Genomic DNA, 56,756 nt, shown 5'->3' on the forward strand with positions numbered 1-56,756 from the left:
CGTGGTCGACGTCGGCCAGGGCTACGCTGTCACCTTCAAGGTGGAGTCGCACAACCACCCCTCGTACATCGAGCCCTACCAGGGCGCGGCCACCGGCATCGGCGGCATCGTCCGGGACATCCTCGCGATGGGCGCCCGCCCGGTCGCCGTGGTGGACCCGCTGCGCTTCGGCGCCGCCGACCACCCCGACACCAAGCGGGTCCTGCCGGGGGTGGTCGCCGGCATCGGCGGCTACGGCAACTGCCTGGGCCTGCCCAACATCGGCGGCGAGGTCGTCTTCGACTCCTGCTACCAGGGCAACCCGCTGGTCAACGCCGGCTGCATCGGCGTGATGAAGCACGAGGACATCCACCTGGCCAAGGCCTCCGGGCCCGGCAACAAGGTCATCCTCTACGGTGCCCGCACCGGCGGCGACGGCATCGGCGGAGTCTCGGTCCTGGCGTCCGAGACCTTCGACGACACGAAGCCCACCAAGCGCCCCGCCGTCCAGGTGGGCGACCCCTTCCAGGAGAAGCTCCTCATCGAGTGCACCCTGGAGATCTTCAAGGAGAAGCTGGTCGCCGGCATCCAGGACCTCGGCGGCGCCGGGCTCTCCTGCGCCACCAGCGAGCTGGCCTCGGCCGGTTCCGGCGGCATGCGCGTGGAGCTGGACACCGTCCCGCTGCGCGACGAGACCCTCTCGCCCGAGGAAATCCTCATGAGCGAGTCCCAGGAGCGCATGTGCGCGATCGTCGAACCGCAGCACGTGGACCGGTTCCTGGAGATCTGCGAGAAGTGGGACGTGATCGCCACCGTCATCGGTGAGGTCACCGAGGGCGAGCAGCTGGAGATCTACTGGCACGGCGAGCTCATCGTGGACGTGCCCCCGGGCACCGTCGCCCACGAGGGCCCGACCTACCACCGGCCGTACGCGCGCCCCTCCTGGCAGGACGCCCTCCAGGCGGACGACGCCGGCGCGCTGCCCCGCCCGGGGACCTCCGAGGAGCTCCGCGCGCAGGTGCTGGCCCTGGTCTCCTCCCCGAACCAGGCCTCCAAGTCCTGGATCACCGACCAGTACGACCGGTTCGTGCAGGGCAACACCGTGCTGTCGCAGCCGGAGGACGCCGGCATGGTCCGCATCGACGAGGACTCCAACCTCGGCGTGGCCATGGCCACCGACGGCAACGGCCGCTACGCCAAGCTCGACCCCTACACGGGCGCGCAGCTGGCGCTGGCCGAGGCGTACCGCAACGTGGCCGCCACCGGTGCCAAGCCCCTCGCGATCTCCGACTGCCTGAACTTCGGCTCCCCCGAGGACCCGGACGTCATGTGGCAGTTCGCCGAGGCCACCCGCGGCCTCGCGGACGGCTGCCTGGAGCTGGGCACCCCGGTGACCGGCGGCAACGTCTCGCTCTACAACCAGACCGGCGACACCGCGATCCACCCCACCCCGGTGGTGGCGGTCCTCGGTGTGATCGACGACGTCAACCGGCGCACGCCGATGGCGTTCGCCGAGGCCGGCCAGCTGCTCTACCTGCTCGGCGACACCGCCGAGGAGTTCGGCGGCTCGGCCTGGTCCGAGGTGGTCCACGGCCACCTGGGCGGACTGCCGCCCAAGGTGGACCTGGGGCGGGAGAAGCTGCTCGCCGAGATCCTGATCTCGGCCTCCCGCGACGGCATGATCGACGCCGCGCACGACCTGTCCGACGGCGGTCTGGTCCAGGCGCTCACCGAGTCCTGCCTGCGCGGCGGCAACGGCGCGCGGATCGTGGTCCCGGAGGAACTGGACGCGTTCACCTTCCTGTTCTCCGAGTCCGCGGGCCGGGCCGTGGTGGCCGTCCCGCGCAGCGAGGAGCTCCGCTTCACCGACATGTGCGGTGCGCGCGGTCTGCCCGCCACCCGGATCGGTGTGGTGGACGGCCAGGAGATCGAGGTCCAGGGCGAGTTCAGCCTGCCGCTGGCCGAGCTCCGCGAGGCGCACGAGGCGACCATCCCGGCGCTGCTGGCCTGAGCGCCCGACGGCCGGAAGCGGCCGTAGCGATTCCGTGTCCCCGCGGCCTACTGGCCGCGGGGACACGTCCGCATACTGACCCCGTGACCGACCACGTCAAGTACCTGCCGCCTGCCGCGATACCCGAAGCCGGGGCCGCGGGCTGGCCCGTCGCGGACGCCGAGCGGTGGCTGGCGGCCCGCCTCCCGGCGGTGTTCTCGCCCCAGGGCGCCTGGTGGTCGCTGACCCCGCTGCTGCTGGCCTCGGTGGTGCTGCTCGCCTGGAACGAGGCCGCCGTGGAACCGGTGGGCACCGACTGGCGGGGCTACTTCTCCGCCCTGCTGCTGTTCTGCCTGCCGGCCTGGTACCGCTGGCTGCCCGCCGCTGCCCTGCCGGGGGCCGTCGCGCTGATGGCCGTGGACCTCGCCGAGTACGCCGACCTCGACCCCGGGGACACCCCGGGCCGGGTGGGCTGCCTGCTGGTCCTGCTGCTGGCCTGCCACGCGCTCGCCGGTTCGCTGCTGCGGCTGCGGTCCCGGCGCCGCCAGCGGGCGCTGGCCCTCGCCGCGGCCGGCCCGGCCCGCGCCGCACTGCCCGAGCCGCTGCCGCTGGCCCACCAACGGCGCGGGATCAACACCGCGCTGATCGGCGCGGGGCTCTGCCTGTTCGGCGCGCTGCTGCTGTTCGCCGGGCTGTCGGACGACCTGGACGCCCCGGCGGGCGAACCGTACGACGCCGGCGGCCAGCAGTTCGCCGCGCTGCTGCTCCTGGTGCCCGGCAGTACCTTCCTCGGCCGGGGCGGCACGGCCTGGCTCACCGCCCGGCGGCTGCGCCGCACGCCCCAGCCGGTGCTGCGGGTGGGCGTGCTGCACGCGGCCTACCGGGACGACTGCTGGCTGCTGCCGGACGCCCGCACCGAGGAGGTGCCGCGGCTGCTGGCCTTCCGCGGGACCATCGACAGCCGCTACCGCTCCGGGGCGCCCCGCAGCTTCCTCGGTGCCTCCGAGGAGCACCTGCGCCGCAAGCACCACGACATCGACCCGACCAGGGAGCCGTACGAGGCGCTGCTGTACGGGCTGCCCTGCGAGGGGGCCGAACTGGTCCTGGAGTACGCCGTCTTCAACCACTCCGGGACCCGGCTGGAATCGGGGGTGACCGCCGCCGTCGGGCTGGCCCCGGCCGGCCGGCCCCGCCGGGCCCGCTGGACGCCCGCCCGGACCTCCCACCGGCTGCGCCGCCGGGCGGAGGAGCGGAAGGAGGCCAAGCGGCGGGCGGAGCGGCGGGCCTCCGGGGACTCCGGAGGCTCCGGAGGCTCCGGCTCCTGCGGCTCCTCCTCCGACAGCTGCGGAAGCGGCAGCAGCTGCGGCAGCAGTTGCGGGGGCGGCGGCTGCGGCGGGGACTGAGCCGCCGCAGGGCCCCGCGGCTGCGGAGCCGGGCTCCGATCCGGCAGACTCCCGCCATGCCTCCCAAGACCCGCAGCTACGACCGGGCGAAGACCCGCGCCGCCGTCCTGACCCAGTTCGGCCATCTGGCGCGGGCCGTCCAGGAGCTCGGCCCCGAGCAGCTGGCGCTCCCCACCCACCTGGGCGACTGGACCGTGCGGGACCTGGCCGCGCACATCGGCTGGATCGTCCGCTCGATCCCGGAGGCGGCCGCCCTCCCCGAACCGGCGAAGGCCGAACTGACGGTGGCGGACTGGCCGTTCGCCACGGCCCGGATCGCGGACCGGATCGCCGGCCTGGCCCGGGAGACCGCGGCCGGGGAGCCGCTGGGGCCGCTGTACGAGGAGGCCGGCGCCCGGCTCGCCGAACTCCTGCCGGTGGTCCCCGACGCCCGGCTGTTGCACCTGCGGGTCGGGGCCATGTCCTTCGGGGACTTCCTGGTCACCCGGACCGTGGAACTGGTGGTGCACACCGACGACCTCAACCGGGCGGCCGGCCTGGACGTCCCCGTCGACCGGCAGGCCCTCGCGGCCTGCACCCGGGTGCTCGCCGACGCCCTCGCGATCAAGGCCCCGGGGGGTTCGGTGGAGGTGCGGGTGCCGCCGTTCGCCGTGGTGCAGTGCGTGGCCGGGCCCCGGCACACCCGGGGCACCCCGCCCAACGTGGTGGAGACCGACCCGCTGACCTGGGTGCGGCTGGCCACCGGCCGGACCGGCTGGGCGGAGGCCGTGGACTCCGCCCGGGTCCGCGCCTCCGGGGAGCGGGCGGACCTGTCGGAGCTGCTGCCGGTGATGAGCTGACCGGGCGGATCGGGTGGCCGGGCGGATCGGGTGGCCGCGCGGATCGGGTGCCCGGGCGGACGGCCGGGGAACCGGATCGCGGTCCGGCCCGTCGGAGTGGCATGAGGACTTCCCGCAGCGTGCCATTCGCCCTTGTCCTGGCCGCCGCCCTCGCCGTGACCGCCTGTGGCGGTTCCCCGGCGGGCGGAGCGGTCTCCGAACCCGGCCCCCTGCTGGCCGGCACCTCCTGGTCCGTCCGGAGCGTCACCGCGGACGGCAGGACCCTGAACGGCCCACCCCAGGCCGAGGTGGCCTTCGCGCCGGACGGGAAGCGGGTGTCGGGCAACTACGGCTGCAACGGCCTCGGCGGCGAGGTGGCCGAGGACGGTACGGCGGTGACCGTCACCCCCGGCCCGCACACCGAGATGGCCTGTCCCGACCTGGAGTTCGAGAACGCCTTCGCGAAGGTGTTCACCGGCCGGCTGGAGACCGAGCGGCGGTCCGGCGGCGAGCTGGTGCTGACCGCCCCCGGCGGCGGCCGGGTCGTCCTGGCCGAGAAGGCGGACCCGCCGGCCGCCCCGGCCCCCCTGGTGGGCAGCCGCTGGGTGGTCGACTCCTTGGTCAAGGGGGAGACGGTGTCCTCGGTGCCCGCCGCGGCGGCCGGCCGGGCCGAGTTCACGCTGGCCGCGGACGGCACCGTGACCGGCCGGCTGGGCTGCAACCGGTTCAACGGCAAGGCCACCGTGGAGGGCGCGAAGGTGACCTTCGGGCGGCTCGCCAGCACCCGGATGGCCTGCACCGGCCCGGCCGGCGAAGTGGAGGCGGCCCTGTCGGCCCTGTTCGCCGCGGGTCCGCTGCAGGCCACCGTCAAGGACCGCACCCTGACCCTCACCGCCGCCGACGGGACCGGCCTGCGGGCGGCCGTACCGGAGAAGTAGCGGCCGCCCCCGGGAGGGCGGGCCCGGTCAGACCGGGTAGGGCAGCAGACCGGCGTCCGTCCGCTCCCAGGCGGTCCGCAGCTCCGCCAGCCTGGCCGGCTCCACCGCGGCCTTGTCGGCCTGCTCCCGGACGTCCCCCTTCAGGTGGAACAGCTGGTCGCGGCCGGACTTGCCCCGGTAGTACTTCCAGTCGCCGCGGCGCAGCGCCCGCTCGCCGCGCACCCGCCAGAAGAGGTTCCGCTCGGCGACCTTCTCGCCGCGCAGCAGGTACCCGGCCAGACTCACCCCGTCGAGCGGGTAGGCGCGGTGCGGCCGGGTCCCGGCGACCTCCAGCAGGGTGGCCGTCCAGTCCGGGCTGAACACCGGCAGATGGCTGACCTGGCCGCCGTCCAGGCGGGCCGGCCAGCGCACGATGTTCGGGACCCGGATGCCGCCCTCCTGGAGGGATGCCTTGTTGCCGGACAGCGGCCAGTTGTAGGAGAACCGCTCGCCGCCGTTGTCGCTGGAGAACACCACGATGGTGTCGTCCTCCTGCCCGGAGCGCTTGAGCGCCTTCAGCACCTGGCCGATCGACCGGTCGAGGTCCTCGACCAGCTCCTTGTACTTCTCCACCGAGCCGCCGTCCTGGTGCCACAGGGCGCGGCCGTCCCCGGCCTTGATCCGGCGGACGATCTCGGCGCTCTCCTCGGTGTCCCCGTCGGCGATCCACGGCCAGTGCGGGGTGGTGAAGTTGAGGTTCAGCAGCCAGGGCTTGCCGTGGTGGTCGCGGGAGACGTACTCGCCGGCCCGCTCGGTCAGGATCCGGGTGTAGTAGCGCAGGTCCTTGTACTCGGCGTCGCCCTCGAAGAGGTCGTACTCCCCGCCCAGGCCCAGCTTGGAGTAGTACTCCAGGGCCCCGCCGAAGTTGCCGAAGAACTCGTCCCAGCCGGACTTGGTAGGGCTGTAGTCGGGCAGGTAGCCGGCGTGCCACTTGCCGATCAGCGCGGTGGAGTAGCCCGCCCCCTTCAGCAGCGAGGCCAGGGTGGGATGGGTCGGGTCCAGGCCCACCGACTTGTCGGCGATCGGCTCGGCCAGCCCGCCCCTGGTCCGGGCCGGGTAGCGGCCGGTGTAGAGGCTGAACCGGGTCGGGGAGCAGGTCGCCGACCCGGAGTAGGCGTCGGTGAAACGGACTCCCTCGCGGGCCAGCCGGTCCAGGTGGGGGGTCCTGATGTGCGGGGAGCCGTAGGAGGAGAGGTCGGCCCAGCCGAGGTCGTCGGCCAGGATGAACAGGATGTTGGGGCGGCGGGAGTGGCGGCCGCGGGCGGCCCGGAACGGCCGCTCCTGCGGGGCCGCTTCCTGCGCGGCGGCCTGCCGGGCGCCGAGCCCGGTGGCGGTGAGCGCGGCGGTGGCGGCGGTGGCCGCACCGAAGGCGCGGCGGGACAGCTTGCTGCTGGTGCTGGACATGGGGGTGCGTGCTCCTGGGCAGGGGCGGGCCGCGGGCGGGCGCGCCGGCCCGCCGTACGGTCGCGGAGGCCGTACGGAGGTCCGGGGCGGGGCCCGTGGCGGGAAAGGGTGTCCGCCGGGGCGCGCGGCCGTGGCGGGACGGACCCCGCGGGGGCGGGGCCGTGCGGGGAGCGGGGTTCAGGCGCAGCGACAGATGGCGCTCGCGACACGGACCAGGTCCACGTGCCGGCGCTCTACGAGGGTGACGGAACGGTCACCGAGGGGCTGCATGGGGCGAGAGCTTGTCCGAATATCCGTTGACCTGTCAACAGATGCCATCCGGATGCCGAGACGGATACCGAGGCGGAGGGCGGGGTCACCCTCCGTGCTGTGAGATTTCACGGGCCGTCCCCAATTCGGACCAGTGGTCGACCTCGCCTACACTCGGTCTCGTGCCTCGTGGTGATGGACGACTCAACCACGACCTGCTCCCCGGTGAGAAGGGCCCCCAGGACGCTTGCGGCGTCTTCGGTGTCTGGGCTCCGGGTGAAGAGGTCGCCAAGCTCACCTACTTCGGACTGTATGCACTGCAGCACCGCGGACAAGAGTCCGCGGGAATCGCTGTGAGCAACGGTTCCCAGATCCTCGTCTTCAAGGACATGGGCCTCGTTTCCCAGGTCTTCGACGAAACCTCCCTCGGATCCCTCCAAGGTCATATCGCGGTCGGTCACGCCCGCTATTCGACCACCGGGGCCTCCGTGTGGGAGAACGCCCAGCCCACCTTCCGCGCGACCGCCCACGGCTCCATCGCCCTGGGCCACAACGGCAACCTGGTGAACACCGCCGAGCTCGCCGAGATGGTCGCAGACCTCCCCCGACAGGACGGCCGCGGCACCCAGGTGGCCGCGACCAACGACACCGACCTGGTCACGGCGCTGCTGGCCGGCCAGGTCGACCCCGAGGGCCGGCCGCTGACCATCGAGGAGTCCGCCCGTGCGGTGCTCCCCAAGGTCAAGGGCGCCTTCTCGCTCGTCTTCATGGACGAGGGGACCCTCTACACCGCCCGTGACCCGCAGGGCATCCGCCCGCTGGTCCTCGGCCGCCTGGAGCGCGGCTGGGTGGTGGCCAGTGAGAGCGCGGCGCTCGACATCTGCGGCGCCAGCTTCGTCCGCGAGGTCGAGCCCGGCGAGCTGATCGCGATCGACGAGAACGGCCTCCGCTCTTCTCGATTCGCAGAAGCGAAGCCCAAGGGCTGTGTGTTCGAGTACGTCTACCTGGCGCGCCCGGACACCGACATCGCCGGCCGGAACGTCTACCTCTCGCGTGTCGAGATGGGTCGGCGACTGGCCAAGGAGGCGCCCGCCGAAGCCGATCTGGTGATAGCGACGCCGGAATCGGGCACGCCCGCCGCCGTCGGCTACGCCGAGGCCAGCGGGATCCCGTACGGCTCCGGCCTGGTGAAGAACGCCTACGTGGGCCGCACCTTCATCCAGCCCTCGCAGACGATCCGCCAGCTCGGCATCCGGCTCAAGCTCAACCCCCTCAAGGAGGTCATCCGGGGCAAGCGCCTGGTGGTCGTCGACGACTCGATCGTCCGCGGCAACACCCAGCGCGCGCTGGTCCGGATGCTCCGCGAGGCCGGGGCGGCCGAGGTCCACATCCGGATCTCCTCGCCGCCGGTGAAGTGGCCGTGCTTCTTCGGCATCGACTTCGCCACCCGGGCCGAACTGATCGCCAACGGCATGTCCGTGGACGAGATCGGCAAGTCGCTGGGCGCGGACTCCCTCGCCTACATCTCCCTCGACTCCATGATCGAGGCGACCACCATCCAGAAGCCGAACCTCTGCCGTGCCTGCTTCGACGGCGAGTACCCGATGGAGCTGCCGGACCCGGAGCTCCTCGGCAAGCAGCTGCTGGAGAACGAGCTGGCCGGCGGCACGGACGCCGCCGACGCGCTCCGCCGCCCGTAAGAGGCGGCATCCCGTCCGCGGCCCGGTTCCCGCCGGGCCGCGGCGCCCCTCGGTAACACCCTGCAGTACGACACGAAAGTTCTCTCCTCCCATGCCAGAGACCACCGGTGCCAGCTACGCAGCCGCGGGCGTCGACATCGAAGCGGGCGACCGCGCCGTCGAACTGATGAAGGAGTGGGTGAAGAAGACCCAGCGCCCCGAGGTCCTCGGCGGCCTCGGCGGATTCGCCGGACTCTTCGACGCCTCCGCCCTCAAGCGCTACGAGCGCCCCCTCCTCGCCTCGGCCACGGACGGGGTCGGCACCAAGGTCGACATCGCCCGCCGGCTGGGCGTGTACGACACCATCGGCCACGACCTGGTCGCGATGGTCATGGACGACATCGTCGTCTGCGGGGCCGAGCCGCTGTTCATGACCGACTACATCTGTGTCGGCAAGGTGCACCCCGAGCGGGTCGCGCAGATCGTCAAGGGCATCGCCGAGGGCTGTGTGCTGGCCGGCTGCGCGCTGGTCGGCGGCGAGACCGCCGAGCACCCGGGCCTGCTGGGTCCGGACGAGTTCGACGTGGCCGGGGCCGGCACCGGTGTGGTCGAGTACGACCGCCTGCTGGGCGCCGATCGCATCCGTACGGGTGACGCGGTGATCGCGATGGCGTCCTCCGGCCTTCACTCGAACGGGTACTCGCTGGTCCGGAACGTGCTCTTCGACCGGGCCGGGTACTCCCTGGACCGCGAGGTCGAGGAGTTCGGCCGGACCCTCGGCGAGGAGCTCCTGGAGCCCACCAAGATCTACTCGCTGGACTGCCTGGCCCTCACCCGCACCACCGAGGTCCACGCCTTCTCGCACATCACCGGCGGCGGACTGGCGGCCAACCTGGCCCGCGTCATCCCGGACCACCTGCACGCGACGGTCGACCGGACCACCTGGGCACCCGGCGCGGTCTTCGATCTGGTCGGCACGGCCGGGCGCGTCGAGCGCGCGGAGCTGGAGAAGACGCTGAACATGGGCGTCGGCATGATCGCCGTGGTGCCGGCCGAGTCGGTGGACGCGGCCCTGACCACACTGGCCGACCGCGGGGTCGACGCCTGGGTGGCCGGCGAGATCCTGGACCGGGGCGCGCACGCCGAGGGCGCCGCCCTCACCGGTTCCTACGCGAGCTGAGCAGCACGAAACCCGGTCCGGAGGCGAAGGCCCCGGACCGGGTCAGTGATCTGCGTGTGGTGCGAAGCGAGGGGCGCGTCAAGCGCCGCGACGCTGTGCCGACGGACCGGACTCTTCGTCCTCGTCGTCGTCATCGCTGTTGTACAGAGCCGCGTACTTGGCGTACGGGTCGTCGTCGTCCTCATGATCGTCATCGACTTCGACCGGCTCGCTGATAGGCAGCGGCTCTGTCGGCGATGCGCCCAGCTCATTGGCCAGACGCGTCAGATCGGTTCCGCCGCTGCTGTACTTCAGCTGGCGGGCGACCTTTGTCTGCTTGGCCTTTGCCCGGCCGCGCCCCATGGCTCGACCCCCTCGGTGACGGGGCTCGACGGCCCCAGAGTCTGACACGCGTTCATGGTTCGGATCGGGCTCTCCTTGGAGAGACCGTCCGTAGGGCTTTAACGGTACCTGCTTCCGCGGCCATACGGTACGCCGCCCGCATGACGTGCCCCGTCGCAGTGACCATGAGTCGCCCTGTACTCGCTGGTCAGCTGCGATTTTAACCCTTTATTGGCGGCCGACCCGCCGAAGCGCAGTGAGTTCCGTCTCGCCGCGCTCCGGCGGGGGTGCGGCGGCTGTCAGGCGCGGCGCGCGGCGCGGGCGTCCGCCATCCGCTGCTCGGCGATCCGGTCGGCCGCGGCGGCCGGCGGAATCCCGTCAGCCTTTGCGCGAGTGAAGATCTCCAGGGTGGTGTCGAAGATCTTCGTGGCCTTGACCTTGCAGCGGTCGAAGTCGAAGCCGTGCAGCTCGTCGGCGACCTGGATCACCCCGCCAGCGTTGACCACGTAGTCCGGGGCGTAGAGGATCCCGCGGTCCGCGAGGTCCTTCTCGATGCCGCCGTGCGCGAGCTGGTTGTTGGCCGCACCGCAGACGATCTTGGCGGTGAGCACCGGGACGGTGTCCTCGTTGAGGGCGCCGCCGAGCGCGCAGGGGGCGTAGATGTCCAGGTCGGGGATCCGGATCAGGTCCAGGGTGTCGGCCACGGCGGTGACCTTGCCCGGGTGCTTGTCCAGGATCCGCCGCACGGACTCCTCGCGGACGTCCGTGATGACCACCTCGGCGCCGTCCTCGATGAGGTGCTCGACCAGGTAGTGGCCGACCTTGCCGACGCCCACGACGCCGACCTTGCGGCCGCGCAGGGTCGGGTCGCCCCAGAGGTGCTGGGCGCTGGCCCGCATGCCCTGGAAGACCCCGTACGCGGTGAGCACCGAGGAGTCGCCGGCGCCGCCGTTCTCGGGGGAGCGGCCGGTCGCCCAGCGGGTCTCGCGGGCCACCACGTCCATGTCGGCCACATAGGTGCCGACGTCGCAGGCGGTGACGTACCGGCCGCCCAGGGACTCCACGAACCGGCCGTAGGCGAGGAGGAGTTCCTCGCTCTTCAGCAGGTCGGGGTCGCCGATGATCACGGCCTTGCCGCCGCCGTGGTCGAGTCCGGCGAGGGCGTTCTTGTACGACATGCCGCGGGCGAGGTTCAGCGCGTCCTGGACGGCCTCCTCGTCGGAGGCGTACGCGTGGAAGCGCGTGCCGCCGAGGGCGGGGCCCAGGGCGGTGGAGTGGATGGCGATGACGGCCTTCAGGCCACTGGCCCGGTCCTGGCAGAGCACGACTTGCTCGTGGCCGCCCTGTTCCGTGCGGAACAGGGTGTGCAGGACGCCGTCGGTCATTTCGGTCACGGTGGTGACTCCCATGGAAGAGATGCGGCGGGAACCCTCCTGAGGGTGGGGAGGGCGTGTAGGAGCAGCGTAAGACCTGGGGGGTGGGGTGCGGTGCAGAGTGGCTCGGATCACCTCGGGCGCGGCTCCGGGAGGGGGCGCGCGGAGTACCGGCGGGCCGTGCGGGGGAGGACCCCGGGGTGACCGATTCCCCGGAGGCCGGGCCCTCTCCCGCCCGCGCGGTGCCCCTCGTCCCGTACGCGTCCTACCTGCGGGTCTACGAGCCGCTGGCGGCCTTCCAGGAGCCCGAGCGGACCCACTGGGCGGATTACGTCCGGCGCGGCCGCCGGCCGACCGCACAGGACGAACTGAGGCGGTCGCTGGCGGACTTGACGGCGGTGCCGCCGGTGGGGGTGCCGCGGCGCGAGAGCGCCGACGCGTTCACCGCCGAGCTGGAGGGGGTGACGCTGGTCTGCCCCTGGCGGACCCGGCTGCGCGGCTGGCTGGCGCTGGAGGAGCTCGTCGCGGAGTTCCCGGGGCCGGTGCTGGACGCGGCGATGCCGCCCGGGGTCCGGCTGCGGGCGGCCGGGGAGTACGCGCGCTGGCGGGAGCGGAACCCGGACGGCCGCCCGTGGATCCGGGACGCGGTGTGGCAGGTGCCGTTGCGCTGGTTCGTGCTGGTGGCGGACGAGGAGCGGGACTGGCTGCCCGGGGAGCGGCTGCGCTACCGGACCCCGATGGTGCAGGCCCGGCGGCGGCTGGCCCGCGGCCTGCGCACGCTGCGCGGGGTGGAGGGGTTCGGGGTGCTGGCCGAGGGTCTGGTGGAGGTCGGCAGCTGGCTGGAGGAGTTCCACCCGCGCTCGATGGTGGAGCTGGACTACGGCGGGCTGGTGCACGGCCTGCCGCCGGCCGGGCTGGCCGCGGACCGGTCGGCGGCCGAGCTGGCGGCCGGCCTGGAGGCGCTGCGGTCCGGCGACCCGGAGCGGGCCCAGGAGCTCTTCGGGGGGCTGACGGAGCGCTGGCGGACGGTCCGGGAGAGACTCTTCGCCAACTAGCGGTCCGGGAGCGGGCCGGGGAGCAAGCCCGGGAGCGGGCCGGGGCGCTGTCCGGGCGGCCGGACAGATCCGGTACCGCTCAGGTATAGGCCGAACGGCCACAATCAGGGATCATGGACCCGAACCACGGCATTCGGGCCTTAGTGCCAGGACCTTCGTCCCGATACGGGCCATTGGCCCAAGCGTGACGGACCGCACTATCTACACCCTTGCGCCGTTCCCCTACCCTCGTGCCAAAATAGGACAAGGAGTCCGGGGAGGGTTCCTTCCGTCCTGGAAAGGACGGAATGCTCGGCATTGCACTCTATGGGGGGTCTTGTGGCTCCTGATCGCTCTGTGACTGATCGTCACTGTGAGGTGACTGTCCGTTATGGGCTGGTCCATCGGCTTCCGCCGCTGATGAACACCTCGGAGGGCAATTCCGTCGGTTTGGCCGACGAGGCTGGACAGATGGTGTAGTTGTAGTGCCGAGGACAAGCCGTTCGTCCTATAACCGACTCGGCCCGCGTCTGTCCATTTCGGGCAACGCGGGCCAAGGTGCAGAATTTAGAGGAAAGAACCGAGATGGTTCGGTTCTCCCGAGGAGGCCGCTCATGACCGCTCGCACCCCTGATGCCGAGCCGCTGCTGACCCCGGCTGAGGTTGCCACGATGTTCCGCGTGGACCCGAAGACGGTGACCCGCTGGGCCAAGGCCGGCAAGCTCACGTCCATCCGCACCCTGGGTGGGCACCGCCGATACCGCGAGGCCGAGGTTCGCGCACTGCTTGCGGGAATTCCGCAGCAGCGCAGCGAGGCCTGAGGTCCCGCATCAGCAGCATCAGCACCAACTGAAGTAACCGCAGTATCCGCAGTAACCCGCTTCACCGGGTTCGAATCGGGTCCCCCAATCCGATGAAACCCAAAGGCTTCATGCGACTGGATCTGCCCCAACAGCTCCGCCCAAGTCGTTCGATCGCGCTGGACTCCGCCGGGTCCAGCGCGATCTTTTTATGCCCGACGGGTGAGGTGCCATTGCACATATTAAATCGAGGGCGCGTAGGCGTCCGATAAATGTGCGCGTCTCAAAAACTCGTGTGGTGACCCCGGTCACACGAACGGGGGATGTTTCCGGAGGCCCTCGGACGGACCCGGACAACGCATCAGGGCCCGCATCCGATGGATGCGGGCCCTGATGGTGTTGCGAACCTGACGGGACTTGAACCCGCGACCTCCACCTTGACAGGGTGGCGAGCTAACCAACTGCTCCACAGGTCCTTGTTTCGCGGCCGCCGGGCGGCTGCGAAAGCCACTGTACCGCAGCTCAGGGGGTGCAGTCGAACCCGGTCCCCGGCGGCATCCCGGCCGCTCAGGGCGCGGCCGCGTCCACCGCCTTCACGATCCGCTTGTCCGAGATCGGGTAGGCCGTGCCGAGGGCGTGCGCGAAGTAGCTGACCCGCAGTTCCTCGATCATCCAGCGGATCTCGGTGACCTCCGCCGGGACCGGCCGACCCTTCGGCAGCTGCTCCAGCAGCCAGGCGTACTCGTCCCGCATCTCGTGCACCTTGGCCATCCGCGTGGTGTCGCGCTGCACGGCCGTGGGCATCTGCTGGAGCCGGCGGTCGGCGGCCACCAGGTAGCGCATCAGGTCCGGCAGCCGCTTCAGCCCCGTCAGGGTCACGAAACCGGGCGGCATGAGGGCCGCCAGCTGCGTTCTGACGTCCTGCAGGTTGGCGACCAGGGCCAGGCTCGACGTGGCCTTCAGACGGCGCTCACAGGCCTGCCAGGCGGCCAGCACCTGCTGGACCTGGCCCACGGTCCGCACGGTGGTGTCGACCAGGTCGGCGCGGACCGCGTCGAAGAGCTTGCGGAAGGCCTCCTCGTCCCAGGCCGGGCCGCCGTGCAGGGCGATCAGCCGGTCGGCCGCCGCGGTGGCGCAGTCCTCGAAGAGGGCCTGGACGGAGCCGTGCGGATTCCCGGACAGGGCCAGCTTCTGCTGGTTGGTGAGCTTGTCCGAGGCGAACTTCGCCGGGTTGACCGGGATGTTCAGCATGATGAGCTTCCGGGTGCCCAGCCACATCGCCCGGGCCTGCTCGGCCTCGGTGTCGAAGAGCCGTACGGCCACCGTGGCGCCCTCGTCCACCAGCGCCGGGTACGCCTTCACCGGCTGGCCGGCCCGCCGGGTCTCGAACACCCGGGTGAGGGTGCCGATGGTCCAGGCGGTCAGCCCGGCCCGCTCCAGGGACTCCCCGCCCGCCCGCTCGGCGGTGGCGGCGGCGGCCTGCGAGAGGGCCTGCCGGGCCTTGGGCCGCAGCCGCAGCCGCAGCGCCTCCAGGTCCTTGTCCTCGGCGACGTTCCGGCGGCGCTCGTCGACCACCCGGAAGGTGATCTTCAGGTGATCGGGCAGACGGCCCAGGTCGAAGTCCTCGGCCGTCACCGGGACCCCGACCATCCGCTTCAGCTCGCGCGCCAGGGTCACCGTCAGCGGCTCCTGGAGTGGGACCGCCGTCTCCAGGAAGCGGCCGGCGAAGTTGGGCGCGGGCACGTAGTGCCGTCGGATCGGTTTGGGCAGCGACCGGATCAGCTCGGTCACCACCTCCTCGCGCAGGCCCGGGATCTGCCAGTCGAAGTTCTCGTCCCGCACCTGGTTCAGCACCTGGAGCGGGATGTGGACGGTCACGCCGTCGGCGTCCGCGCCCGGCTCGAACTGGTAGGTGACCCGGAACTTCAGGGGGCCCTGCCGCCAGGAGTCCGGATAGTCGTCCTTGGTGACCCCGGCGGCCTTCTCGGTGAGCAGCATCTCGCGCTCGAAGTCGAGCAGTTCGGGCTCGTCCCGGCGCTTGTGCTTCCACCAGGAGTCGAAGTGCGCCCCGGAGACGACGTGTTCCGGGATCCGCTGGTCGTAGAAGTCGAAGAGGGTCTCGTCGTCGACCAGGATGTCCCGCCGCCGGGCCCGGTGTTCGAGCTCCTCCACCTCGGTGAGCAGCTTGCGGTTGTCCGCGTAGAACTTGTGGTGGGTCCGCCAGTCGCCCTCCACCAGGGCGTTGCGGATGAACAGCTCGCGGGAGACCTCGGGGTCGATCCGGCCGTAGTTGATCTTCCGCTGGGCGACGATCGGCACCCCGTAGAGGGTGACCTTCTCGTAGGCCATCACGGCCGCCTGGTCCTTCTCCCAGTGCGGCTCGCTGTAGGTGCGCTTGATCAGGTGCTGGGCGAGCGGTTCCACCCACTCCGGCTCCACCTTGGCGTTGACCCGGGCCCACAGCCGGGAGGTCTCCACCAGCTCGGCCGACATCAGGAACCGGGGCTGCTTCTTGAACAGCGCGGACCCGGGGAAGACCGCGAACTTCGCGGACCGGGCGCCCAGGTACTCGTTCTTCTCGGTGTCCTTCAGCCCGATGTGCGAGAGCAGTCCGGCCAGCAGCGAGACGTGCACGCTGGTCTCGGGGGCGTCCGCCTCGTTGACGGCGAAGCCCATGCCGCGCACGACCGTCCGCAGCTGGGCGTAGATGTCCTGCCACTCGCGGATCCGCAGGAAGTTCAGGTACTCCTGCTTGCACATCCGGCGGAACGAGGAGGAGCCGCGCTCCTTCTGCTGCTCGCGGACGTAGCGCCACATGTTCAGGAAGGACAGGAAGTCGCTGGTCTCGTCCTTGAACCGGGCGTGGTTCTGGTCGGCCTGGGTCTGCTTGTCCGAGGGCCGCTCGCGGGGGTCCTGGATGGACAGCGCGGCGGCGATCACCATGACCTCGCGGACGCAGTTGTTCTTGTCCGCCTCCACGACCATCCGGGCCAGCCGGGGGTCCACCGGGAGCTGGGAGAGCTGGCGGCCCATCGGGGTGAGCCGCTTGCGGTGGTCCTTCTCGGCCGGGTCCAGGGCGCCGAGCTCTTGGAGCAGCTGGACCCCGTCCCGGATGTTGCGGTGGTCCGGCGGGTCGATGAACGGGAACTTCTCGATCTCGCCGAGCCCGGCGGCGGTCATCTGGAGGATGACGGAGGCCAGGTTGGTGCGCAGGATCTCGGCGTCGGTGAACTCCGGACGGGAGAGGAAGTCCTCCTCGGAGTACAGCCGGATGCAGATGCCGTCGCTGGTGCGGCCGCAGCGGCCCTTGCGCTGGTTGGCGCTGGCCTGCGAGATCCGCTCGATGGGCAGCCGCTGCACCTTGGTGCGGTGGCTGTAGCGGGAGATCCGGGCGCTGCCCGGGTCGATCACGTACTTGATGCCGGGGACGGTCAGCGAGGTCTCGGCGACGTTGGTGGCCAGCACGATGCGCCGCCCGGTGTGCTGCTGGAACACCCGGTGCTGCTCGGCGTGCGAGAGCCGGGCGTAGAGCGGCAGGACCTCGGTCATCCGCAGCTTGCGCTTCTCCAGGGCGTCCGCGGTGTCGCGGATCTCCCGTTCGCCGGAGAGGAAAACCAGGATGTCGCCCGGCCCCTCCTGCTGGAGCTCGTCCACGGCCTCGCAGATCGCGGTGATCTGGTCCCGGTCGCTGTCTTCCGCGCCCTCGCTGTCCCCCTCCATCGGTGGCCGGTACCGGACCTCCACCGGGTACGTCCGCCCGCTGACCTCGACGATCGGGGCGTCGCCGAAGTGCCGGGAGAAGCGCTCGGGGTCGATGGTCGCCGAGGTGATGACGACCTTCAGGTCGGGGCGCTTGGGCAGCAGCTGGGCCAGGTAGCCGAGCAGGAAGTCGATGTTGAGGCTGCGCTCGTGGGCCTCGTCGATGATGATCGTGTCGTAGGCGCGCAGCTCGCGGTCGGTCTGGACCTCGGCGAGCAGGATGCCGTCCGTCATCAGCTTCACGAAGGTGGCGTCCGGGTCCACCTGGTCGGTGAAGCGGACCTTCCAGCCGACGGTCTGCCCGATCTCGGACTTCAGCTCCTCGGCGATCCGCTCGGCGACCGTGCGGGCGGCGATCCGGCGGGGCTGGGTGTGGCCGATCATGCCCCGGACCCCGCGGCCCAGCTCCATGCAGATCTTGGGGATCTGGGTGGTCTTCCCGGAACCGGTCTCGCCCGCGACGATCACGACCTGGTGGTCGCGTATCGCCTCGGCGATCTCGTCCTTCTTCTGGCTGACCGGCAGCGCCTCGGGATAGGTGATCCCGGGCATCCTGGCGGCACGCCGGGACAGCCGCTCGGCGGCCTGGCCGGCCTCGGCGGCGATCTCGTCGAGGACGGCCTGTTTGGCCTCGGGCTTGCGGATGCGGCGGGCGCCTTCGAGGCGACGGCCGAGGCGGTGAGCGTCCCGGAGGGAGATCTCACCGAGCAGCGTCTGCAGGGCGGCGAAGGAAGTAGACATACCTGGTCGAGGATCTCACCCGCAGGGTGCGGGTGGCGAACGCATTTGTCGGTCGTCCCCGTACCATTCCGGGACGAGATCCCCCGAATGCACCGCACGAGTGAGAGGCCCGTCATGCCCCGCCCCGGGACGTCCCCGTCCAAGAAGCCGCTGTTGATCTCCGCGGGGGTCGCGCTGGCCGCCGTGCTCCTGGGGCTGGTGTCCTGGCAGGTCCACGGCCCGGAGGACGGGGAGGGGCCGGGGGACCGGGACGCGGTGTCCGCCCCCGGGGCCGCCGCCCCGGACCCGAAGGCCTCGGCGCTGCTGGCGCTGGCCCGCCGGGACGCCGCGGACGGGCTGGCGGTGGGCCGGACCGACGCCCCGGTGGTGCTGATCGAGTACTCCGACTTCCAGTGCGGCTACTGCGCGAAGTTCGCCCGGGACATCGAGCCCGCGCTGATCCGGAAGTACGTCGCGGACGGCACCCTGCGGATCGAGCGGCGGAACTTCCCGATCTTCGGGGAGCAGTCCGAGGCAGCGGCGCGGGCCGCCTGGGCGGCCGGGCGGCAGGGCCGCTACGAGGCGTTCCACACCGCCGCCTTCGCGGCCGGGGCCAAGGAGAAGGGCTTCGGCGCGGACCGGCTGCGGGCCCTGGCCGAGGAGGCCGGGGTCCCGGACCTGGGACGGTTCGAGAAGGACCGGACCGGCCCGGAGGCCGGGGAGGCGGTGGCGAAGGACCAGCGGGAGGGCTACGGCCTGGGGGTGGCCTCCACCCCGTCCTTCCTGGTCAACGGGCAGCCGATCGCGGGGGCCCAGCCGGTGGCCGTGTTCGAGGCGGCCGTGGAGAAGGCCCGGGCCGCGGCGGCCGGCGCGGCGGCGGCGAAGTAGATGGAGATCGGTTACCTGGCCGCCCTGCTGGGCGGTCTGCTGGCGCTGCTGTCCCCGTGCAGCGCCCTGCTGCTGCCCGCCTTCTTCGCGTACTCGATCGATTCGCCGGCCCGGCTGCTGGCCCGGACCGGGATCTTCTACGCCGGGCTGGCGAGCACCCTGGTGCCGCTGGGCGCGGCCTCCTCCACGGCCGGCCGGTTCTTCCACGGGAACCGGGACGCGCTGGTGCTGGCGGGCGGCTGGCTGATCGTCGGGCTGGGGCTGGCGCAGATCCTGGGGCTGGGGTTCGCCTCGCGCCGGCTGACCGGGCTGTCCGGGCGGATCCGGCCGGTGACGGCCCTGTCGGTGTACGCGCTGGGCGCGGTCTACGGGCTGGCCGGATTCTGTGCCGGGCCGATCCTGGGCAGTGTGCTGACCGTGGCCGCGGTGAGCGGTTCCCCGGTCTACGGGGGGCTGCTGCTGGCGGTGTACGCGCTGGGGATGGCGGTGCCGCTGTTCCTGCTGGCGCTGCTGTGGGAGCGGTTCGACCTGGGCCGGCGGCGCTGGCTGCGGGGGCGGGAGGTCCGGCTGGGCCGGTTCGCCACGCACAGCACCTCGCTGCTGTCCGGGCTGTTCTTCATCCTGCTGGGCGCGCTGTTCCTGTACTTCGACGGGGCGAGCGCGCTGCCCGGGCTGCTGGACGTGGACGACTCGTTCGCGGTGGAGCAGCGGGTGCGGTCGGTCGCGGAGGGGGTGCCGGACTGGGCGCTGCTGGGGCTGGTGGCGGTGGGTGCCCCGCTGGTGGGGCTGGCGCAGTGGCGGCGGCGGGCCCGCTAGGCCGGGCCCGCTAGCCCGGGCCGGCCTGGCCCGGCCCCGCCGGGTCCGGCCGCCCCGGTCCGGTCCGGGGCGGTTCCGTCCGGGAAACGCGAAGGCCCCGTCCGAAGGGACGGGGCCTTGCACTTGTGGCTGGGGCCGGGGTCGAACCGGCGACCTATCGCTTTTCAGGCGATCGCTCGTACCAACTGAGCTACCCAGCCACGAGGACTCTTGCGAGCCTCAGCGAACCTGACGGGACTTGAACCCGCGACCTCCACCTTGACAGGGTGGCGAGCTAACCAACTGCTCCACAGGTCCTTGCTGTGTGCGAGACCGAAGTCCTGCACACGGTACTGCGTACCCCCAACGGGATTCGAACCCGTGCTACCGCCTTGAAAGGGCGGCGTCCTGGGCCACTAGACGATGAGGGCTAAAGGCCCGCCTGGGCGCTTTGCAGCGCGTCGGGGACGTGAGAAGCATATGGGATGCGGGCGGCGATCGCCAAAACGGTTCCGGGCCCGCCCGGCTCGCGGCCTGCCGCGACGGCCACCGGTCAGCCCCAGCCGAGTTCGTGGAGCCGGTCCTCCTCGATGCCGAAGTGGTGGGCGATCTCGTGGACCACGGTCACCGCGACCTCGTGGACCACGTCCTCGGGGGTCTCGCAGTAGCGGAGGGTGGGGCCCATGTAGATCGAGATCCGGTCGGGGAGCACCCCGGCGTACCACTCGCCGCGCTCGGTCAGCGGGGTTCCCTCGTACAGGCCGAGGAGCTCGGGGTCGGACGGGTCGGGTTCGTCCTCCACGAACACCGCGACGTTGTCCATGACCCGGGTCAGTTCGGGCGGGATGGTGTCCAGGGCTTCGGCCACCAGCTCTTCGAAGGCGTCACGCGTCATCTCCAGCACACCGACATTGTCGGGGAGGGCGGGCCGCCGTGACCGTGCCGCGCGAGAATGATCCCCGTGAACCAAGGAACCGGCGGCCCCGCGGCGGCCCCTCCGCCGTCCGCGCCGGCCCCGGTGCCGGCGGCCCGGGCGGTGCCGGTGGTCGCGGCGGGCGGGGCGCTGGGCTCGGCCGCCCGGTACGGGATGGCGCTGGCCTGGCCCGCCGGTCCCGGGGGGTTCCCGTGGGCGACCTTCTGGACCAATGTGGCCGGCTGCGCGCTGATCGGGGTGCTGATGGCGCTGGTGGCCGAGCCGGGCCGGCCGCCCCGGCCGCTGCTGCGGCTGTTCCTCGGGGTGGGGGTGCTCGGCGGGTTCACCACCTTCTCCACCTATGCGGTGGACGTCGACCGGCTGCTGCGCGCCGGCGCCTCCTGGACGGCCGCCGGCTACGCGGCGGGCACCCTCGCCGGGGCGCTGGCCGCGGTGTGGGCGGCGGCCGTACTGACCCGGCGGGCGCTCCGGCGGCCCGCGGGCGGCGGGGCGCCCGGATGACGGGGGCCGCCGGGGCGACCGGGGTGTCGTGGGCGGACTGGCTGCCGGTGCTGGCCGGCGGGGCGGTGGGCGCACCGCTGCGGTACCTGACCGACCGGGCGGTGACGGCCCGGGCCGCGGCCCGGCGGCGGGGGCGGCCGGGCGGTGACGGGCCGGGGTTCCCCTGGGGCACGCTGCTGGTGAACCTGGCCGGCTGCCTGGTGCTGGGCGCGGTCACCGGCGCGGTGCTGGCGGGGGCCGCCTCCGGCCGGACGGCGCTGCTGCTGGGCACCGGGCTGTGCGGGGCGCTCACCACGTACTCGACGTTCTCCTACGAGACGCTGCGGCTGGCCGAGGGCGGCCGGCCGGCGGCGGCGGTGGCGAACGCGGCCGGGTCGGTGCTGGTGGGGCTGGCGGCGGTGGAGCTGGGCCGGCAGCTCGCGGGGCTGTTGTTCGAGTCCTGAGCGGTCCGGGCCGTGTCCCGAACGGGGTAAAGGGAGTTGGGCCTCTTGACCCGTCCCCATGGGCCCTCGCCGTCCCGTCCCGGAGGTGCCACCCGTGCGCCAGTTCTCCGCTTCCCTCCGCCTGGCCGTCACCGCGATCGCGGTCGCGGCGGCGGCGGGCTGCATGAGTGTCAGCGACGACTCCGCGAAGCCCGCGCCGTCCAGCTCCGGGGACCGCCGGGGGCCGGCCGCCGAATCGGACGGTGGCAGCGGGACCGGCCGGTCCGGTGACGGCCAGGGGACCGGGCACGGCGGCCGGGACGGCAAGGACGGCCGGGACGGCAAGCCGGGCGCGGACGGCAGCCCCCGCCCCGGCGCCCCGGCCAGCCCGGGAGCCTCCCCCGGGGCGCCCGGCGGGCCCTCGCCGTCCACCGGGGGGTCGGGCGCGACGGCCTCGGGCGGTGCGGCGGCCGGCGGTGCCGGGAGCGCCGGGGCCGGCGGCGCCGCGGGCGGCGGCGGGCAGGACCCGGTGGACCCGCCGCCCGGCGGTGGGGACGCGGGCGGCCCGGGCGGCGGGGACCCGACCCCGCCGGTGGACCCGCCGAGCCCGGAGCCCCCTGTGACGGAACCCACACCGGAGCCCCCGGTGGAGCCCCAGCCCAGCACCCAGCCGGAACCCCAGCCCCAGGCGGCCGGCTGAGCCGCGGTGCTGCCGCAGGAGGCTCGAAGGCGGCCCCCCACCTGCGCATTTGCCAGAGTGGGGGAGGGGTGCGTATGGTTATAGATCGTTTGATCCCATTGCCCGGCGCCGAACCGAAGAGCGCCGTGTGGCGCGTACTCTCCCTTACCGTGACTGACCGCATTGAGGCGGTCGAATTTGCGACTTCACGGAGTTATGGGCGCGTGCCGAGACTCCGGAAGGTTTTCGCATTCGCATGTCCATTTCCAGTTCTGACCGTGCCGTCATGCCCGAGAACGACTCGATCGAGGCCGTCGACGCCGTCGAGACCCTGATCGTCGACGAGACCATCGAGGCGTTCGAGGCAGAGGTCGCCGACCTCTCCGACGAGGACACCGACACCGACCCGGCCGCCGAGTTCTCCGACGAGGACGCCGAGGACGACGAGCCCGGCATCACCTTCGCCGACCTCGGCCTCCCCGAGGGCGTGGTCCGCAAGCTGGCGCAGAACGGTGTCACCTCCCCCTTCCCGATCCAGGCCGCGACCATCCCGGACGCCCTGGCCGGCAAGGACATCCTCGGCCGCGGCCGCACCGGCTCCGGCAAGACCCTCTCCTTCGGTCTGCCGACCCTGGCCCGACTGGCCGGCGGCCACACCGAGAAGAAGAAGCCCCGCGCGGTCATCCTGACCCCGACCCGCGAGCTGGCGATGCAGGTCGCCGACGCCCTCCAGCCCTACGGCGACGTCCTCGGCCTGAAGATCAAGGTCGTCTGCGGCGGCACCTCGATGGGCAACCAGATCTACGCGCTGGAGCGCGGCGTCGACATCCTCGTCGCCACCCCCGGCCGTCTGCGCGACATCATCAACCGCGGCGCCTGCTCCCTGGAGAACGTCCAGGTTGCCGTCCTCGACGAGGCCGACCAGATGTCCGACCTGGGCTTCCTGCCCGAGGTCACCGAGCTGCTCGACCAGATCCCCGGCGGCGGCCAGCGCATGCTCTTCTCCGCCACCATGGAGAACGAGATCGGCACCCTGGTCAAGCGCTACCTGGTCGACCCGGTCAGCCACGAGGTCGACAGCGCCCAGGGCAACGTCACGACCATGACCCACCACGTCCTCGTCGTGAAGCCGAAGGACAAGGCCCCGGTCACCGCGGCCATCGCCGCCCGCAAGGGCCGCACCATCATCTTCGTCCGCACCCAGCTGGGCGCCGACCGCATCGCCGAGCAGCTCCGCGACTCCGGCGTGAAGGCCGACGCGCTGCACGGCGGCATGACCCAGGGCGCCCGCACCCGCACCCTGGCCGACTTCAAGGACGGCTACGTCAACGCGCTCGTCGCGACCGACGTCGCCGCCCGCGGCATCCACGTGGACGGCATCGACCTGGTCCTCAACGTGGACCCGGCCGGCGACCACAAGGACTACCTGCACCGCTCGGGCCGCACCGCCCGCGCCGGCCGCTCCGGTGTCGTGGTCTCGCTGGCCCTGCCGCACCAGCGCCGCCAGATCTTCCGGCTGATGGAGGACGCGGGCGTGGACGCCTCGCGCCACATCGTCGGCGGTGCCGGCGCCTTCGACCCCGAGGTCGCCGAGATCACCGGTGCCCGGTCGCTGACCGAGGTCCAGGCCGACTCCGCGAACAACTCGGCCAAGCAGGCCGAGCGCGAGGTCGCCGAGCTCACCAAGCAGCTGGAGCGCCTCCAGAAGCGCGCCGTGGAGCTCCGCGAGGAGGCCGAGCGCCTGGTCGCCCGGGCCGCCCGCGAGCGCGGTGACGACCCGGAGACCGCCGTGGCCGAGGCCGCGGAGGCCGCCGAGGCCGAGGTGGCGGCCGCCGCTGCCGCCGCCGCCGCCGAACTGGCCGCGCAGGAGCGCCGCGAGGAGCGCGCCGCCCAGCGCGACGAGCGCGGCAACTACGAGCGCCGCGACAACCGCGGCGGCGACCGCGGTGGCTTCCGCGGCGGTGACCGCGACAACCGCGGTGGCGACCGCGGCGGTTTCCGCGGCGGTGACCGCGACAACCGCGGCGGCTTCAACCGTGACGACCGCGGTGGCTTCCGCGGCGGTGACCGCGACAACCGTGGTGGCGACCGTGGCGGCTTCCGCCGCGACGACCGTCCCTCGGGCGGTTTCAACCGTGACGACCGTGGTGGCGACCGTGGCGGCTTCCGCCGCGACGACCGTCCGTCCGGTGGCTTCCGTCGGGACGACCGTCCCTCCGGTGGTTTCAACCGTGACGACCGTGGTGGCGACCGTGGCGGCTTCCGCCGCGACGACCGTCCGTCCGGTGGCTTCCGCTCCGGTGGCGGCGACCGCCCGTTCAACCGCGACCGCCGTGACGACCGCCCGGCCGGTGGCTTCCGCTCCGGCGGCGGCGACCGCCCGTACGGCCGCCGCGACGACCACCGCCCGTCCGGCTCCGGTTCCACCGGTGGCGGCTTCGGCGCCGGCCGCCGCGACGACAAGCCGCGCTGGAAGCGCAACGGCTGAACCGTTTGACCTGCCTGACCCTGCCTGACCCGAGGGCCCGTACGACACCTGGTGTCGTACGGGCCCTCGGCCGTTCCGCGTAGCTTTTCCGGTCCGTACATCCTTTCGGCCCGACGGGGCGTCTGACGGGTGGATCTGTCTTTCCACCCATCAGGGGGACCCGTGCTGCGCAAGACGATCGCGGCGGCGGCGGTGGTGGCGGCCGCCACCACCGCGCTGCCCTTGACCATGCTGGCCACCGGCGCCGCCGCGGACCCGGCCGCACCTCCGGGCGCCGCCGCGTCCGGCGCGCTGCCGGGCGAGCTGGTGATCCCGGCCCGGCAGACCGAGGACCGCTGGGCCCTCGGCCTGTCGGCCGCCACCGCCGACGGATACCTGCGCAGGCAGGGCGACTACTTCCGCTTCGCCTGGTACGCGTACGGGGCCGCCTCCGGGGTGCCGGTGCCGCACGCGGACGGCGGCACCACCCTCGTCGGCATGGCCGGGGACACCCTGGTCCACCGGCCGACGGAGATCCCCCCGGGCGCCCCCGCCAAGGTCTACCGCTACTGGAACGTCCGGGACGGCGCCCAGGCGAGCGTCTCCGTCCCCTGGTCGGCCGTCGACCTCGGACTCAACGGCCGGGAACTCATCGTCGCCCGCCAGGACGACAAGCTGCGGCTGGTCTCCCCCGACGGCACCGGCCAGCGCGAACGCGAGGTCACCGGACTGCCCGGCGGCCGCTCCTTCTTCCTCGGGGCCCTCTCCTTCGAAGGCGGCTTCCTGGTCACCCACCGGTCGGGAACCACCTGGGTGGACACCCGCTACTGGGTGGACGCGAAGACCGGGGCCGCGGTCCCCGCCCCGGAAGCCCCCGCCGACGACATCCACACCCGCACCAGCGGACCCTGGCTGATCCGCAAGAAGCCGGACGCCGACCTGGTCGAGGCCTGGGACACCCGGCTGCCACTGACCGCCACCCCCACCCGCACCTACCGGACCGGGAACCTGGAGGTCGAGGACACCCTGCACGTGCTCGGCGCCGACCTCCTCGTCCGGGAGAAGGGGACGGGCGACCTGCTGGCCCTGCCGGCCGGCGGCGGACCCGCCCGCACCCTGCTCAGGGCCACCGCCGACGGGGTACTGGACCCGGTGGGCCGGCGGGTGGTCACCCAGACCCGGACCGCCGGCGACAGCATCGAGACGTACGCCGTCGAGGCCGACGCCGCCGACCGCACCTCGGCGACCCGGCTCTCCGTCCACCCGGTGCCGCTCATCCCCCGCCAGGTGCCCCGGCTGTCCATGCGGGGCGGGCAGCTGACCGCCGTGGACGTGGACGGAGCCAGGGACCTGCTGTCCCTCCGGCAGTACGGGCTCCCGGTCACCGGCCCCCTGAAACCCGGCAGTTGGAAGGAGATCGACTCGGAGGCACCCGCCCCCGAGAGCGGGGACCGCGATCCGGAACCACCGCTCCGCTACTACGAGGGCTGCTACGGCACGCCCCCCGAGCGGAGCTGCGCCGATCTGCGGACCACCGAGGACGGCGGGGCGGCGATGCTCGGCTGGCTCGGCATCAAGCGGGCCCGCGCCGGATCCGCTCCGGGCACCCCGGTCCGGGTGGGCGGTTACACCCCCGGCACCCTCCGCGAGTCCGGCCGCTACCTCGCCTACGGGAAGAGCAGCCCGGCCGGCGGGATCGGTGTCCACGACCTGGAACAGGGCAAGGAGATCCGCACCCACACCGCACCGGGCGGCACCTTCGCCCTGTCCGGCTCCGCGCTGTGGCGGGAGACGGGGACGGCCGGCACGGTGGAGGCCGTCAACGTCCGCACCGGAGGCCTGTTCCGCACCGACCAGATCGCCGGCTGCGACATCAAGGCGCTGGAGGCGTACGGCAGTTCGCTGTACTGGAAGTGCGAGGCGGACTCCGGGGTCTTCGACACCGGGACCAGGAGGAACCTGAAGCTGCCCGCACACACCTCCGCCCGGCTCGGCAACGGCACGGTGGTCCTGGAGACCGGCGGGGCCCTCAAGGCGATCGCCCTGACGGGCCCGGCGGACACCCGGGACGTCGGCCGCCCCGCCGACCCGGTCCCCGACCAGGGCTGGACCCTGGACGGCCCGTCCGGCCGGGTCGCCTGGACCGACGCCGGCCGGTCGGTGCACGTCGTCCCGCTGGGCACCACCGCCCCCGGCCTGTCCGCGGTGGACACGGACGCCCCGGCCTCCGCCGACCTCGGCGCCAAGCGGACCTGGGCGCCCCGGTTCTGGCTGTCCAAGCCGGCCGCCTCCTGGACCCTGGAACTGAAGCGGAAGGCCACCGGCACGGTGGTCCGCACCCTCACCGGCGGACTGACCCCGGGCGCGCTGAAGCCGCTCTGGGACGGAACGGACGGCGCCGGCTGGAACGTCCCCGACGGGGACTACACCTGGACCCTGTCCGCCAAGCCGGCCGACGGGCAGGGCCCGTCCCTCACCCGGACCGGGGCCGTCACGGTCTCGGGCAAGGCCGTCGCGGGGGACTTCGTCTCCGACGACGGGCAGGCCGACATCATCTTCCTGGACGGTTCCGGGAAACTGGGGTTCGTCATGGGCCGGGGTGTCGACCGGTACCCGAACACCACCCCGTACATGGTTCCGGGCTGGGACGCCAAGGCGCTGTTCGTGCCGTTCGGGGACCTGAACGCCGATCGGACCGCGGACCGTCTCGTCCGGGACGCGCAGGGAGTGCTGCACGCGCAGTTCGCCCAGCCGGGCCGGGTGGTGGCCGCCCGCACCAAGGTGATCGGGCCGGGCTGGGGCCAGTACGACGTCCTGACCTCCCCCGGCGACCTCACCGGTGACGGCCTCGCCGACCTGATCGCCCGGCAGACGGCGACCGGGGACGTCTACCTCTACGCCCAGGACGGCAAGGGCGCCTTCAAGGCCCGGGTCCTGATCCAGAAGAACTGGAAGCTGTACAAGACCGTCGTCGGCGCCGGTGACCTGACCGGTGACGGCATCGGCGAGCTGATGGCCGTGGACGCCAACGGCACCGTCTTCCGCTACGACGGGGTGCGGACCGGCACCGTCAAGGCGCGGGCCCGGGCCTCGGCCGACGGCTGGGCCAGGAACGCGACCGCGTTCACCGTGATGGACATCGACGGGACCGGCGGCAAGCCGGCCGGGGTCGTCACCCGCAACACGGCCGGAGAGCTGCTGTACAGCCCGCCGGTGACCGGGACCGCCCTGCTCGCCCCGGGCACCCGGTTCGCCACCGGATACGCCGGCTACAAGGCGATCTTCTAGCGGGAGGAAGAATCTCCCGATCTTCGTACATCCCCCGGGACGGTTGAGGTGTCTGACCGTGTGCATGCGCAGGTGGCGGAAATCCAACGCCCGGCGCACGACAGACACTTGCATCGTTTTCGGGGGATTACCTTGCGCCATCAGCACCTTGCGGCAGGCCTCGCCGTCCTGGCGACGCTGGCCACCGCCGTTCCACTGGCCGCGACGACCGCGTCCGCCGCGGCCCCGGCCGCCGCCCCGGCCGAGTACGTCGTACCGCCGCGCCTCATTCCCAACGTGACGGCCGGCCCCGTCCTGGCCACGAGCTCCGGGTACCTGATGAAGGGCCCGACCGCCGGCGCGTACGCCTGGCGGACCTACGGCTCCTCCCAGAGCACCCCGCTCACCGTGCCGGCCGGAACGACCCTCGCCGAGGGAGGCCCGCACACCATCGCCCTCGTGAAGCCGACGGCCGCCGCGGGGGCGGCCGTCGCCCTCCGCGACATGCGCGACGGGTCCACCGCCGCCGAGATCACCACACCGGCCGGACACACCTTCCTCCGGGTGGTCGGCGAGGCCGTCCTCACCACCGTCAAGGAGTCCGGCGGTGCCGTACCGCACTGGCTGACCATCGAGAACGGCGTCCTCAAGGACACCCCGGTCACCGGTGTGCCCGCCGGAGCCGCCCTGGTGGACGCCAGCGCCCGCGGGGCCCTGCTGAAGGCCGGAGCGGACCAGTTCTGGATCGCGCCCGGTGCGGCCGCCCGCCCGGCCCCCACGGGACAGGACTTCTCCGTCCACGACGCCTTCATCGTGGAGAACAGCAGCTACGGCATCCAGGACCACCTGGAGTCGGACTTCACGATCTGGGACACCCGGGGAGGGCTGGCCGAGGCCGACGGGACGTTCATCCCCGCCGGAGTCTCCGACTTCCGGGGAGAACGCCCGACGGGTGTGGTGGCCGACGGCCTGATGATCGGGGGCTGGTTCTACGACACCACGATGGACACCCCGGCCGTCAAGATCTTCCCGCACGCGGGCGCCCCGGCCTTCACCACCTCCGACGGCCGGATCGTCACCGTCGGCGGCGAGGGCGCCGACCAGTACGTGGCCGTCCTTGAGACCGGTTCCGACGGCAAGCCCGTCCTCGTGAAGCAGGCCGCCGTCGCCCCCTCCCAGCAGCAGTTCGACGGCATCACCGCGGAGAACGGCCGGATCACCTTCAACGACCCGGCCCGGGGCGGCAGATGGGTGAACCAGTACGTCACCACGGCCGGCGGCGCCCCGAAGGCGGGCATCTGGAAGGGCGCCAACGCGGCGGTGTACGGGCCGTTCGTCGCCTCCGGCGAGGGCGGCCTGGTGCACGCCAACGGCACCCGCTACCTCACCGTCAACCGGCAGGCCAGCCAGGAGAACGACACCGTCTACGCCGTCCAGGGATCGGTCCAGGCCTCCGGCCGCTTCGAGGCCTACCTGGACCGCACCGTCGCGAGCCGCCCGGTCGGGATCTTCGACCTGGACCGCCGCAAGCACCTCCGCAGCATCCCCGTCACCGGCGGCCTGTTCGCCCTCTCCGGCTCCTGGATGTGGCGGGAGAAGTCGAACGGCGTCGTCGAGGCCGTGGACGTCAACACCGGTGCGGTGGTCCGCACCGACAAGGTGTCCGGCTGCGACATCAAGGCCCTCCAGGCCTGGAGCACCTCCGTGTACTGGAAGTGCGACACCGACTCCGGGGTCTACGACACCCGCACCAAGGCCACCGTCAAACTGCCCGCGCACAACACCGCCCAGCTCGGAGCCGGGTTCATCGCCTGGGAGAAGGACGGGATCCTGCGGACCACCGCCCTGCGCGGCACCGCCGGCACCCGCGAGCTCGGCAAGCCGGCCATCGCCGGAGCGGGCCGCGGCTGGACCGTCGACAAGTACGCCGGCCGGATCGTCCACGCGGACGCCGGCTGGGCCGTGCACGTGGCGGACTCCGGGGTCACCGGGGACAACCTGTCCGCCATCGACCGCTCCACCCCGGGCGAGTTCGACCTCGCGGGCGGCAAGGGCGGCTGGCCCGCCGCCTGGTTCCTCAACAAGTCCGCCGCCTCCTGGACCCTGACGGTCCGTACGAAGGCGGGCGGCGCCGTGGTCCGCACGATCACCGGCGGCGAGGCCCGCGGCGCGGTCCGCGCCTGGTGGGACGGCAAGGACACGGCGGGCAAGCCGGTCGTCAATGGCGCCTACGAGTGGACCCTCACCGGGAAGCCGGCCGACGGCAGCGGCCCCGAGCTGAAGACCGGCGGCACCGTCAAGGTCACCGGCGGACTCGCGGTCCGCCGCGACTTCGCCGGCAAGGACGGCCTGGGCGACCTGGTCACCCTGGACGCCAAGGGCGCCCTGGCCATCCGGTCCGGGAACGGCACCGGCGGCCTCGGCACCGTCCTCACCGGCACCGGCTGGCCCGCCGCCGCCACCGTCGTCCCCTTCGGGGACCTGGACGGGGACGGCTGCAACGAGGTCCTGGTCCGCGGCACCGCCGGTGACCTGCGCGCCCACCGGCCGGCCTGCGGCACGGCGGTGACCCCCAAGACCCCGTCCAAGCTCCTCGGGGACGGCGGCTGGGGCCAGTACGACGTGCTGACCTCCCCCGGCGACCTGACCGGGGACAACCGCGCCGACCTCGTCGGCCGCCACACGGCGACCGGGGACCTCTACCTGTTCGCCGCCGACGGCACGGGCGGCTTCCGGGCCCGGGTGAAGCTGGCGGTCAACGCCAAGCAGTACAGGCATCTGGTCGGTGCGGGGGACCTGAACGGCGACGGTGCCGGCGACCTCCTGGCCGTGGACGCGGCGAACACCATGTGGCGGCTGGACGGCACCGGCAAGGGCGCGTTCAAGGCCCGGGTGCAGCTGAACACCAAGGGCTGGGCGGGCGGCCGCAACGCCTTCGTCGGGGTCGGCGACATCTCCGGCGACGGCAGGCCCGACCTGATCTCCCGCAACACCGCCGGGGAACTGCTGCGCAACAGCGGCGACGGCAAGGGCGGTCTGCTCGCCACCACGAAGATCGCCACCGGCTACGGGAACCTCCGGATCTCCTAGCCGCCCCGGCACAGGGGCTCCCCCCGGGGACCCCTGTGCCGGCCGATCCGGGCCACGCCGCAGCACCTACATGGGGGAAGTCTTGCTCCGGAGAACATCCGTGGCCGTGGCCGTGCTGGCCGCGGTCACCACCGCCGTCCCGCTCACCGCCCTCCCGGCGGCCGCCACCGCACCCGCCGCCACGGCCGTGCCCGGCGAGTTCGTCGTCCCGGCCCGCACCGGACCCGACCCGTACGGGGTCCGGCTGGTCACCGACACCGGATTCGTCCGCCAGACCGCCACCGGGCTGCTCTGGTTCAAGCACGGCTCGCCCACCGGCGTCCCGTTCACCGTCGCGGGCACCCAGCTGGACGCCGAAGGCAGCGGCGGCGACTTCATCGCCTACCGGAGCGCTTTCTCCGACCGCACCGCCTACCACCGGAAGAACCTGGTGACCGGCGCGGTCGAGACCGTCACCGTCCCGAAGGGGTACCAGGCGTTCGACAACTCGACCCGCTTCGGCGGGAGCGTCCTGGTCCACGGCACCACCGGCACCCAGTTCGCGGGCCCCCTGCGCATGCTGTCCGTGGAAGACGGCCGGCAGGTCGAACGGCCGGTCACCGGACTTCCGGCCGACGCCCAGATCAAGACCTACGCGTACTCCGGCGGCCCCGACGCGATCGCGGTCCGCTACACCACGCCCTCCCAGCCGCGGTCCACCCTGGCCCGGGTGGACGCCACCGGCACCGCCACGACCATCGGCCCGGAGCCCTCGGCCGGGTCGGTGGCGCACAGCTGGCACGGCGGGCGCGACTCCGCCACCGGCCGCTGGTCCCTGTGGGACAACAGGACCGAGCTGACGGACACCCCCACCCACACGGTGACCCCGACCCACAGCGACTACAGCCGGCTCGTCGCGGTGATCGGCGAGGACGCGGTCCTCTGCCGCTGGGTGTGGAATGGCCCGGAGCTGTGGGCCGTCCCGCTGAAGGGCGGCGCCCCCGACCGGCTGCTCTCCTCCGACGTCGTGTCCTGGTCCTCCGGGGCGGACCAGACGCGGCTGTCGATCACCGTCGACCGGCCCGCCGGCGTCCGCGAGGTCCTGACCGTCGCGGCGGCCGCGGACGGCCGCGCCACCGCCACCACCGCACTCACCGTCCCCGGCATCCCCGAACCGATCCACCGGATCGCCGCGGCCGGCGGCGTCACCCGGCTGCAGGACGGCGAGATCATCGAGGGCGGGTTCGTCCGCTACACCCAGCCCCCGGTCGGCGCCCCCGCGCAGGGCCACTGGGACGAGCTGTCGCCGGGCGGCGCCCCCGCGGGCGGCGGCCCCCTGCTGGTGACGGACACCGGCCGCACCCTGCGGGGCACGGCCGCGGGCCTGACGACCATCCGCGAGGACGGCACCTGGTGGGACATCCCCCGCAAGGTGAAGCTCGACCCGGACACCGTCCAGGTGTCCGGCCGGCACGTCGCCTATCTGACCACGGCCGACCCCGCCCGCCCGGCCGAGGTGTTCGACCTGGAGACCGGCAAGGCGGTCCGCTCGCACACGGTGCCCGGCGGCTCCTTCGCCCTCGCGGGTGCGGCCCTGTGGCGGGAGACGAAGACCGCGGGAACGGTGGAAGCCGTCAACGCCCGGACCGGAGCCCTGCTCCGCACCGACAAGATCGCCGCATGCGACATCAAGTCGCTGGAGGCGTACGCCAGTTCCCTCTACTGGAAGTGCGACAAGGATTCCGGGGTCTTCGACACCGGGACGAAGAAGAACCTGAAGCTGCCCGCGCACGGCCAGGCACGGCTGGGCGGTGGATTCATCGTCCTGGAGGCCGGCGGCACCCTCAAGGTCCTCGCCCTCGACGGGGCCACCGCACCCAGGGACATCGGCCGGCCCGCCGACCCCCGGCACGGCTTCGGCTGGGCCGTGGACAAGCAGTCCGCCCGGATCGTCTACGCCGACGCGGGCCACGCCCTGCACACGGTGCCCTCGGGCACCCCCGCCCAGAACCTCGGCTCCTACGACGCCGACGTCGCCGGCACGGTCGCCGACCCGACCTACACCAAGCCCTGGCAGGCCCGCTGGTACCTGAACAGGCCCGACGCCGGCTGGACCATGGTGATCAAGCGGAAGGCCACCGGAACCACCGTCTCCACCCTCTCCGGCACCGACCACCGTCCGGACAGCGTCGTCACCGTCTCCTGGAACGGCCGGGACACCGCCGGGTACAACGTGCCCAACGGCGACTACACCTGGGCGCTGACCGTCAAGCCGGCCGACGGCAAGGGCCCCGTGCTCAGCAGGACCGGCGGGTTCACCGTCACGGGCTCGGTGGCCGGCCGCGACTACACCGGGGACGGGCGGGGGGACCTCCTCGCGCTGGGGTCCGACAACCGCCTCGCCCTCCACGCACTGGGCGAGGGCAGCATCGGCGCCCCGATTCGGCCCAACACCGCCTGGCCGGCCGGCTCCACGTTCATCCAGGCCCCCGACCTCAACAACGACCGCTGCAACGACCTGATCGTCCGCAACACCGACGGAGAGCTCCGCCTCTACACCCCCGGGTGCGGTAGTCCGATCGCGCCCAACACCCGGTCCCGGCTGCTGAGCAGCGGCTGGGGCCAGTACGACCGGCTGTTCTTCGCCGGGGACCTGACCGGGGACGGCAAGTCCGACCTGGTGACCCGGCAGACGAGCACCGGAGACATCCACGTGCACCGCGGTGACGGTGCCGGCGGCTTCCAGGCCCCGGTCCGGATCATGCAGAACTGGAAGCTCTACCGGGAGATCCTCGCGCCCGGAGACATCGACGGCGACGGCAAGGCCGACCTGCTGGCCGTGGACAGAAACGACACCGTCTGGCGCTACGCGGGCCGCGGCAACGGCACCCTGGGCGCCCGGATGAAGGTCACCGCCGACGGCTGGGCCAAGGACCTCAGCGCGTTCGTGGGTGTCGGCGACCAGAACGGCGACGGCAAGCGGGACCTCCTCTACCGCGACGCCTGGGGCGGGCTGCACCGCGCCGACGGTGACGGCATGGGCGAGTTCGGCGGCGACACACGGCTCGGCGAAGGCTTCGCCGGTCACAAGAACCTCTTCTGATCCGGGGGATCCCATGCAGACGACGATGAGAGCGGCGGTGGCCGTCGCGGCGGCCGCCGCCACCGCACTCCCGCTGGCCACGGCCGGCACCGCCACCGCCTCGGCCCCGGCGGCCGTCCCCGCCTCCGTGTCCGAGTACGTCATCCCGGCCCGCACCGCCGTGGACCCGGCCGCGGGCCCCCTGCTGGCCACGGAGTCCGGCTACCTGATGCCGGGCCCCACCCCCGACACCCGTGTCTGGCGGAACTACGGCGAGGCCCAGGGCACCGAACTGGCCGTACCGGCCGGGGAGACCGCCGCCGACGCCGGACCGGGGGTGCTGGCCTTCGTGAAGCGCACCGGCCCGGACCGGGAGGCCGGGGCCGTGGTGACCTACCGCGACCTGAAGGACGGCTCGACCAGGGTCCTCGCCACCCCCGAGGGCCACCGGTTCCTCGGGGTGGTCGGCGACGCGGTCCTCACCAGCGCGCCGCAGCCCGACAGCAGCCGTCTGAGCCTGCACTGGCTCCGACTGGAGAACGGCTCCGTCACGGACACGCCCCGGGTCTGGGTGCTGGACCCGTCCGCGTCGATGCTGGCCGGCAGCACCGGCGGAGCACTGATCGACCGGGGCTGGGGCAGCTGCCTCTGGGTGACCGCCACCCGCATCGAAGCGGTCGACTGCGGCAGCCGGGCCACCGTGCACGGCGACCTCCTCATCACCCTGTACACCCGCTACCCGGCGGGCGGCCCGGAGACCGAGGTGTACTACTCGAACCCGGTCACCCGCACGTCCGAACGGCTCCCCGCGGTCCTCAAGGGCTCCGCGTACGAGCACACCGTGATGGGCGTGATCGGCGACGAGATGATCGTGGACGGCATCGGCTACCCGCTGCGGGAGGGCTCGGGCAAGCCCGGCCGCAGGATCATCGACTTCGTGCAGGGCGGCGCCGCCCTGCCCGCCGCCGGCGGCCGGATCGTCGTCCAGGGCGGCCCGGCCGAAGCCCACGGGGTGTACCTGCTGCGCCCCGGCGCGGACGGCCGGGCGGTGGCCGAGCGGCAGCTCGCGGGCGTGGCGCCCGCCGTCCGGGTCAAGCACATGGCGGTGGAGAACGGCCGCCTCCTGGTCGGCGACGACGGCGGCCTCAAGCCCAACCACCTCTACCGCTACACCCTGCCGGCCGCCGGCGCCCCGCGCGCGGGCGACGGCTGGCAGCCGCTCGGCTACACCACCCACAACGTGCTCGCCCCCACCGGCGACGGCGGCCTCGTCTACGGCGAGGGCAACATGTACCTCCCCCGTGACAGGACCCAGCGGACCCCGCTGCCCTACTCCCAGGTGTCCGGCTCGACCCAGGCCTCCGGCCGGTACGCCGTCTACCTGCGCCGCACGGACTCCGGCCGGACGGCCGGCGTGTACGACCTCGAACGGGCCAAGGAGCTCCGGACGGTCCCCGTCACCGGTGGCCTGTTCGCCCTCTCCGGGGCCTGGATGTGGCGGGAGACCGGCGCCCCCGGGACCGTCGAGGCCGTGGACGTGAAGACCGGCTCGGTGGTCCGCACCGAGAAGGTGTCCGGCTGCGACATCAAGGCCCTCCAGGCCTGGAGCACTTCCGTGTACTGGAAGTGCGACACCGACTCCGGGGTCTACGACACCCGCACCAAGGCCACCGTCAAACTTCCCGCGCACAACTCCGCCCAGCTCGGCAGCGGGTTCGTCGGCTGGGAGAAGGACGGGGTCCTGAAGACCACCGCCCTGCGCGGCACCGCCGGCACCCGGGAGATCGGCCGGCCGGCGAACCCGGCGGCGGGCCGCGGCTGGGCCGTGGACAAGTACGCGGGCCGGATCGCGTACGCGGACGCCGGCTGGGCCGTGCACATGGTGGACGCGGGGACCCCCGCCGACGGCCTGGCCGCCATCGACCGGGAGACCCCGGCCGCCCTGGACGCCAACGGCGGCACCGGCTCCTGGCCGGCCACCTGGTCCCTGAACAGGACCGCCGCCTCCTGGACACTGACCGTCCGGGCCAAGGCGGGCGGCAAGGTGGTCCGCACGATCACCGGCGGCGAGGCCCGCGCCGCGGTCCGCACCCGCTGGGACGGCCGCGACCAGTCCGGCCGGCTCGCGCCCAACGGCACGTACGAGTGGACCCTGAGCGCCCGGCCGGCCGACGGGCAGGGCGCGGACCTGCGGAGCACCGGGACCGTGCGGCTCACCGGCGGCGCCGCGGCGCACCGGGACCTGGCGGGCAAGGACGGCTTCGGGGATCTGCTGACCCTGGACGCCAAGGGCTCCCTGGTCGTCCACCCCGGCAACGGCACCGGCGGCCTCGGCACGACCCGGCTCACCGGATCGGGATGGCCGACGACCTCCCGGGCCACCGCCTTCGGCGATCTGAACGGGGACCTCTGCAACGACGTCCTGGTCCGCAGCCAGGCCGGTGAACTCCGCTCCTACCAGCCCGCCTGCGGCGCGGGGGTGAACCCCGGCACCCCGTACCGGGTGATCGGCCCCGGCTGGGCCCAGTACGACGTCCTCACCTCCCCCGGCGATGTGACCGGCGACGGCCGGGCCGACCTGGTCGCCCGCCAAACCACCACCGGGGAACTGTACTTCTACGCGGCCGACGGCACGGGCGGCTTCCGGGCCCGGGTGAAGCTGGCGGTCAACGCCAAGCAGTACAGGCATCTGGTCGGTGCGGGGGACCTGAACGGCGACGGTGCCGGCGACCTCCTGGCCGTGGACGCGGCGAACACCATGTGGCGGCTGGACGGCACCGGCAAGGGCGCGTTCAAGGCCCGGGTGCAGCTGAACGCCAAGGGCTGGGCGGGCGGCCGCAACGCCTTCGTCGGGGTCGGTGACATCTCCGGCGACGGCAGGCCCGACCTGATCTCCCGCAACACCGCCGGGGAACTGCTGCGCAACAGCGGCGACGGCAAGGGCGGTCTGCTCGCCACCACGAGGATCGCCACCGGCTTCGGCGGCTACAAATCCCTGCTCTGAGCCCGCCGGACGCCCCGCGACGGACACACCGTCGGCCCGTCGGCCGATACCCAATCGGCTGACGGGCCGGGTCCGGCTATGCTCTGGGGAGAGCACTCGGAGGGCCATTAGCTCAATTGGCAGAGCAGTGGACTTTTAATCCATTGGTTGTCGGTTCGAGTCCGACATGGCCTACCGCTCCGGAAGAGCCCCGACCCCACCAGGTCGGGGCTCTTCCGCTGTGCCGGGGACAAGTGGTCACGAGTGGTCCCGGGGATGGCGTACAGTTGGGTTTACCGACGCGGGGTGGAGCAGCTCGGTAGCTCGCTGGGCTCATAACCCAGAGGTCGCAGGTTCAAATCCTGTCCCCGCTACTCAGTACGAAGGCCCGGATCCCCAGGATCCGGGCCTTCGTCGTGTTCCCGCTCCCGCCCGCTCCCGCCCGCTCCCGCCCGCTCCCGCCCGCTCCCGCCCGCCCCCGCCCGCCCCCGGCGTCGGCCCGCTCACCCGATCGGGCCCGCCCGCTCGCCGTCCGCCCGGTTCCGGCCGCAGCCTGGATCCCAGGGACCCCGGGCATTGGAGAACCGCGTGGTGGGGCTGGGGCAGCGAAACGGGGCCGGTGGGCCGGCCGGCGAGGGTGGCGGCGACCCGCGGGTCCGCCGGTTCGCCCGAACGCTCCCGCTGCTGCTGATCGCCGTCGGCCTGGTCTTCGACATGGCCACCCCGCCCGAGTTCACCGGCTCCCCGTTCTTCTCCGCCGCCCCCCTGGTGGCCGCCCCGCTGTTCGCCCTCACCACCACCGTGCTGACCGGTCTGCTGGCCTCGGCCGCGGTCCTCGGACTGGCCCTGGGCAACGGGACCTTCGGGCAGGTGGAGGCGCTGACCGAACTGGCCACCGTGGCCACCGTCTCCGGGCTCGCCGTGCTCATCAACCGGGTGGTGCGGCGCAGCGGTGAGCGGCTGGCCTCCGCCCGGGGGATGGCGGAGGCGGCCCAGCGGGCCGTGCTGCCCGTCCCGGCGGAGCGGGTCGGCGGGCTGCACGTGTCCGCCCGGTACGAGGCCGCGGAGGCCGACGCCTTCATCGGCGGGGACCTCTACGCCGTCCAGGACACCCCGTACGGGGTGCGGCTCGCGGTCGGCGACGTCCGCGGCAAGGGCATGGGGGCGGTGGAGGCGGTCGCCGTGGTGCTCGGGGCGTTCCGGGAGGCGGCCGAGCAGGAGCCGAGCCTGGAGGCGGTGGCCCAGCGGCTGGAGCGGGCCCTCGCCCGGGAGGGCACCCGGCGGGACGGCCTGGACGCGGTGGAGGGGTTCACCACCTGCGTGCTGGCCGAGATCCCGCGCGGGGAGGCGGTGCTGCGGCTGATCAACCGGGGCCATCCGGAGCCGCTGCTGCTGCATCCGGACGGGGCGCTCCAGGTCCTGGAACCGGGCGAGGCGGCCCTCCCGCTGGGCATGGGGGAGCTGGGGGTCTGGCCGGACCGGGCCGAGGAGTGGGCGTTCCCGGCGGGCACCACCCTGCTGCTCTACACCGACGGGCTGACCGAGGCCCGGGATTCCGGAGGGGAGTTCTACGATCCCTCCGACCGGCTCCGGGGCCGGATCTTCCCCGGGCCGGACGCGTTGCTGAGCGCGCTCACCGAGGACGTCCGGCGGCACACCGGGGGCGGGTCCACCGATGACATGGCGCTGTTGGCGGTGGGCCGCCCCGGCGAGGGCCAGCCGGACCGCCGGCGGACCGTGCCGGTGCTCCGCCGCCACGGTGAGTGAGCGAAGGGGTGCACTCCGCATCGCGTATGACGGTGCGTCATATGTGACTGGTGGCCGAGGAACGGTGGAAATCGAAGGCGCAATGCCCCGTTTCCTGGTGGATATGGGGTGAATGTAGGGGCCAAAGCCAGTCGGTGCGTGGCCGATTGGCATGAACGATCACCGGCAACAGCTTGGAATCACACACCTCCGTCTATTACCGTTCGATAACGCAGCGCGGTTGTCCCAACCGTCGCAAGAGGCGGCACCGTGCGCGTACGCGCCAGAAGGAGTCACCCCGGTGGAAGGTATGGAGAACCAGGAAGAGGCCTCCGCCGGCGCCTGGGGTGAGTGGAACCCCACCGAGGACTCCGTCCGCCCGGTCCGCGGCCGGCACCGGGTCGCCCGGCAGCGCGGCGGACTCGCCCGCAGCTCCACCGTGCTGGGAGTCGGAGTGATCGCCGCCGTCGGAGCGGGCGGCATCGCCACCGCCCAGGACCGGCCCCAGGTCTCCATATCCCTGCCCTCGATGCCCGCGATACCGGGGCTGGACGGCTTCACCGACGCGGCCGGGCCCGAGGCCGAACGGCCCGCCGCGGCCACCCCCTTCATCCCCCGGCAGGCCACCGGAAGCCCCGACGGCCCCTCGGCCGCCGCCACCCACACCGCCGACGCCGGCTCCAACGCCGGCGAGGCCCTGCGTCACCGGATCCTCCAGCAGGCCGAGTCCCAGCAGGACGCCGCCGCGGCGGCCGAACGGCTGGCCGCCGAGCGCGCCGCCCAGGAAGCCGCCGCACTGGAGGCCAGGACCAAGCAGGAAGCCGCCCGCAAGGCCGCCGAGGAAGCCGAGGCCGCCGCCCGGGCCGAGGCCAAGGCCAAGGCGGAGGCCGCCGCCAAGGCGAAGGCCGAAGCCGAGGCCGAAGCGCGGGCCGAGGCCGAGCGCCGTGCCGTACCGGCCGGCAGCTACGCCCTGCCGACCTCCGCCTACACCCTCACCTCGCACTACGGCGACTCCGGCTCCATGTGGTCCTCCGGCCACCACACCGGCCTCGACTTCGCCGCCCCCACCGGCACCCCGGTCAAGGCGGTGCACGGCGGGAAGATCGTCTCGGCGGGCTGGTCCGGGGCCTACGGCTACCGGATCGTGCTCGAACTCCCCGACGGCACCGAGGTCTGGTACTGCCACCTCTCCTCCATGGCCGTCACCTCCGGCCCGGTCGGCACCGGCGACACCATCGGCCGGGTCGGCGCCACCGGCAACGTCACCGGGGCCCATCTCCACCTGGAAGTGCGTACGCCCGGCGGTTCGACCCTGGATCCCCTGGCCTGGCTGGAGTCCAAGGGCCTGAACGTCTAGCAGCCGGTACGGGCACCCCCGCGGCGGGCACCTCCGGCACGTCCGGCACCAGTTCCTCCAGGACCGCGGCCCGGGCCAGCGGCGGGCCCGCGACCGGCCGGGCCGGCCAGAGCCGGCCCAGCAGCTCCCGCTCCCGCGCCGCGAACTCCGGTACCCGCAGCGGCCCGCCGCGCCGCGCCCGGTGCCTCAGCAGCGCCAGCTCCGCGGCATCCGCCTCGTACCGCAGGACCGCCCGCCGGGCCGCCCGGCCCCCGGTCTCCCCGGCCAGCGCCCGGGCCAGGGAACGGGCCGGCATCGAGCCCAGCGCCCTCGCCTCGGCGGTTCCCAGCCAGCCCGCGACCGCGTAGACGGCGAGCTCCCCGCCCACCGTGCGCACCTGCCGCCGCCGCATCCACAGGGCCAGCCAGGCCAGCAGCCCGAACAGCGGGACCATCACACAGCCGTAGACCAGGTAGAAGCCGTACTCGCCCAGCTCCGAGGAGCTGTTCCACAGCGCGTGCGTGCCCATGGCCAGGGCCAGCCCCAGCAGCGGGAGCCCGATCCGGGCCGGCCGGCCGGCGGCCAGCGCGGCCGCCCCGAACCCCAGGCCGGTGCAGACCGTGAACACCGGGTGCGCGAACGGGGACAGCATGATGCGGACGAAGAAGGTGGCGGCGGTCAGCGAGTCCAGCACCCCCGTGCCGGTGCCGAGGTCCTCGCCGAAGGCGTTGCCCAGATAGAGGATGTTCTCGGTGAACGCGAAGCCGGTGGCGGTGAACCCGGCCAGCACCAGCCCCTCGCAGGGCCCGCTCAGCCACCGTCTGCGGAACACGAACACCAGCAGCAGGGCGGCCGCCTTGGCGCACTCCTCCACCACCGGGGCGATGGCGATCGAGCCGAGCTGATCGGCGTCCGAGGGGTCGGCGGTGGCCGCCGCCACCCACTCGGTGGCGAAACTGTTGGCCAGTATGGCGATCAGCGCCGCGGCACAGGCCCCCCAGCCGAAGCAGTAAAGCGGGTACGGCCAGGGGCCGGGCGCCACCAGGCCCAGCCAGCGGAACACCCCCAGCAGCACCGGCACCGGCAGCAGCGCCAGCCCCAGGCCCACGAAGAACCCGGGGGTGCCGGTCTGTTCGCGCACCAGCTCCAGGATGACCGCCCCGCACACCGCGAGCACGGCGAGCAGCAGGACGGAGCGGGCCGTGCCCGACAGGCGCGCGAGCACAGCACGGACAGCGGTGACGTGGGGCGCTCCGAACACGCCATCACAGTAGCGAGCGGCTCCGACACGCGCTGTGACGTTCCCCGGATTCCGCCCGCTACCGGTGGATCAGCGGCTAACCCCTGCGCCGGAACAGCAGGTCGTGTACAAGGTGCCCCTTGTCCAGGCCCTGGCCCTCGAAACGGGTCAGGGGCCGGAACGGCGGCCGCTCGGCGTACCCGCCGTCCGCACTGGTGTTCTCGAAGTCCGGGTGCGCGGAGAGCACTTCGAGCATCTGCTCGGCGTACGGCTCCCAGTCGGTGGCGCAGTGCAGCACCGCACCGGGCGCCAGCCGGGTCGCGGCCAGGGTGAGGAACTCGGGCTGGATCAGCCGGCGCTTGTGGTGCCGCTTCTTGGGCCACGGGTCGGGGAAGTACACCCGCAGTCCGGCGAGGGAGGCGGGCGGCAGCATCTCCCGCAGCAGGATGATCGCGTCGCCGTTGGCGACCCGGACGTTGGTCAGCCCGTTGCGCTCGGCGAGGGCGAGGAGGTTGCCCTGGCCGGGGGTGTGCACGTCGGCGGCCAGGATCCCGGTCCCCGGGTCGTCGGCGGCCATCTGCGCGGTGGCCTCGCCCATGCCGAAGCCGATCTCCAGCACCACCGGCAGCCCGTCGAAGAGCTCCTCCAGGTCGAGGACCCGGTGGCCGTCGATGTCCAGGCCCCAGCTGCCCCAGAGGCGCCGCAGGGCCTCGCCCTGCCCGGTGGTCACCCGGCTGCGGCGCGGCTGGAAGCTGCGGATCCGCCGCTCGTGGTGGGAACCGGCCGGATCGGGCGCCGGACCGTCGGGGAACCGGGGTTCGGTGCGCCAGCGGGGCGGGGTGTACGCGGGTGCCTCGGGGGCGCTGCCGGGCTGCGGGTTCAGGGACTCAGACACAATGCGGCAATTCTACGGTCGGCCCGTCAGTGGTGCAGGGCGGCCAGCGCCCGGCGGGCGACCTCCCGGCCGATCGGGAGGGAGGCGGTCGCCGCCGGGGAGGGGGCGTTCAGCACGTGCACCGTGCGGGGGGCCTCGCGGATCAGGAAGTCGTCCACCAGGGTGCCGTCCCGCAGCACCGCCTGGGCCCGCACCCCGGCCCCGGCCGGACGCAGGTCGGACGGGCCGACCGCGGGCAGCAGCCGCCGGACCGCCTCGGTGAAGGCCCGCTTGGACAGCGAGCGGTGGATCTCCCCGGCGCCGTACCGCCAGTGCCGGCGGGCGATCGCCCAGGTGCCCGGCCAGGCCAGCTCCCCGGCCAGGTCCCGGGGCCGCACCACGGACCAGCGGTACCCCTCGCGGGCCAGCGCGGGCACCGCGTTGGGTCCGACGTGCACCCCGCCGCCGATGCCCCGGGTCAGATGCACACCGAGGAAGGGGAAGGCCGGGTCCGGAACCGGATAGACCAGGCCGCGCACCAGCGAGGGCCGGGCCAGGTCGTAGTACTCGCCACGGAACGGGACGATCCGCATGCCCGGGTCGTCCCCCGCCAGCCGGGCCACCCGGTCGCACTGCAGGCCCGCGCAGTTCACCAGGGCGCGGGCCCGGACCACCAGCCCGGATCCGGTCCGGACGGCGACCGCACCGGCCCGCCGGGAGATCAGCTCGACCCGCTCGCCGTAGCGGACCTCGGCCCCGGAGGCCTCCGCCAGCCGCTCGGCGACCTGCCCGTAGTCCACGATCCCGGTGCTGCCGACATGGATGGCGGCCAGCCCGTGGACCTCCGGTTCGTACTCCGTGATCTGTGCCGGGCCCAGTTCCCGGACCGGGATGCCGTTCTCCCGGCCGCGCTGGACCAGGGCGTGCAGCCGGGGCAGCTCGGTGCGCTCGGTGGCGACGATCAGCTTGCCGGTCACCTCGTGCGGAATGTCGTGCTCCGCACAGAACTTGACCATTTCGGCGGCCCCGCGGACCGCGAACCGGGCCTTCAGCGAACCGGGCCGGTAGTAGATCCCGCTGTGGATCACCCCGCTGTTCCGGCCGGTCTGGTGCCGGGCCGGACCGGACTCCTTCTCCAGCACCACCACCCGGGTGCCCGGGGCCAGCCGGGACAGGGCATGGGCGGTCGACAGGCCGACGATCCCCCCGCCGATCACCAGCACATCGCAGTCCAGACTGCCCACTCGCGCACCTCCCACCCCCTGATAGTGCACCGTCCCACTGACAGCCCGACCCCGGGGCGGCACACCGGCGGCGGAAACCGGTCCGTCGGACCGGCTATCCGGGGCTGACCAGCAGCGGCCGGGCGCGCTCGCGCAGCTCGGCGACCCGGGGCTCGTCCCCGTACGGCTCCAGCCGGTGCAGCAGGTCGCGGACGTACTCGGTGGTGCGGGCGGAGGAGATCCGGCCCGCCACCTCCACCGCCCGGGTGCCGGCCGCGCAGGCCGCGTCCAGATTGCCCGACTCCAACTCGGCGACCGCGCTCACCACCAGCCGCAGCCCGTGCGAGCGGACGTACTCCTCGGTGGGCCGGGACAGCGCCTGCTCGGTGAACCGCCGGACCTGCCGGGGCAGCCGCAGGTCCCGGTAGCACTCGGCGGCGTCCGCGGCGAACCGGTCGTGGGAGTAGAAGCCCAGCCAGGTCGGGTCGGGGTCGCCCTCCCGCGAACGCTCCAGCCAGCCCTCCGCGGCCCGCAGCGCCGAACCGGCCGCCTGCGAGTCCCCCGCCTTCGCGTGCGCCCGCGCCTCCACCAGCCGGAAGAAGCTCATGGTGCGGGCCGTGGCCAGGCCCCGGTTCCGCTCCACCGCCGCCTGGGCCAGGTCCACCCCCTCGTCGGGGAAGTCCCGGTAGGTGGCCTGGAGGGACATGGAGGCCAGCACGTACCCGCCGAGCGGGACGTCGGCGGCCGCGCGGGCCAGCCGCAGGGCCTGGATGTAGTACCGCTGGGCGGCCTCCTGCTGGCCGGTGTCGAAGGCCATCCAGCCGGCCAGCCGGGTCAGTTCGGCGGTGGCCCCGAACAGCGCCCGGCCCACCTCGTCGCTGTACGAGCCGAGCAGCAGCGGGGTGGCGTCCACCCGCAGGCACTCCGGCACCATCGAGGAACGCCAGTCCCCGCCGCCGTACTTGGAGTCCCAGCGCCGGGCGTCCTCGGCGGCCTCGCGGAGTTTGGCCACATCGCTGTGGCCGACCCGCTGCGGGGCGGTCCGGGCGGGCCGCGGCACGGCCGGCCGCGGAGTTTCGGCGCCGGGCTGCGGGGGCACAACGCAGGTCGGCGACGGCGCGGGCGACGGCGGTGGCGATGTGGACACGGCAGCGGCAGCGGTGACGGCAGTGGTGGCGGGAGCGCTTCCGGGCGCGGTGGCGGGAGCGGTGGCGGCGGCACCGGACGCCGCCGGCTCCGCGGCCGGTTCGGCGGTGCGGGCCACCGAGCCGTCGGCGGGGGATATCAGCCAGCGCGAGGCCGGGGTGGCGTACGCGGCCACCGAGAAGGACCCGGCCAGCGACTGCCAGATCCCGCCGCCGCCCCGCCGGCCCGCGAGGTCCAGCCGGTACAGATCGGTGGCCGAGCGGACGGCCGCCCCGATGTCGCGGGGGAAGGCCAGACCCACCTCGGGCGCCGGATCCGCGTCGGCCAGCCCGATCTCGTGCAGCGGCACCGGCCGGCCCAGCTTCGCGCCGATCGCGGCGGCGATCAGATGCGGGGCGGCACCCTGCGGCACCATCCCCTTCGACACCCAACGGGCCACCGAGGTCTTGTCGTAACGGAGGGTCAGCCCGCGCTGCGCGCCCAGGTCGTTGACCCGCCGGGCCAGTCCCGCGTTGCTGATGCCGGCGAGGGCGAGGACGGCGCCGAGCTTCTCGTTGGGCTCACGGAGCTCCCTGGACATGCGCCACCCCTCGTGCAGGACACACACGGACACGCAGGACACACACGGACACGCACGGACACACACTCGGCCACCGGGCATAGGCACCCGGCATTCGTAAACCCAGCGTAGTTCCCCGCATCCCAAGCGTTAAGGGCTCGCGTTCCGGATGGCGGGATTGTTGTCCGTGTGCACAGTCCGGCGCGCGTCCCGCACCCGGGCGCACCTGTCAGCGCGTGCTCCGCCCGTGTGGCCGTGCGCCCGGCCGTGCGCTCTGGCCCGCCCGGTGACCCGGCGATTCGATGTCCGGTGCGTGGGTCGGCCCGCCGTACGGATCCGGGGGGCCGGGGGACACCGCCGCCTCAATCCCCGCGGGTGGCGGACCGGTCCGGGAGGCGGATCGCGCCTCCCGGACCGCACCCGTATCCGCCTTCACAGGCCCCCCGGAGCCGTCGAAGAATGGCTGAAACCGACCTATGGGGCAGGGTGGGGCGCCCGGCACGCAACACCAAATAGCGCACGGCCGGGGCGCGTTCCTTTCGTATGCGCGCCCCCTTAGCCGACTCCGGCGCGCCCGTCTCGTGGCAGCATGGTCCCCGACCCACAGGTGCCCACGATGCTGGTAGCGGGGAGGCGGCGATGCGCTGGTTGGTGGGGTGGAGCAGTATCGCCGCGAGTTTCGGCACGGCCGGCCGCGTCTCGGGCACCGGCACCGGCCCCGGCGGCCCCACCGGGCAGGACGGGGTGCTGCGCGGCGGCATCGCCGACGCCGCCCACCCCGACGATCCGGCCGAGGACGCCGAACGCACCGTCCACCCCGTCGGATCCCAGCTGCTGTGGGGCGACCCCGACCCGCTGTGGGCGGTCGGGGACTGGCGCGCCGACGAGATCCGCACCGTCACCGCCGACCCCGCCGACCCCTTCACCCGGCTCGCCGTCCTCGGCTGCTGCGGGGCGAGCGACGAGGAGCTCCGCCGGGCCCTCTACGCGGCCCGCGGCGGCGCCCTGCGCCATCTGACCTCCTGGCCCGGCAGCTACACCGCCGTGGTGCAGACCGGCCGGCGGATCACCGTCCTCGGCGATCTGGCGGGCGCCCGCCCGGTGTTCTACACCCCCTGGGCCGGCGGCACCGCCTACGCCACGGCCGCGCTCCCGCTCGCCGACCTGATCGAGGCCCAGCTCGACATCGGCCATCTCGCAGCCCTGCTGGCCTGCCCGGACAGCCCGGAGGCACTGGGCGACGGCACACCGTACGCAGGGGTCCGCCGCATCCCGCCCGGCCACGCCCTGATCCTCCGCGAGGGCTCCCGGGAGATCACCGGATACGAACCGGTGGCCTCGCTCGCCGTGGCCGCGCCGGAACTCGACGCCGGCCGGGCGGTGGAGGGCGTACGGGAAGCACTCGTGGACGCGGTGCGCGCCCGGCTCACGGCCCCCCGCCATGCCCCCGAGACCCTGCCGCACGATCCGGGGCCGGTTCCCGGCATGGGCCCGGCCGACCGCCGGGCCGCCCGGGGCGCGCCCGTGCCCGTACCGGGGATCGGCGCCGACCTCTCCGGCGGCAGCGCCTCCGCCACCCTGGCCCTGCTGGCCGCCGGACTGCCCGGGGCCCCCGGCACCCTGCCGGGGCTCGGCGCCACGGCGGCCGGGGAACGGCTGCTGGCCGTCACCTTCAACGACCTCGTCACCCCGCAGGGCCGGGAAGCCGATCTGGAACGGGCGCGGGTGATCGCCGCCGACCCCCGGCTGCACCACGTGGTGGTCGCGGCCGCCGAAGAGTCCCTCCCCTACGCCGAGTTGGAGGGCCCGCTCACCGACGAGCCGGGCCCGGCCCTGGTGGTGGCGGCCCGGGAGCGCCGCCGGCTGGCCGCCGGGTCCGCCGACCACTTCGTCGGCCACGGGGCCCGCCAGGTCCTCGACGGGCATCCCGCGCGGCTGGCCGATCTGCTGCTGGACCGGCGCCGCCGGCACCTGCTGCGGCCGGTGGCCGCGCTGGCCCGGTCGGCCGCCGCGGCCAGTACGGGCGGCGGTCCGGCCCTGCTGCTCCCGCTGACCGTCTACTCGGCCGCCCGGCGGCTGGCCCGCACCCCCTACCGGTCGGGCATGGAGGCGGTGGCGGCCCAACTGCGCGAAGGACGGCTGGGCGGCGGGCCCTCCGGCCCGGTGGACGCCTCGCTGTCGGCCCTGACCTGGTGCCGGCCCGGACCGGCGGCCCGCTGGCTGACCGGTGAGGCGCTGGCGGAAGTATCGATCCGGCTGGGCACCGCGGCGGCCCGCCCGCCGCTGTCCCTGCGGCCGGGGGAGGCCCGGGCCCGCTCGGTGCTGGCCCGGCACGCGGCCGACCACCGGGTGTTCGAGCAGGCCGCGGAGATCCGCAGCCAGCGGCTGCACGCCCCCTTCCTGGACAACCAGGTGGTGCGGGCGGCCCGCGCGCTCCCGGAGTCCCTGCGGGTCCAGCCGGGGGCCCGGGCGGCGATCCTGCGGGAGGTGCTGTCCGCCACCGGGGTCCGTGAACTCCCGCCCGGCTGGGGGGCGGTGTCCCATTCCGCGAACGACACGGCGACCCGGCTGGGGCTGCGGGCGGCCCTTCCGGACCTGCTGCTGCTCTTCGCCTCGCCGTATCTGGCCGACGCGGGCCTGATCGAGGCCCGGGTGGTGCAGCAGGCGCTGACCGAGGCGGCGGAGGGCCGGCCGGTCCCGCTGGACGGGCTGGCCGAACTGGTCTCCATGGAGCTGTGGCTGCGCCGGCTGCTGTCCCGCCGGGGCACCTGCTGGACCGGTACCTCCACCCCGCGCCGCCGTGCCGTGCCCACCGGGGTCCCGTCCCGCCGCCCGGCCCTGTCCTGACGGCCGGTCCCGCCCTGGCGCCTGGGGGCACGGTCCGGCCGGGTGGGGTCGGCGATGCGGGCGGGGTCAGCGGCAGCCGATGACGGCGTCGGCCCAGGTGGCCAGCAGCAGTCGGTGGCGGGGGTCCTCGCCCTCCACGACCAGCCGGAGCCGGCTGGTGCCGGAGAGCGCGACCCGCACCGGGACCGCGGGGTCCCCGGGGCCGATCACGGGGGAGCGCCAGAGCCGGTCCCCGTCCCCGTAGACGGAGAACCGCACGGAGCGGGTGCCGGGCGGGGACAGGTCGTCGACCCCGACCCGGGCGGAGAAGGTCTCGCAGGGGCGGTTGAGGCGGATCTCCACCCGGGAGCGGTCGTGGACGGTGATGCCGTGCCCGTGGCGTTCCCCGGCGATGACCGGTGCCCAGCGCTGCCAGACCCAGCTGCTGCGCCAGGTGTCCAGCTCGGGGCCGGTGTGGTCGCCGAAGGCGGACTGGCCGAGGCGGGCCAGTCGGTAGCCGGTGGGCGGTGCGGGCGGCGGCGGGACCGGCTTCGCGGTCGGCCGGGGCGTCGGCTTCGGGCTGGGCTTCGGGGTGGGCCGGGGGCTGGGCCGGGCCGGGGGCCTCGGGGGCGGTGCGGAGGTGCGCGGAGGTTTCGGCGGGGCCGGCGCGGGGCGCGGCGGGGCGACGCTCGGCCGGGTGGGCCTGCTGCGTACGGGCGCGGGCGGCGGCGGGGGTGCCTGGACGCTCGGCGGCCGGGGCGCGGGCGGGCTCGGCGCAGGTGGCGGCGGCTGCGGTCGCTCGGGGGCAGCGGCGGTGGGCGAGGGCGTGGCCTTGGCCTGGGGCTCGGCCTCGTCCCCGGCGAAGGCGAAGACGAGCCCGGCGGCCGCCGCGACCGCGAGCCCGGCGGCGATGGCGGCCTTGGCGGGCAGCCCGAGCCCTTCGGAGGCCACGGCCCCCGCCCCGGACCCGGCCGCACCACCACCCCCGGCTCCGGCAGCTCCGGCTCCGGCGGCCCCGGCCCCGGCGGCCCCGGCTCCGGCGGTACCCGCCGCGCCGCCCGCTGCCGCGCCGCCCGCCGCCGTGCCTCCGGTGGCGGCGGCCGCGGCTCCGGCGCCGCCCGCGGCCACGGCCCCGCCGGCCACCACCCCGGCGGCCTTGGCGGCGTACCCGGCGGCGAACCAGCCGATGACCGCGACGGGGAGCAGCGCGGGAATGCCCGCGTTGACGTCCTTCAGCTCACCGGCCGCGATCCGGCACTTGGCGCACTCCTCCAGGTGCTTGCGGAGTCCCCGCTCGGCCCGGAGCCGCAGTCCGCCGCGGGCGTAGGCGCCCAGCCGGTCCGCGTGGACGGCGCAGTCCCCGCCGGAGCCGAGCGCGGTGCTCACATGGGCCTGGAGATAGGCCTGCTTGAGGCCCTCGCGGGCGCGGCTGGCCAGTACGGCGGTGGCGTTGGCGGTCAGCCCGAACAGCGGGGCGACCGCGCTGGGGGAGGCCTCCTCGACGGTGGTGTGCCACAGCACGGCCTGCCACCGCTCGGGCAGGCTGCGGAAGGCCTGCATGGCGAGGGTCTGTTCGGCCTCGTGCATGGCGCGGACGTCCGCGCCCAGTTCCAGCCCGGCCTCGCCGGACAGCGAGGCTGCGCCGTCGGCCCCGGCGGCGGCGCCGGAGGCCTGTTCCGCGAACAGGGCGAAGTCCTCGACGAGTTGTTCCCGCTTGGCGGTCCGGGTCCAGGCGGCGGCCACTCGGCGGACGGTGGTGAGCAGATAGGCGCGGACGGCCTGGTCGGGGCCGGCCCCGCCGCGGACGGCCTGGAGGGTCCGGGCGAAGACCTCGGCGGTGAGGTCCTCGGCGGTGTGGGCGTCACGGCAGCAGGTCCGGGCGTAACGGCGGACGGCTTCGGAGTGGCGGCGGAACAGTTCGGCGTAGGCGCTGTCGTCCCCGCCGCGCATCCGGGCGATCAGATCGCCGTCGGAGGGCGGTAGCTCGGCGGCGGAGGCGCCGCTGCCCGCTTCCCGCTGTGCGGGCACCTGACCGGTGGGCGGACTGTCCGCCCCGACCTCACCGCCGGAGCCGCCGAGCGGCTCTTCCCGACCGTCAACGCTCATCGCGGAAGCTCCCGCACCACACACCGCACCACACACTCGACCGGTACACCCGGAAAGCGTGGCACACGGGGGCCGGGGTCCGGGCCCCTCTGCGGGTCATCCACTCATCCGGGCACAGTTCGACGAATCGTCTTACTGTGCTCACCCGTTTGAGCGAGTGGCCGTTCGAGGGGCCGGGCACCTCAGGTCGATGGCCCTCAGGTCGATGGCCCTCAGGTCAGGCGGTGCGGGAGCGCAGGCCTTCCAGCAGGATGTCGAGCAGCCGGTTGGAGGCGGCGGCCTGCTGGGCCGGGTCGGGCAGGGCCGGCGCGGCGGTGGCTATGACCAGCAGCACATCGGCCACGGTGACGTCGGTGCGGAGCTCGCCCGCAGCCCGCGCCCGGTCGACCAGCTTGCCGACCACTTCGAGGAGGGCGCCGGCGCCCGAGTCCTCGGCGGGCTCGTCCACCGCGGTCACCGCGACGGAGACGGGCAGGCCGCCGGTGCGGGTCGCGCCGACCACGCGGAGCTCCGGCTGCTGCCGCTGCTGCGGCACCCGGGCGTCGGGCGCGGAGGCGGCGGGCGCCGTCTCCTCCTCGGCCGCGGCGCCGACCCGCAGCACCTGCGGCGGCAGCAGCCGCCCGGCGCCGGAGGCCACGGAGGTGCGCAGGAACCGGGACAGCGCCTGCCAGGGCTCCTCTTCCTGGCCCAGGGCGGCCCGCGCCTGCTCGGTCAGCCGGGCGGTCTCCTCCTCGGCTATCCGGCGGACCAGGACGTCCTTGCTCGGGAAGCGCCGGTAGACCGTGCCGACACCGACCCGGGCGCGGCGCGCCACGTCCTCCATCGGAGCCCCGTAGCCGAGCTCGCCGAACACCTCGCGGGCGGCCCGCAGGACATGTTCGAGATTGCGCTGCGCGTCCACCCGCAGCGGGGTGGAGCGGCCCACTCCGTGCGTGGTGGCGCCCGCGATCACGCGGCCGCTGCCCGCATCGGAGAGCGCGGTCGCAGACCCATGGAAATCGGAAATGTGCATATGTATCCCCCGGTAATCATTTGTCTCCCCCCGGAGACAGTCCCCGCCTTCGTGTCGAGCGGGCCGAGGTCGTACGGCCCGGTCCTACGGCTCGACCGGTAACGAACATAGTTGAGCCAGAGTCAATTCAGAAGGGGCAGCCCCGGACGGACCACCGCCCAATCGGAGCATTCACCCCCACTTTTCCGTTTCCCACCCCCGGAATCAGTGATTCCGCCTGTCCTGACCTGCGCTCCCGGCCCCCACCCCCCCCTCCCGACAGCCCCGCCCCACCCCTGTCTCCGGTCACACAATTTGACGGGCCTGTGGACAAACTCCCGGCCACGATGCGTCATGGGATGGTGAAGGCTGCTAACACGCGGGGCACGGCCCCCGGTACCCCGCCCCGCACGCGCATCCTCGTCGTCGGCGGCGGCTACGTCGGCATGTACACGGCCCTCCGGCTCCAGCGGAAGCTGAGAACCGGCGAGGCCGAGATCACGGTGGTCACCCCCGAGCCCTACATGACCTACCAGCCCTTCCTCCCCGAGGCCGCCGCCGGCTCGATCTCCCCCCGACACGTGGTGGTCCCGCTCCGCCGGGTCCTCGGCGACTGCCGCATCCTCATCGGCGAGGCACGGAGCATCGACCACACCAAGCGGACCGCCACCGTCACCACCCTGGCCACCGAGGACGAGGGCACCGGCGCCCTGCTCCTCGAATACGACGAGCTGGTCCTCGCCCCCGGCTCCGTCTCCCGCACCCTCCCGGTCCCCGGCCTCGCTGACTACGCCATCGGCTTCAAGACCGTCGAGGAGGCCATCGGACTGCGCAACCACGTCCTCGAACAGATGGACATCGCCTCCTCCACCCGCGACCCCGCCATCCGCGACGCCGCCCTCACCTTCGTGTTCGTCGGCGGCGGCTACGCGGGCGTCGAGGCCCTCGCCGAACTGGAGGACATGGCCCGCTACGCCGCCCGCTACTACCACAACATCAAGCCCGAGGACATGAAGTGGGTGCTGGTCGAGGCCAGTGACCGGATCCTCCCCGAGGTCGGCCCCGAGATGGGCACCTACACCGTCCGCGAGCTCCGCGGCCGCAACATCGACGTCCGCCTGGAGACCCGCCTCGACTCCTGCGAGAACCGCGTCGCCGTGCTCAGCGACGGCACCCGGCTGCCCACCCGCACGGTCGTCTGGACCGCCGGCGTCAAACCCCACCCGCTGATCGCCGCCACCGGCCTCCCCACCAACGACCGGGGCCGGCTCGCCTGCACCGCCTTCCTCACCGTCGAGGGCACCGAACACGCCTGGGCCGCCGGCGACGCCGCCGCCGTCCCCGACATCACCGCCGCGGAACGGGGCACCGACTGCGCCCCCAACGCCCAGCACGCCGTCCGCCAGGCCAAGGCCCTCGCCGACAACCTGGTCGCCTCCCTCCGCGGCGAGGTCCTCACCGAATACGCCCACAAGTACGCCGGCTCCGTCGCCTCCCTCGGCCTGCACAAGGGCGTCGCCCACATCTACGGCCGCAAGCTCAAGGGCTACCCGGCCTGGCTCATGCACCGCGCCTACCACCTCAGCCGGGTCCCCACCTTCAACCGCAAGATGCGGGTCCTCGCCGAATGGACCCTGTCCGGCCTGTTCAAACGGGAGATCGTCTCCCTCGGCTCCCTCGAACACCCCCGCGCGGAATTCGAACTCGCGGCGGGCGGCGGCCCCGCCGCACCCCCGCCCAACCCCCCGAAGCCCGACCAGCGCTGAAACCACCAGTCCGGTCGGCCACACTGGACGTGTGACCATAGGTGTGCTCACACCTGCACAGAGTCACCCGCCCAGCGACCGTCCCTGAACACCACAGCGACCACGAGCGACACCACGAGGCCTGAACGCAGTGAACTTCACGCGCTGGAGCGCCCGGTTTCCCGGAACGCAGCGCCGCGCCGCCGCCCGGATCGAACAGGCCGCCGCCCAGGCCAAGCGAGGCGAGGGCTCCGTCCCCGCCGCCCGCGGCTCGGCACCCGACGGCCGCCCCGCCGACCCCACCGTCTCGGGCACGGGCACCGGCACCCCCATCGCCGCCGTGCCCTCCCTCGACGAACTCTCCGTACGGGAGGTGCTCGGCCGGCTCCCCGCCCTGGTGGCCCTGGTCCACGGCCCCGACCACCGGGTCGCCTACCTCAACGAGAGCTACACCGCCGGCTTCGGCCCCCGCCCGCTGGGCGGCACCGCCGCCGAAGCCCTCCCCGAACTCGGCGAGCTCGGCCTCCTCCCGCTCCTGGACCAGGTGCTCCGCAGCGGCAGACCGCGCACCGCCAAGAACCGCACCGCGCCCGGCGGCGGCAACTCCTACACCGTCACCTGCACCCCGGTCGCCTTCGACGGCCCCGACAGCACCGGCGTCCTCATCCACCTCGCCGACGTCACCGACCACACCGAGGCCGTGGACCGGCTCCGCGCCAGCGAACGCCGCCAGCGCGAGGCCGCCGTCACCCTCCAGCGGTCCCTGCTCCCCCAGGAACTCGAACAGCCCGACGACCTCCGCGTCGCCGCCACCTACCAGCCCGGCGGCACCGAGGCCGCCGTCGGCGGCGACTGGTACGACGTCATCACCCTCGGCGCCGGCCGCACCGCCCTGGTCATCGGCGACGTCATGGGCCGCGGGGTCCGGGCCGCCGCCGTCATGGGACAGCTGCGCACGGCCGTCCGCGCCTACGCCCGCCTGGACCTCCCGCCGCACGAGGTGCTCCAGCTCCTCGACGGCCTCGCCGCCGAGATCGACGCCAGCCAGATCGCCACCTGCGTCTACGCCGTCCACGACCCCAACGAGGGACTGCTGGCCTACGCCTCCGCCGGCCACCTCCCCATCCTGGTCCGGGACGCCGAGGGCACCGTCCGCCGCGCCGCCGACCCCACCGGCCCCCCGCTGGGCACCGGCGGCTGGCTGCACTCCTCCGGCACCATCGCCCTGGGCCCCGGCTCCACCGCCGTCCTCTACACCGACGGGCTGGTCGAACGCCGGGGCGAGGACATCGACGAAGGGGTGTCCGCCCTGGAGCGGGCCCTGGCCGGAGCCCAGGGCACCCCGGCCGTCATCTGCGACCGGCTGATGCGCGCCCTCGGGGTGGACGCCGACCATGACGACGACGTCGCCGTGATGGTCCTCCAGCAGCCGGCCCGCACCGGTCAGGACGCCGAGCTCTTCCACAACGCGGCCCTGGAACTCCTCGGCGGAGTCGAGGCCGCTCCCCGGGCCCGCGCCTTCGCCCAGGGAGTGCTCGCCTCCTGGCGGTTCCCCGTGGAGCTCTGCGACATCGGGGTGCTGGCCGCCAGCGAGCTGGTCGCGAACTCCCTCCAGCACGGCACCCCGCCCATGCGGCTCCGGCTGCGCCGCACCGACCGCCGCCTGATCGTCGAGGTGACGGACGGGGACGACCACCTCCCGCGCCGCCGCCGCGCCGAACCGGCCGACGAGACCGGCCGGGGCATCTCGATCATCGCCACCATCGCCTCCTCCTGGGGCTCCCGCCGCACCCCGGGCGGCGGAAAGGCGGTCTGGTGCGAGTTCGCGCTGCCCGACAAGTGAGCCGCGACCAGTCACCCGAACGGGCGAACAACACGAAGAGAAGGGCCCCGCTCCTCCAGGAGCGGGGCCCTTCCCCTTGTCACCTCGTACCGGTCCGGCCCGGTCAGGCGCCGACCGGATCGGCCGCCGGCTGCCGCTCCGACCGCTCGGCCGGGGCGCGCAGCAGCAGCGAGGGGTTGTCCTGCACGGCGGTGAGCTGCCGGCCGAGCCGCAGCGCCAGCCAGGCGATGCCCAGCGACACCACGACGAACAGCCCGATGTAGAACATCGGCAGCCCGGCCCCGAGCGGCACCCCGAGCGGACCCAGCGCCAGCGCCATCTGCTTCACCAGCGCGAAGGCCGAGTTGTACTGGCCGACCGAGCCCTCCGGGGCCAGGTCCGCCACCAGCGGCGCCAGCGTCGGCGACAGCATGGCCTCGCCGATCCCGAAGAGCGCGTACGTGGTGATGAACGCGCCGGCGGCCATCACGGCGCCGCCGTGCCCCAGACCCGCGAACCCGGCGATCACCCAGGCGACCGTCCAGATCAGCCCGACCAGGGCGATCACCCGGGACCGGCGCCGCTTCTCGACCAGCTTCAGCACCACGAACTGGGCGACCACGATCGCACCGGTGTTGGCGGCCAGCGCGAACCCGAGGGTGGACGGGGAGATCCCGGCGGCCTCGGTGCCGAAGGCGGCCAGACCCGACTCGAACTGCCCGTAGCAGGCGAAGAACAGCACGAAGCCCAGCACCAGCAACTGGACCATCGCCTTGTGCCGCAGCAACCGCTGCCAGCTGCCGCCGGCCGACCGGGACGGGTCCTTGGGACGGGCGTCGGCGATGGCCGGAGCGTGCGGCATCTTCACCGAGGCGATGACCCCGGCGAGCACCAGGAACATCACGGCCTCGATGCCGAACAGCAGGGTGAAGCTGCCGGGACGGCTCTCGTCCACGATCTGCCCGCCGAGCAGACCGCCGATGCCCAGACCCAGGTTCTGCATGAAGAACTGGAGTGCGAAGGACCGGGTCCGGGTCGCCGGGGTGGAGCACCACACGATCATCGTGGCCAGCGCCGGCTGCATCACGGCCTGGCCGGCGCCCAGCGCGAGCGCGGAGAGCAGGATCGGCACCGCCGAGGCGGACAGCCCCAGGGCCAGCGCGCCGAGAGAGGCGGTGACCGCGGCCCCGATGACCACCGGGACCGGGCCCCGGCGGTCGATGATCCGCCCGGTGAAGGGCAGCGCGACCAGCGCACCGAGGGCGAACGCGATGAACGCGCACGTCGCCGTCAGAGAGCCCAGATCTCGCACCTGCGCCACATAGATGTAGAGGAACGGAACCGTGAAGCCGATGCCGAACGCGGTCAACGCGTTCCCGGCCTGGATCCGCCGCATCGCAGCGCCCATCACCTTGGTCACTTCTCACCTGTCCTTAGAGCTGAAGACTTCATACCTAAACTTCAAGCATTAAGAGTACACATCGAAGGAGTTAGATGCCAACGGGGGCGTGCCATACTCGGCACCATGGGTGACACCCCGGACGGCCACGCGGCCGCCAACGAGCCGACCATCGACGAACAGATCGCCGCCTACCAGCGCGAATTCCAGGACCTCGACCCCCAGGTCGAGAAGGTCGTGTCGGGGCTGAGCCGCCTCAACCGCCGCATGAACGTGGCGTACGGCCGGCAGACGGCGGCGCTGGGCATCAGCAACGCCGAGTGGGAGGTCCTGAAGGCGCTCGTGCTCTCCGGCTCCCCCTACCGGCTGGGCCCGAGCGAGCTCGCCAAGCAGCTGGGGCTGACGCCGGCCGCCATGACCCACCGCATCGACCGGATGACGGCCGAGGGCCTGGTCACCCGGGAGAGGGACGAGTCCAACCGGGTCCGCGTGATCGTGGAGCTCACCCAGGAGGGCCGCAGCAAGTGGCTGGACGCCATGCGGATGGCCTCGGTCTTCGAGGAGGACCTGCTCCAGGACCTCTCCCCGACGGAGCGCGGTCTGCTGGGCGACATCCTGACCCGTCTGCTGGACCGGGTGGAGGACCTCCAGGGCGGCCCCGAGCCCTCCAAGACCCGGGGTTGACACGCCCCCGGGCGATCCGTAAAGTACTCCGAGTTGCCGCGGGGCCGTAACGGTTCTTCGACGACACATCCCGCCGCCTCGTTGCGGCACCCAACTCAGCACGAACTCCCACCGGGAACGCATTCGGCATGCCCGAATTCATTTCCGAGACCCGATTATGGGTCGCCCGGGAAATCCGCTAGAGTTCGGGAGTCGGAAGGGCCCAACAGCCCGGAAGACAAACCCCGCTGACTGGGAGTCAGGCCCGAAAGAGTCTGATAGAGTCGGAACCGCCGGAAAGGGAAAC

The 56,756-nt window shown here is 73.4% G+C and carries 37 protein-coding genes and 6 tRNA genes (1 of these 43 running past the window's edge); 26 read left to right on the forward strand and 17 right to left on the reverse strand.

What is annotated here, in order from left to right; translation table 11 throughout:
• The 4 genes from purL to ACZ50K_RS26530 all read left to right on the forward strand — a co-directional run.
• Positions 1-1,990, forward strand: partial view of a phosphoribosylformylglycinamidine synthase subunit PurL gene (gene purL, locus ACZ50K_RS26515; RefSeq protein ID WP_468907505.1) — the 3' portion only. The gene continues 260 nt to the left of window position 1, outside the view; only the last 1,990 of its 2,250 coding nucleotides appear in the window; its start codon lies beyond the left edge, outside the window; the stop codon is at positions 1,988-1,990.
• Positions 1,991-2,073: 83 nt separating this feature from the next.
• Positions 2,074-3,372 (forward strand): hypothetical protein, encoded by a 1,299-nt coding sequence (locus ACZ50K_RS26520; RefSeq protein ID WP_468907506.1) that lies wholly within the window; start codon positions 2,074-2,076, stop codon positions 3,370-3,372.
• Positions 3,373-3,428: 56 nt separating this feature from the next.
• On the forward strand, positions 3,429-4,211 hold the full coding sequence (locus tag ACZ50K_RS26525; RefSeq protein ID WP_468907508.1) for a maleylpyruvate isomerase family mycothiol-dependent enzyme: 783 nt from the start codon (positions 3,429-3,431) through the stop codon (positions 4,209-4,211).
• Positions 4,212-4,330: 119 nt separating this feature from the next.
• Positions 4,331-5,128 (forward strand): META domain-containing protein, encoded by a 798-nt coding sequence (locus ACZ50K_RS26530; RefSeq protein ID WP_468907510.1) that lies wholly within the window; start codon positions 4,331-4,333, stop codon positions 5,126-5,128.
• Positions 5,129-5,155: 27 nt separating this feature from the next.
• Here ACZ50K_RS26530 and ACZ50K_RS26535 read toward each other — a convergent pair whose 3' ends face one another.
• Complete coding sequence (locus ACZ50K_RS26535) at positions 5,156-6,571, reverse strand: sulfatase-like hydrolase/transferase (RefSeq protein ID WP_468907512.1); 1,416 nt, start codon at positions 6,569-6,571, stop codon at positions 5,156-5,158.
• A gap of 177 nt (positions 6,572-6,748) precedes the next feature.
• Entirely contained in the window at positions 6,749-6,889 is a 141-nt protein-coding gene (locus ACZ50K_RS26540) for a putative leader peptide (protein WP_468907573.1), read from the reverse strand.
• Positions 6,890-7,002: 113 nt separating this feature from the next.
• On the opposite strand from ACZ50K_RS26540, the gene purF reads away from it, so the two are divergent.
• Both purF and purM read left to right on the forward strand, forming a co-directional pair.
• Entirely contained in the window at positions 7,003-8,520 is a 1,518-nt protein-coding gene (gene purF / locus ACZ50K_RS26545) for an amidophosphoribosyltransferase (RefSeq protein ID WP_468907513.1), read from the forward strand.
• Between the two features lie 91 nt (positions 8,521-8,611).
• Positions 8,612-9,679 carry a phosphoribosylformylglycinamidine cyclo-ligase gene (gene purM / locus ACZ50K_RS26550; RefSeq protein ID WP_468907514.1) on the forward strand — a complete coding sequence of 356 codons (1,068 nt, stop codon included), beginning with the start codon at positions 8,612-8,614 and terminating at the stop codon, positions 9,677-9,679.
• Positions 9,680-9,757: 78 nt separating this feature from the next.
• Here the strand turns inward: purM and ACZ50K_RS26555 are convergent, their stop codons facing one another.
• A complete protein-coding gene (locus ACZ50K_RS26555; RefSeq protein WP_468907516.1) occupies positions 9,758-10,021 on the reverse strand; it encodes a DUF3073 domain-containing protein in 264 nt (87 codons plus the stop codon).
• Positions 10,022-10,299: 278 nt separating this feature from the next.
• Positions 10,300-11,394, reverse strand: coding sequence for a Leu/Phe/Val dehydrogenase (locus ACZ50K_RS26560; protein WP_468907518.1), 1,095 nt, complete (start codon positions 11,392-11,394; stop codon positions 10,300-10,302).
• 179 nt (positions 11,395-11,573) lie between these two features.
• Here ACZ50K_RS26560 and ACZ50K_RS26565 point away from each other — a divergent pair, with 179 nt between their 5' ends.
• Positions 11,574-12,428 carry a DUF8083 family protein gene (locus ACZ50K_RS26565; RefSeq protein ID WP_468907522.1) on the forward strand — a complete coding sequence of 285 codons (855 nt, stop codon included), beginning with the start codon at positions 11,574-11,576 and terminating at the stop codon, positions 12,426-12,428.
• A 593-nt stretch (positions 12,429-13,021) separates the two neighbouring features.
• Positions 13,022-13,228, forward strand: a complete 207-nt coding sequence (gene bldC / locus ACZ50K_RS26570; protein ID WP_003949541.1) for a developmental transcriptional regulator BldC — start codon at positions 13,022-13,024, stop codon at positions 13,226-13,228.
• Positions 13,229-13,609: 381 nt separating this feature from the next.
• Here the strand turns inward: bldC and ACZ50K_RS26575 are convergent.
• A tRNA-Asp gene (locus tag ACZ50K_RS26575) sits at positions 13,610-13,683 on the reverse strand.
• A 91-nt stretch (positions 13,684-13,774) separates the two neighbouring features.
• Positions 13,775-17,707, reverse strand: coding sequence for an ATP-dependent RNA helicase HrpA (gene hrpA / locus ACZ50K_RS26580; protein WP_468907523.1), 3,933 nt, complete (start codon positions 17,705-17,707; stop codon positions 13,775-13,777).
• Between the two features lie 114 nt (positions 17,708-17,821).
• Between hrpA and ACZ50K_RS26585 the strand changes: the two genes are divergently transcribed.
• Both ACZ50K_RS26585 and ACZ50K_RS26590 read left to right on the forward strand, forming a co-directional pair.
• Positions 17,822-18,574 (forward strand): DsbA family protein, encoded by a 753-nt coding sequence (locus ACZ50K_RS26585; protein WP_468907524.1) that lies wholly within the window; start codon positions 17,822-17,824, stop codon positions 18,572-18,574.
• Positions 18,575-19,390: a cytochrome c biogenesis CcdA family protein gene (locus ACZ50K_RS26590; RefSeq protein ID WP_468907525.1), complete on the forward strand. Its 816-nt coding sequence runs from the start codon at positions 18,575-18,577 to the stop codon at positions 19,388-19,390.
• A 126-nt stretch (positions 19,391-19,516) separates the two neighbouring features.
• Here ACZ50K_RS26590 and ACZ50K_RS26595 read toward each other — a convergent pair.
• The 4 genes from ACZ50K_RS26595 to ACZ50K_RS26610 form a co-directional block, all read right to left on the reverse strand.
• Positions 19,517-19,590 (reverse strand) — tRNA-Phe (locus tag ACZ50K_RS26595).
• A 23-nt stretch (positions 19,591-19,613) separates the two neighbouring features.
• A tRNA-Asp gene (locus ACZ50K_RS26600) sits at positions 19,614-19,687 on the reverse strand.
• Positions 19,688-19,727: 40 nt separating this feature from the next.
• Positions 19,728-19,800 (reverse strand) — tRNA-Glu (locus ACZ50K_RS26605).
• Positions 19,801-19,922: 122 nt separating this feature from the next.
• Complete coding sequence (locus ACZ50K_RS26610; protein ID WP_468907526.1) at positions 19,923-20,273, reverse strand: metallopeptidase family protein; 351 nt, start codon at positions 20,271-20,273, stop codon at positions 19,923-19,925.
• Between the two features lie 48 nt (positions 20,274-20,321).
• Between ACZ50K_RS26610 and ACZ50K_RS26615 the strand changes: the two genes are divergently transcribed.
• From ACZ50K_RS26615 to ACZ50K_RS26670, 12 genes are all read left to right on the forward strand, one after another.
• Positions 20,322-20,804: a FluC/FEX family fluoride channel gene (locus ACZ50K_RS26615; protein WP_468907527.1), complete on the forward strand. Its 483-nt coding sequence runs from the start codon at positions 20,322-20,324 to the stop codon at positions 20,802-20,804.
• Entirely contained in the window at positions 20,801-21,247 is a 447-nt protein-coding gene (crcB, locus tag ACZ50K_RS26620) for a fluoride efflux transporter CrcB (protein WP_468907529.1), read from the forward strand. The genes ACZ50K_RS26615 and crcB overlap by 4 nt, the downstream gene beginning before the upstream one ends.
• A 94-nt stretch (positions 21,248-21,341) precedes the next feature.
• Positions 21,342-21,926 carry a hypothetical protein gene (locus tag ACZ50K_RS26625; RefSeq protein ID WP_468907531.1) on the forward strand — a complete coding sequence of 195 codons (585 nt, stop codon included), beginning with the start codon at positions 21,342-21,344 and terminating at the stop codon, positions 21,924-21,926.
• Between the two features lie 235 nt (positions 21,927-22,161).
• On the forward strand, positions 22,162-24,393 hold the full coding sequence (locus ACZ50K_RS26630) for a DEAD/DEAH box helicase (RefSeq protein ID WP_468907533.1): 2,232 nt from the start codon (positions 22,162-22,164) through the stop codon (positions 24,391-24,393).
• 162 nt (positions 24,394-24,555) lie between these two features.
• Entirely contained in the window at positions 24,556-27,660 is a 3,105-nt protein-coding gene (locus tag ACZ50K_RS26635; RefSeq protein ID WP_468907535.1) for an FG-GAP-like repeat-containing protein, read from the forward strand.
• Between the two features lie 132 nt (positions 27,661-27,792).
• Positions 27,793-30,729, forward strand: a complete 2,937-nt coding sequence (locus ACZ50K_RS26640; RefSeq protein WP_468907537.1) for an FG-GAP-like repeat-containing protein — start codon at positions 27,793-27,795, stop codon at positions 30,727-30,729.
• 100 nt (positions 30,730-30,829) lie between these two features.
• Positions 30,830-33,811, forward strand: coding sequence for an FG-GAP-like repeat-containing protein (locus tag ACZ50K_RS26645; protein ID WP_468907538.1), 2,982 nt, complete (start codon positions 30,830-30,832; stop codon positions 33,809-33,811).
• A 13-nt stretch (positions 33,812-33,824) separates the two neighbouring features.
• Positions 33,825-36,794 carry an FG-GAP-like repeat-containing protein gene (locus ACZ50K_RS26650; protein ID WP_468907539.1) on the forward strand — a complete coding sequence of 990 codons (2,970 nt, stop codon included), beginning with the start codon at positions 33,825-33,827 and terminating at the stop codon, positions 36,792-36,794.
• A 101-nt stretch (positions 36,795-36,895) separates the two neighbouring features.
• A tRNA-Lys gene (locus ACZ50K_RS26655) sits at positions 36,896-36,968 on the forward strand.
• A 105-nt stretch (positions 36,969-37,073) separates the two neighbouring features.
• Positions 37,074-37,147 (forward strand) — tRNA-Met (locus ACZ50K_RS26660).
• A gap of 202 nt (positions 37,148-37,349) precedes the next feature.
• The gene (locus ACZ50K_RS26665; RefSeq protein WP_468907540.1) at positions 37,350-38,540 is read left to right on the forward strand and encodes a PP2C family protein-serine/threonine phosphatase; all 1,191 of its coding nucleotides are present in this window, start codon (positions 37,350-37,352) and stop codon (positions 38,538-38,540) included.
• A gap of 289 nt (positions 38,541-38,829) precedes the next feature.
• Complete coding sequence (locus ACZ50K_RS26670; RefSeq protein ID WP_468907575.1) at positions 38,830-39,876, forward strand: M23 family metallopeptidase; 1,047 nt, start codon at positions 38,830-38,832, stop codon at positions 39,874-39,876.
• Here the strand turns inward: ACZ50K_RS26670 and ACZ50K_RS26675 are convergent.
• The 4 genes from ACZ50K_RS26675 to ACZ50K_RS26690 all read right to left on the reverse strand — a co-directional run bounded on the left by ACZ50K_RS26675 (position 39,782) and on the right by ACZ50K_RS26690 (position 44,918).
• Entirely contained in the window at positions 39,782-41,080 is a 1,299-nt protein-coding gene (locus ACZ50K_RS26675) for a PrsW family intramembrane metalloprotease (protein ID WP_468907577.1), read from the reverse strand. The two genes, ACZ50K_RS26670 and ACZ50K_RS26675, sit on opposite strands and share 95 nt — an antisense overlap.
• A 112-nt stretch (positions 41,081-41,192) precedes the next feature.
• A complete protein-coding gene (gene trmB, locus ACZ50K_RS26680; RefSeq protein WP_468907542.1) occupies positions 41,193-41,990 on the reverse strand; it encodes a tRNA (guanosine(46)-N7)-methyltransferase TrmB in 798 nt (265 codons plus the stop codon).
• 26 nt (positions 41,991-42,016) lie between these two features.
• Complete coding sequence (gene lhgO / locus ACZ50K_RS26685; RefSeq protein ID WP_468907543.1) at positions 42,017-43,243, reverse strand: L-2-hydroxyglutarate oxidase; 1,227 nt, start codon at positions 43,241-43,243, stop codon at positions 42,017-42,019.
• Between the two features lie 64 nt (positions 43,244-43,307).
• Complete coding sequence (locus ACZ50K_RS26690; protein ID WP_468907545.1) at positions 43,308-44,918, reverse strand: sporulation protein; 1,611 nt, start codon at positions 44,916-44,918, stop codon at positions 43,308-43,310.
• Between the two features lie 618 nt (positions 44,919-45,536).
• Here ACZ50K_RS26690 and ACZ50K_RS26695 point away from each other — a divergent pair.
• Complete coding sequence (locus ACZ50K_RS26695; protein WP_468907547.1) at positions 45,537-47,744, forward strand: asparagine synthase-related protein; 2,208 nt, start codon at positions 45,537-45,539, stop codon at positions 47,742-47,744.
• Between the two features lie 66 nt (positions 47,745-47,810).
• On the opposite strand, the gene ACZ50K_RS26700 is transcribed toward ACZ50K_RS26695, so the two are convergent.
• Positions 47,811-49,829, reverse strand: coding sequence for a sigma-70 family RNA polymerase sigma factor (locus ACZ50K_RS26700; RefSeq protein ID WP_468907549.1), 2,019 nt, complete (start codon positions 49,827-49,829; stop codon positions 47,811-47,813).
• A 217-nt stretch (positions 49,830-50,046) separates the two neighbouring features.
• On the reverse strand, positions 50,047-50,841 hold the full coding sequence (locus tag ACZ50K_RS26705) for a TetR/AcrR family transcriptional regulator (RefSeq protein WP_468907551.1): 795 nt from the start codon (positions 50,839-50,841) through the stop codon (positions 50,047-50,049).
• Between the two features lie 338 nt (positions 50,842-51,179).
• Here ACZ50K_RS26705 and ACZ50K_RS26710 point away from each other — a divergent pair, with 338 nt between their 5' ends.
• On the forward strand, positions 51,180-52,586 hold the full coding sequence (locus ACZ50K_RS26710) for an NAD(P)/FAD-dependent oxidoreductase (RefSeq protein WP_468907553.1): 1,407 nt from the start codon (positions 51,180-51,182) through the stop codon (positions 52,584-52,586).
• 130 nt (positions 52,587-52,716) lie between these two features.
• Complete coding sequence (locus tag ACZ50K_RS26715) at positions 52,717-54,408, forward strand: ATP-binding SpoIIE family protein phosphatase (RefSeq protein ID WP_468907555.1); 1,692 nt, start codon at positions 52,717-52,719, stop codon at positions 54,406-54,408.
• A 103-nt stretch (positions 54,409-54,511) separates the two neighbouring features.
• Here the strand turns inward: ACZ50K_RS26715 and ACZ50K_RS26720 are convergent, their stop codons facing one another.
• Positions 54,512-55,807 carry an MFS transporter gene (locus tag ACZ50K_RS26720; RefSeq protein ID WP_468907557.1) on the reverse strand — a complete coding sequence of 432 codons (1,296 nt, stop codon included), beginning with the start codon at positions 55,805-55,807 and terminating at the stop codon, positions 54,512-54,514.
• 105 nt (positions 55,808-55,912) lie between these two features.
• Here ACZ50K_RS26720 and ACZ50K_RS26725 point away from each other — a divergent pair, with 105 nt between their 5' ends.
• Positions 55,913-56,470, forward strand: coding sequence for a MarR family winged helix-turn-helix transcriptional regulator (locus ACZ50K_RS26725; protein WP_468907559.1), 558 nt, complete (start codon positions 55,913-55,915; stop codon positions 56,468-56,470).
• The last annotated feature ends 286 nt before the right edge of the window (positions 56,471-56,756 follow it).

This window comes from Streptomyces sp. NPDC033845 (assembly GCF_055576225.1).

Bases quoted from the DNA above. Each gene is read 5' to 3' on its own strand.
- ACZ50K_RS26695 (WP_468907547.1), top strand. From the start codon at position 45,537: ATGCGCTGGTTGGTGGGGTGGAGCAGTATCGCCGCGAGTTTCGGCACG.
- crcB (WP_468907529.1), top strand. From the start codon at position 20,801: ATGACGGGGGCCGCCGGGGCGACCGGGGTGTCGTGGGCGGACTGGCTG.
- hrpA (WP_468907523.1), bottom strand. From the start codon at position 17,707: ATGTCTACTTCCTTCGCCGCCCTGCAGACGCTGCTCGGTGAGATCTCC.
- ACZ50K_RS26705 (WP_468907551.1), bottom strand. From the start codon at position 50,841: ATGCACATTTCCGATTTCCATGGGTCTGCGACCGCGCTCTCCGATGCG.
- ACZ50K_RS26535 (WP_468907512.1), bottom strand. From the start codon at position 6,571: ATGTCCAGCACCAGCAGCAAGCTGTCCCGCCGCGCCTTCGGTGCGGCC.
- purM (WP_468907514.1), top strand. From the start codon at position 8,612: ATGCCAGAGACCACCGGTGCCAGCTACGCAGCCGCGGGCGTCGACATC.
- ACZ50K_RS26690 (WP_468907545.1), bottom strand. From the start codon at position 44,918: ATGTCCAGGGAGCTCCGTGAGCCCAACGAGAAGCTCGGCGCCGTCCTC.
- ACZ50K_RS26630 (WP_468907533.1), top strand. From the start codon at position 22,162: ATGTCCATTTCCAGTTCTGACCGTGCCGTCATGCCCGAGAACGACTCG.
- ACZ50K_RS26725 (WP_468907559.1), top strand. From the start codon at position 55,913: ATGGGTGACACCCCGGACGGCCACGCGGCCGCCAACGAGCCGACCATC.
- bldC (WP_003949541.1), top strand. From the start codon at position 13,022: ATGACCGCTCGCACCCCTGATGCCGAGCCGCTGCTGACCCCGGCTGAG.
- ACZ50K_RS26710 (WP_468907553.1), top strand. From the start codon at position 51,180: ATGGTGAAGGCTGCTAACACGCGGGGCACGGCCCCCGGTACCCCGCCC.
- ACZ50K_RS26525 (WP_468907508.1), top strand. From the start codon at position 3,429: ATGCCTCCCAAGACCCGCAGCTACGACCGGGCGAAGACCCGCGCCGCC.
- ACZ50K_RS26590 (WP_468907525.1), top strand. From the start codon at position 18,575: ATGGAGATCGGTTACCTGGCCGCCCTGCTGGGCGGTCTGCTGGCGCTG.
- ACZ50K_RS26700 (WP_468907549.1), bottom strand. From the start codon at position 49,829: ATGAGCGTTGACGGTCGGGAAGAGCCGCTCGGCGGCTCCGGCGGTGAG.
- ACZ50K_RS26670 (WP_468907575.1), top strand. From the start codon at position 38,830: ATGGAGAACCAGGAAGAGGCCTCCGCCGGCGCCTGGGGTGAGTGGAAC.
- ACZ50K_RS26555 (WP_468907516.1), bottom strand. From the start codon at position 10,021: ATGGGGCGCGGCCGGGCAAAGGCCAAGCAGACAAAGGTCGCCCGCCAG.
- ACZ50K_RS26650 (WP_468907539.1), top strand. From the start codon at position 33,825: ATGCAGACGACGATGAGAGCGGCGGTGGCCGTCGCGGCGGCCGCCGCC.
- ACZ50K_RS26540 (WP_468907573.1), bottom strand. From the start codon at position 6,889: ATGGCATCTGTTGACAGGTCAACGGATATTCGGACAAGCTCTCGCCCC.
- ACZ50K_RS26585 (WP_468907524.1), top strand. From the start codon at position 17,822: ATGCCCCGCCCCGGGACGTCCCCGTCCAAGAAGCCGCTGTTGATCTCC.
- ACZ50K_RS26615 (WP_468907527.1), top strand. From the start codon at position 20,322: ATGATCCCCGTGAACCAAGGAACCGGCGGCCCCGCGGCGGCCCCTCCG.